This window comes from Vogesella sp. LIG4 (genome assembly GCF_900090205.1).
Taxonomy (GTDB): domain Bacteria; phylum Pseudomonadota; class Gammaproteobacteria; order Burkholderiales; family Chromobacteriaceae; genus Vogesella.
Genome location: NZ_LT607802.1, coordinates 769138 through 823532 on the forward strand (window position 1 = coordinate 769138; position 54395 = coordinate 823532).

Below are 54395 nucleotides of genomic sequence, written 5' to 3' on the forward strand. Positions count from 1 at the left end.
CACCACGGGAGGTCGAAACGATAGCCACACCCAGGCCGTTCATTACTTTCGGGATCTCGGTAGAACCCTTGTAAACGCGCAGGCCAGGACGGGATACACGCTCGATACGCTCGATAACCGGGCGACCCACGTAGTACTTCAGTTCGACTTCCAGAACCGGCTTCTTGTCTTCGCCAGTTACCGAGAAGCTCTCGATGTAGCCTTCATCCTTCAGAACCTGAGCGATAGCCACTTTCAGCTTCGACGACGGCATAGCCACGGAAGCTTTGTTGGCGCGCTGGCCGTTACGGATGCGAGTCAGCATATCGGAGATAGGATCTTGCATGCTCATTCTGTATCTCCTATTACCAGCTGGCTTTAACTACACCCGGGATCTCGCCTTTCATGGCGATTTCACGGAGTTTGTTACGGGCCAGACCGAATTTGCGGAACACGCCACGCGGACGACCGGTCAGGGCGCAACGACGACGCTGACGTACCGGGCTGGCATTGCGCGGCAGTTGCTGCAGCTTCAGGCGAGCAGCAAAGCGTTCTTCGTCGGACAAATTCGAATTGTTGATGATGGCGAGAAGTTCTTCGCGCTTGGCAGCGTACTTAGCCACGAGCTTCGCGCGCTTCTCTTCGCGATTGATCAGTGCAAGAGTAGCCATGTGCTTAGCCCTTAAACGGGAATTTGAACGCAGCCAGCAGAGCGCGGGCTTCTTCGTCAGTCTTCGCGGAAGTGGTGATGGTAATGTTCATACCACGCAGAGCATCGATCTTGTCGTACTCGATTTCCGGGAAAATGATCTGTTCTTTAACGCCCATGTTGTAGTTGCCACGGCCGTCGAAAGACTTGCCAGACACACCACGGAAGTCACGCACACGCGGCAGAGCGATGGTCACCAGGCGATCCAGGAACTCATACATACGCTCGCGACGCAGGGTAACTTTGCAGCCAACCGGGTAGTTATCACGAATCTTGAAGCCAGCGATGGACTTGCGGGCAGCGGTCACAACCGGTTTCTGACCTGCAATCTTCTCCAGGTCGCCAACGGCGTGTTCCATTACCTTCTTGTCGGCAACAGCTTCACCAACACCCATGTTCAGAGTGATCTTCTCGATGCGCGGCACTTCCATTACGGACTTGTAGCCGAACTGCTTGATCAGATCAGGAACAACGGTGCTTTTGTAGAAATCATACAAACGTGCCATTTTTGCTCCTTACGCGCCCACGATTTCGCCGGTGGACTTGAAGATGCGCACTTTCTTGCCATCTTCCAGCACCTTGAAGCCAACGCGGTCAGCTTTCTGAGTGGCGGCATTGAAGATTGCAATATTGGACACGTCCAGCGGCATGGTCTTTTCAACGATGCCACCAGCGATACCACGCACCGGGTTCGGCTTCTGATGCTTCTTGGCGATGTTCACGCCTTCAACTACCAGCTTGCCTTCGAGAACACGCAGAACGGTGCCACGCTTGCCTTTATCTTTGCCAGCGATTACGACTACTTCGTCGCCTTTACGAATCTTACGCACTGTTCTTCTCCTTACAGAACTTCAGGAGCCAGCGACACGATCTTCATGAAGCGCTCGGTACGCAGTTCACGCGTAACAGGCCCGAAGATACGAGTGCCGATCGGCTCAAGCTTGTTGTTGAGCAGAACTGCGGCGTTGTTGTCAAACTTGATCAGGGAGCCGTCAGCACGACGAACACCCTTGGCGGTGCGCACAACTACGGCGTTGTACACATCACCTTTTTTGACACGACCACGCGGTGCTGCATCCTTGATGCTCACCTTGATGATGTCACCCACGCCGGCGTAGCGACGCTTGGAGCCGCCCAACACCTTGATGCACATTACGTAACGCGCACCAGTGTTGTCTGCAACATCCAAAATGGACTGCATTTGAATCATGTGATTACCTTTCTATCCAACTTAATTCCGCCTCTTTCCTTCCCAAAGATGAAGGAAACGCCGCAAAAAAATTTGCGGCGTGTCTAGCGGCCAGTCTTGGACCCCGTCAGGGATGATTTCGAGGGAACCCTCGAAAACAACCATTATACAGAGGGGGAGCCCCCTCTGCAAGCCTTACGCTTGACGAGCCTTCTCGACAAGCGCAGTTACTGCCCAAGCCTTGGTTTTGGAAACCGGACGAGTTTCGCTGATGACAACTACGTCACCAACGTTGTACTCGTTGTTTTCGTCATGGGCATGGAACTTCTTGGAACGACGGATAATTTTACCGTAGATCGGGTGCTTAACCTTGCGCTCGACCAGGACGGTTACGGTCTTATCCATCTTGTCGCTGACAACCTTGCCGGTCAGCGTACGAGCCATTTTAGTTTCGCTCATCTTAAGCAGCCTTCTCTTTCAGAACGGTGCGAACACGCGCGATTTCACGACGCACACGCTTCAGCTCGCTGGTTTTAGCCAGCTGCTGGGTTGCGTGCTGCATGCGCAGCGCAAATTGAGCCTTCAGCAGACCGAGCAGCTCGGCCTTCAGCTCATCTACGCTCTTGGCTTTCAGTTCAGTCGCTTTCATTACTGACCCACCTGTTTAGTCACGAACACCGTCGGAATCGGCAGCTTGGCAGCAGCCAGACGGAAGGCTTCACGAGCAAGCTCTTCAGCCACGCCATCCATCTCGTACAACATTTTGCCCGGCTGGATTTCGGCCACGTAGAATTCCGGAGAACCCTTACCCCCACCCATACGAACTTCTGCAGGCTTGGAAGTGATCGGCTTGTCCGGGAATACACGGATCCAAATGCGACCGCCACGCTTGATGTGACGAGTCATTGCACGACGGGCGGCTTCGATCTGACGAGCAGTCAGACGACCACGGCCAACGGCCTTGAGGCCGAAATCGCCGAAGCTTACCTTGTTGCCACGAGTAGCCAGACCGGTGTTACGGCCTTTGTGCTGTTTGCGGTACTTGAGTCTAGTTGGCTGCAGCATTTCGAGCTCCTGCCTTACGCGGTTTCTTCTCAGGTGCTACCGGCGCAGCCTGAACCTGACCAGGCTTAACGTCACCCTTGTACACCCATACCTTGATACCGATCACACCGTAGGTGGTGTGAGCTTCGGAAGTTGCGTAGTCAACATCTGCACGCAGAGTGTGCAGCGGTACGCGGCCTTCGCGGTACCACTCGCTACGCGCGATATCGATACCATTCAGACGACCGGAGCTCATGATCTTGATACCTTGGGCGCCCATGCGCATGGCGTTCTGCATGGAACGCTTCATGGCGCGACGGAACATCACACGCTTCTCCAGCTGGGAAGCGATGCCGTCAGCGATAATCTGGGCGTCAACTTCCGGCTTGCGGATTTCTTCGATGTTCACGTGAACCGGCACGCCCATGCGAGCTTGCAGTTCTTTCTTCAGAACTTCGATATCCTCACCCTTCTTGCCAATCACCACACCCGGACGGGCGCTGTGAATGGTAATGCGGGCAGATTTAGCCGGACGCTCGATCACCACGCGACCAACGGATGCGTGAGACAGTTTCTTCTTCAGAAACTCGCGAACTTCGATATCTTGCTTCAGCTGGCCGGCAAAATCCTGGGAGTTTGCAAACCACTTGGAAGCCCAATTTTTGGTTACTGCCAGACGGAAACCCGTCGGATGAATCTTCTGACCCATAGCTTACCCCTTAGTTGCCCACGCTCAGCGTGATGTGGCAGGTCTGCTTCTCGATACGGTTACCGCGGCCTTTAGCGCGAGCGGTAAAGCGCTTGAGGCTCGGGCCCTTGTCCACGTAGATGCTGGTCACTTTCAGCGTATCGATATCCGCGCCTTCGTTGTGCTCAGCGTTGGCGATAGCGGACTCCAATACCTTCTTGACGATGGCAGCACCCTTCTTCGGGCTGAAGGTCAGAATGTTCAGTGCCTGACCAACGGACTGACCGCGGATCAGATCTGCAACCAGGCGGCACTTCTGTGCCGAAAGGCGTGCATTGTTCAGTTGTGCAGAAACTTTCATCGCATCACCTTATTTCTTCTTGGCCTTCTTATCAGCCGCATGGCCTTTGAAGGTACGAGTCAGCGAAAACTCACCGAGCTTGTGACCAACCATGTTCTCGGACACGTACACCGGTACATGGGTACGGCCATTGTGAACAGCGATAGTCAGACCAATGAAGTCCGGCAGAATGGTGGAGCGGCGAGACCAGGTCTTGATCGGGCGCTTGTCGTTTGTTGCACGCACCGCATCCACTTTCTTCAGCAGGTGGAGATCAACAAACGGGCCTTTTTTAAGCGAACGTGCCATTACTCATTACCCTTTATTTGTGAAAGCGACGGCGTACGATCATGTTGTCGGTACGCTTGTTGCGACGGGTACGGAAGCCCTTAGTCGGGGTACCCCATGGGCTGACAGGCACGCGACCTTCGCCAGTACGGCCTTCACCACCACCGTGCGGGTGATCCACCGGGTTCATGGCAGTACCACGAACGGTCGGACGGATACCGCGCCAGCGATTGGCACCGGCTTTACCGATCTTGCGCAGGCTGTGTTCTTCGTTACCTACTTCGCCAACGGTGGCGCGGCAGTCAACGTGTACCTTGCGGATTTCACCAGAGCGCAGACGCAGCTGGGCGTAAACGCCTTCGCGAGCCAGCAGCATGGCGGAAGAACCAGCGGAACGCGCCAGCTGAGCACCTTTACCCGGCTGCAGTTCGATGCAGTGGATAGTGGTACCAACCGGGATGTTGCGGATCGGCAGGGCGTTACCAGCCTTGATCGGGGCTTCCGCACCGGACAGCAGCTCGGCGCCAGCCTTCACACCGCGCGGAGCGATGATGTAGCGACGCTCGCCGTCGGCGTAGCACAGCAGAGCAATGTGAGCGGTACGGTTCGGATCGTATTCGATGCGCTCCACGGTCGCCGGGATAGCATCCTTGTTGCGACGGAAGTCAACGATACGATAGTGTTTCTTGTGACCACCACCCATGTGACGGGTAGTGATGTGACCGTTGTTGTTACGGCCAGCGGTAGAGGTTTTCTTCTCTACCAGAGCTGCGAACGGCGCGCCTTTATGCAGATCCGGGTTTACAACCTTCACTACAGCGCGGCGACCAGCAGATGTCGGCTTAACTTTTACGAGAGCCATGCTCTATCTCCTTACTCCGCAACGGCCGGGGTGGCAGTCAGGTCAAGTTCTTGACCCGGAACCAGGCTTACATAAGCCTTTTTCCAGTCCTTGCGGCGGCCAACGAAACGGCCGAAACGCTTGGTCTTGCCCTTAACATTGACAGTGGAAACACCTTCAACTTTTACGTTGAACAGCATTTCAACGGCAGCCTTGATTTCCGGCTTGGTCGCATCGGTAGCAACACGGAAAGCAACCTGCTGATGCTTTTCAGCGATCATGGTGCTTTTCTCGGATACGATCGGCGCCAGAATTACTTGCAGCAAACGTTCCTGGTTCATGCCCATTGCTCCTCGAGTTGCTTCACGGCATCACGGGTGATGATCACCTTATTGAAGCGAACCAGGCTGAACGGATCAGCTTGCTGTGCCTCAATAACCAGCACGTTCGGCAGGTTACGGGAAGAGAGATAGAGGTTTTCGTCGAGCTCTTTGGTAATGATCAGAGCGCGATCCAGACCCAGCGACTTAACCTTGGCCGCAAACTCTTTGGTCTTCGGCGAGGCAACGGTCAGTTCGTCAACCACTACCAGACGCTCGTCGCGAACCAGCTGCGACAGGATGGTAGCCATACCGGCGCGGTATTGCTTACGGTTAACTTTCTGGGTGAAGTTTTCGTCCGGCTTGTTCGGGAAGGTGCGACCACCACCACGCCACAGCGGGGAAGAAGTCATACCAGCACGAGCGCGGCCAGTACCTTTCTGACGGAAAGGCTTTTTGGTCGAATGCTTAACTTCGGCACGAGTCAGCTGTGCACGGTTGGCGCTACGAGCATTGGCCAGGAAGGCGGTAACCACCTGGTGAACCAGTGCTTCGTTGTAGTCGCGTGCAAACAGTGCTTCGGAAGCCTGCAGGGCTTCAACCTGCTGCCCTTGAGCATTGATTACTTTCAATTCCATTATGCACCTGCCTTCACGCTAGGACGCACTACCACGTCACCGTTCTTGGCACCCGGCACTGCGCCTTTGACCAGAATCAGTTGACGTTCCGCATCGATACGAACCACTTCCAGGCACTGAACAGTGCTCTTCACGTTGCCGTATTGACCAGCCATGCGCTTACCCGGGAATACACGACCCGGATCTTGCGCCATACCGATGGAACCCGGCGAATTGTGGGAAACGGAGTTACCGTGCGATGCGCGGTTAGACGAGAAGTTGTGGCGCTTGATGGCACCCGAGAAACCTTTACCCTTGGAGGTACCGGTTACGTCTACCAGCTGACCAACCTGGAAAACTTCAACGGACAGCTTGTCACCCACGTTCAGGGATGCCAGTTGATCGGCGGACAGGACGAACTCGCGCATAGTGCGAGCAGCCTCGATACCAGCCTTGGCAAAATGACCAGCTTCAGCCTTGTTTACACGATTGGCTTTACGGGAACCAGCTGCAACCTGTACGGCGGTGTAGCCGTCGGTTTCAGCATTTTTAATTTGCGATACGCGGTTAGCGGACATGTCCAGCACAGTTACCGGAACGGAAGCACCGTCTTCGGTAAAAATGCGGGTCATGCCGACTTTGCGACCGACCAGACCTAAAGTCATGTTTATTTCCTTTACAGGCGCCGATTACGATTGACCGGCTTGCTCAAAAGAAAAGCGGACTCATCAAAATGATGAGTCCGCGACTGTATCACAGAAAATTCAATGCATGCAAGCACTTAGCCTGCACACATCGATTATCCGCAATTACTGCAGCTTGATTTCCACATCCACGCCAGCCGGCAGGTCCAGCTTCATCAGCGCGTCAACGGTCTTGTCGGTAGGATCGACAATGTCCATCAGGCGCAGGTGAGTACGGATTTCCAGCTGATCACGGGAAGTTTTGTTCACGTGCGGGGAACGCAGCACGTTGAAACGCTCGATCTTGGTCGGCAGCGGAACCGGGCCTTTAACTACGGCGCCGGTACGCTTGGCGGTTTCAACGATTTCCTGAGCGGAACGGTCGATCAGGTTGTAATCGAACGCTTTCAGGCGGATACGGATTTTCTGGCTAGACATAAATTTTCCGATCCTTAAGCGATGATCTTGGCAACCACACCGGCGCCAACAGTACGGCCACCTTCGCGGATCGCGAAACGCAGACCATCTTCCATAGCGATCGGAGCGATCAGTTCTACGGTGATTTCCACGTTGTCACCCGGCATTACCATTTCCACGCCTTCGGCCAGCGTAATTGCGCCGGTCACGTCGGTAGTACGGAAGTAGAACTGCGGGCGGTAGTTCGCGAAGAACGGGGTGTGACGACCGCCTTCATCCTTGCTCAGTACGTATACCGAAGCCTGGAACTTGGTGTGCGGGGTGATGGAACCCGGCTTGGCCAGAACCTGACCACGCTCTACATCTTCACGCTTGGTACCACGCAGCAGCACGCCTACGTTGTCGCCAGCCTGACCCTGGTCCAGCAGCTTGCGGAACATTTCCACGCCGGTGCAGGTGGTCTTAACGGTGGCCTTCAGACCAACGATTTCCAGTTCTTCACCAACTTTAACGATACCGCGCTCTACACGACCGGTAACCACGGTGCCGCGGCCGGAGATGGAGAATACGTCTTCGATCGGCAGCAGGAACGGCTTGTCGATGGCACGCTCCGGAGTCGGGATGTAGGAATCCAGTGCGTCAGCCAGACGGAAGATGGCCGGCTCGCCGTATTCGGACTGATCGCCTTCCAGCGCCAGACGAGCGGAACCGATCACGATCGGGGTATCGTCGCCCGGGAAGTCGTAGGAAGACAGCAGATCGCGCACTTCCATTTCCACCAGTTCCAGCAGCTCAGCGTCGTCCACCAGGTCGGCCTTGTTCAGGAACACGATGATGTACGGAACGCCAACCTGACGGGACAGCAGGATGTGTTCGCGGGTTTGCGGCATCGGACCGTCAGCGGCCGAGCACACCAGGATAGCGCCGTCCATCTGGGCAGCACCGGTAATCATGTTCTTAACGTAGTCGGCGTGACCCGGGCAGTCTACGTGAGCGTAGTGGCGAGCCTCGGTTTCGTATTCTACGTGCGCGGTGTTAATGGTAATACCGCGGGCTTTTTCTTCCGGCGCGCTGTCGATCTGGGAGTAGTCTTTAGCTTCGCCACCGAACTTCTTGGACAGAATGGTGGTGATAGCAGCGGTCAGAGTGGTTTTACCATGGTCAACGTGACCGATGGTGCCGACGTTTACGTGCGGTTTATTCCGCTCAAACTTTTCTTTTGCCATTTTGCAAAAATCCTTAATTAAAGAACAAACAGTGTGAAGGTTGGCCGCATGCGGCCAACCTCGTCGCGCAGATTACTTACGCGCCGCCATTACAGCGTCAGCGATATGTCGCGGTGCTTCAGAGTAGTGCTTGAACTCCATGGAGTAGGTAGCACGACCCTGGGTTGCGGAACGCAGGTCGGTGGAGTAACCGAACATTTCGGACAGCGGCACCTCAGCGCGGATCTTCTTGCCACCCACGCCATCGTCGTCCATGCCCTGAACGATGCCACGACGACGGTTCAGGTCGCCCATTACATCGCCCATGTACTCTTCCGGGGTTTCCACTTCAACGGCCATCATCGGCTCGAGGATGCACGGACCAGCACGGCGCATGGCTTCTTTGAAAGCCAGGGAACCAGCCAGTTCGAACGCGATCTGCGAGGAGTCAACGTCGTGGTAGGAACCGAAGGTCAGACGAACAGTAACGTCCACCACCGGGTAGCCAGCCAGAATGCCGTTATTCAGCGAGTTACGGATACCCTTATCAACGGAAGGAATGAATTCACGAGGAATTACACCACCTTTGATCTCGTCGATGAACTTGTAGCCATTACCTTCGCCGGACGGTTCCAGAGTGATCGTACAATCACCGTACTGGCCCTTACCACCGGACTGCTTGGCATGCTTACCCTGCACGTCAGCAACCGTTTTGGTGATGGTTTCGCGGTAGGCAACCTGCGGTGCACCCACGTTGGCCTCAACACCGAATTCACGACGCATACGGTCAACCAGAATCTCCAGGTGCAGTTCGCCCATACCGGAAATAATGGTCTGTGCCGATTCTTCATCGGTACGCACGCGGAAGGACGGATCTTCCTTGGCCAGGCGGTTCAGGGCAACACCCATCTTCTCCTGGTCAGCCTTGGTTTTCGGCTCAACGGCAACGTGAATCACCGGCTCCGGGAATACCATGCGTTCCAGAATAATCGGAGCGTCAACCGCGCACAGGGTTTCACCGGTGGTCACTTCTTTCAGACCAATACCCGCAGCGATGTCGCCGGCGCGTACTTCGGTGATTTCCTGACGGTCGTTAGCGTGCATCTGCACGATACGGCCCATGCGCTCTTTCTTGCCCTTCACCGAGTTCAGCAGGGTGTCGCCAGAATTCACCACACCGGAGTAAACGCGGAAGAAGGTCAGCTGACCTACATACGGGTCGTTCATCAGCTTGAATGCCAGCGCGGAGAACGGAGCTTCGTCGGAAGCTTCGCGAACGGCAGCAGAACCGTCTTCGTTCTCGCCCGGTACCGGCGGCACGTCCAGCGGGCTCGGCAGCAGCTCAACAACCGCGTCCAGCATGCGCTGTACGCCTTTGTTCTTGAACGCGGAACCACACAGCATCGGCTGGATTTCGCAACGGAGGGTACGCTGACGCAGACCGCTGACGATTTCTTCTTCCGTCAGGGTTTCGCCTTCCAGGTACTTGTTCATGGTCTCTTCGTCGACTTCCGCCGCCGCTTCAACCATTTTCTCGCGCCACTCTTCCGCTACTGCAACCAGGTCAGCCGGGATATCGCCGTACTCGAATTTCATGCCTTGGGAAGCTTCGTCCCAAATGATGGCCTTCATCTTCAGCAGGTCAACAACACCCTCGAAACCATCTTCAGCACCGATAGGCACAACGATAGGTACCGGGTTGCCACGCAGACGGGTTTTAACCTGTTCTACGGCACGGAAGAAGTTGGCACCCTGACGGTCCATCTTGTTCACGAAGGCGATACGCGGAACCTTGTACTTGTTAGCCTGACGCCATACGGTTTCAGACTGCGGCTGTACACCACCTACCGCGCAGTACACCATTACCGCACCGTCCAGTACGCGCATGGAACGCTCCACCTCAATGGTGAAGTCCACGTGACCCGGGGTGTCGATGATGTTGAAGCGGTGCTCCGGGAACTGCATGCCCATACCTTTCCAGAAGGTAGTGGTAGCAGCGGAGGTAATGGTGATACCACGCTCCTGTTCCTGTTCCATCCAGTCCATGGTGGCGGCGCCATCGTGAACTTCACCGATCTTATGGTTTACACCGGTGTAGAACAGAATACGTTCGGTAGTAGTGGTCTTACCAGCATCAATGTGCGCAGAAATACCGATATTACGGTAGCGCTCAATGGGGGTCTTTCTAGCCATGGCCAGAATCCTTTCGCAGGACTGAGATTAGAAGCGGAAGTGGGAGAAGGCCTTGTTGGCTTCTGCCATACGGTGCACTTCGTCACGCTTCTTCATGGCGCCGCCACGGCCTTCGGCCGCGTCGATCAGTTCGCCGGCCAGGCGCAGGTCCATGGATTTCTCACCGCGCTTGCGAGCTGCGTCACGCAGCCAGCGCATTGCCAGAGCCAGTCGGCGGGACGGGCGTACTTCAACAGGAACTTGATAGTTTGCACCACCTACACGGCGGCTTTTCACTTCAACGATCGGCTTGGCATTGGAGATAGCGGTGTTGAACACTTCGATAGCGTTCTTGCCGGTTTTCTTCTCGATTTGTGCGAGAGCGCCGTAGATGATGCGTTCGGCAACAGACTTCTTGCCGTCGATCATTACAACGTTCATGAACTTGGTCAGATCCTGGCTACCAAATTTCGGATCCGGCAGGATGTCGCGCTTGGGCACTTCTCTGCGTCGTGGCATGTCAATTCCTTCAAATATTCAGTTGAGCTATTTGCTCGCGACCACCTAGCAAGGCAGTCACTTACTCAACGGCATAATGCCGCTGCCGCACTAAGCAGATATTACTTAGGACGCTTAGCGCCGTACTTCGAACGAGCCTGCTTACGATCTTTCACGCCAGCAGTGTCCAGGGAACCGCGAACGGTGTGGTAACGCACACCCGGCAAGTCTTTCACACGACCGCCACGGATCAGTACTACGGAGTGTTCCTGCAGGTTGTGGCCTTCACCACCGATGTAGGAAATCACTTCGAAACCGTTGGTCAGGCGAACCTTGCACACTTTACGCAGTGCGGAGTTCGGCTTCTTCGGGGTAGTGGTGTATACACGGGTGCACACGCCGCGCTTCTGCGGGCAGGCTTCCAGTGCAGGCACCTTGCTCTTCGAGGTAACCGTGGTGCGGCCCTTGCGAACGAGTTGGTTAATGGTTGGCATTACTATCAGTTCCTAGTTGATACTCTTTGACGGCACCATACCGCCAAGAGAGTCCGCGATTATATTTTGGTCAACTGGCAGCGTCAATAAAAAAACGCCATCCTTCCAATGTTAGCCATTGAAAGGACAGCGTTTTTTACTACAGCGTCAGCTTACAGCTCTGCGTTGTCTGCTTCTACCGGAGCTTCCAGGCTGCCGAACTCCAGGCCGGTCTCGCTGCCGCCGAGGCGACGACGGTTGCGGTGGTAGGCGAGGCCAGTACCGGCCGGGATCAGACGACCCACGATCACGTTTTCCTTCAGACCACGCAGATCGTCCTTCTTGCCCATGATCGCGGCTTCGGTCAGCACGCGAGTGGTTTCCTGGAAGGAAGCCGCCGAGATGAAGGAGTCGGTGGACAGCGAAGCCTTGGTGATACCCAGCAGTACGTTTTCGTACTGTGCGGCCAACTTGCTCTCTTCCGCCATGCGGTCGTTGGTTTCCAGCACCTCGGCACGCTCTACCTGCTCGCCCGGGATGAAGTCGGTATCGCCGGCATCGGTGATCACCACGCGACGCAGCATCTGGCGAACGATCACCTCGATGTGCTTGTCGTTGATCTTCACGCCCTGCAGACGGTAAACCTCCTGCACTTCCTGACAGATGTAGCGGGCCAGCGCTTCGATACCCTGCAGACGCAGGATGTCGTGCGGATCCACGGCACCGTCGACGATCAGTTCGCCGCGGTTCACCACCTGGCCATCGTGCACCAGCACGTGCTTGTCTTTCGGGATCAGGCTTTCATAGCCGTTGCCGTCCAGATCGGTGATGATCAGGCGCTGCTTGCCCTTGGTGTCCTTACCGAAGGAAACGGTACCGGTCACCTCGGCCAGCATGCCGGCATCCTTCGGCGAGCGGGCTTCGAACAGTTCGGCCACACGCGGCAGACCACCGGTAATGTCGCGGGTCTTGGACGATTCCTGCGGAATACGTGCCAGCACTTCACCCTTGCCTACTTCCTGGCCGTCGCGAACGGTAATGATCGCGCCTACCTGGAAGGTAATGGATACCGACGCATCCGAACCGGCCAGCTTCACTTCGTTGCCGTTGTCGTCCAGCAGCTTCACCAGCGGGCGCAGCATCTTGGACTGAGCCGATGCGCGACGCTTGTTGTCGATAACCACCAGGGTGGACAGGCCGGTTACTTCGTCGGTCTGCTTGGCAACGGTAGCGCCTTCTTCCACGTTCTCGAACTTCACGCGGCCAGCGTACTCGGTGATGATCGGACGGGTGTGCGGGTCCCAGGTCGCCAGTACTGCACCAGCCTTGATGGACAGACCGTCGGTCACCATCAGGGTAGCGCCGTACGGCACCTTGTGACGCTCGCGCTCGCGGCCGGCATCGTCGTGGATCACCACTTCACCGGAACGGCTGATCACGATCAGCTCGCCCTTGGTGTTGGCCACGTAACGCATCTGGCTGGAGAAGCGTACGGTACCGTTGGACTTACCTTCTACCTGGCTGGCAGCCGCATTTCGCGATGCTGCACCACCAATGTGGAAGGTACGCATGGTCAGCTGGGTACCCGGCTCACCAATCGACTGGGCTGCGATCACACCAACGGCTTCGCCGGCGTTCACGCGCTTGCCGCGGGCCAGGTCGCGACCGTAACACTGGGCGCACAGACCGTAGCGGGTGTCGCAAGTGATCGCGGTACGTACCTTGACTTCGTCGATACCCAGGTTGTCGATCTGATCCACCAGGCTCTCGTCCAGCAGGGTGCCGGCTTCGATCACGGTTTCGCTGGTGGACGGATCCACCACGTCGGTCGCGGTTACGCGGCCGAGGATACGATCGCGCAGCGGCTCGATCACGTCACCACCCTGCACTACCGCCTTCATGGCGAAGCCGTTGCTGGTGCCGCAGTCGTCCTGAATCACCACCAGATCCTGGGTCACGTCCACCAGACGGCGGGTCAGGTAACCGGAGTTGGCGGTCTTCAGTGCCGTATCCGCCAGACCCTTACGTGCACCGTGGGTGGAGATAAAGTACTGCAGAACGGTCAGACCTTCGCGGAAGTTGGCGGTAATCGGGGTTTCGATAATGGAGCCGTCCGGCTTCGCCATCAGGCCACGCATACCGGCCAGCTGCTTGATCTGTGCCGCGGAACCCCGGGCACCGGAGTCGGCCATCATGTAAATCGAGTTGAACGATTCCTGATCGACTTCCTTGCCTTCGCGGTCCAGCACCTTCTGCTTGGACAGCTCGTCCATCATGGCCTTGGCGATCTTGTCGCCGGTGCGGCCCCAGATATCCACTACCTTGTTGTAGCGTTCACCCTGGGTAACCAGACCCTGACGGTACTGTTCCTCGATCTCTTTCACTTCCTTCTGGGCTTCGCCCAGCAGGTCGAACTTCTTCACCGGGATCTGCATGTCGTCCACGCAGATGGAGATACCACCGCGGGTCGAGTAGGCAAAACCGGTGTACATCAGCTGGTCGGCGAAGATCACGGTGTCGCGGATGCCGCAACGACGGAACGACGCGTTGATCAGCTTGGAGATCTCTTTCTTCTTCAGTGCCTTGTTGATGTGCTCGAACGGCAGACCACGTGGCATGATTTCGGACAGGATCGCGCGGCCAACGGTAGTTTCGTGGCGCTTCATCACCGGCACCAGTTCGCCCTGCTCGTCACGCACCCACTCGCGCAGACGCACGGTGATGCGGGTAGCCAGTTCGACCTGACGGGTTTCGTAGGCGCGATGCACTTCGCCGGTATCGGCGAACAGCATGCCTTCGCCCTTGCCGTTGATCTTGTCACGGGTCATGTAGTACAGACCCAGCACGATATCCTGCGACGGCACGATGATCGGTTCGCCGTTGGCCGGGGACAGCACGTTGTTGGTTGCCAGCATCAGGGTGCGGGCTTCCATCTGCGCTTCCAGGCTCAGCGGCACGTGTACGGCCATCTGGTCACCGTCGAAGTCGGCGTTGAATGCCGCGCAGACCAGCGGGTGCAGTTGGATGGCCTTGCCTTCGATCAGCAGCGGTTCGAACGCCTGGATACCCAGACGGTGCAGGGTCGGCGCACGGTTCAGCAGTACCGGGTGTTCTTTGATGACATCTTCCAGGATGTCCCACACTTCCGGCACTTCCTGCTCTACCAGCTTCTTGGCAGCCTTGATGGTGGAGGCCAGACCCAGTACTTCCAGCTTGTGGAAGATGAAGGGCTTGAACAGCTCCAGCGCCATTTTCTTCGGCAGACCGCACTGATGCAGACGCAGGGTCGGGCCCACGGTAATCACGGAACGACCGGAGTAGTCCACGCGCTTACCCAGCAGGTTCTGACGGAAACGACCGCCCTTACCCTTGATCATGTCGGCCAGCGACTTCAGCGGACGCTTGTTGGCGCCGGTCATCGCCTTGCCGCGACGACCGTTGTCCAGCAGCGAGTCAACCGATTCCTGCAGCATGCGCTTTTCGTTGCGCACGATGATGTCAGGCGCGCGCAGTTCCAGCAGGCGCTTCAGACGGTTGTTACGGTTGATGACGCGGCGGTACAGGTCGTTCAGGTCGGAGGTAGCGAAACGGCCACCATCCAGCGGTACCAGCGGACGCAGTTCCGGCGGCAGTACCGGCAGCACTTCCATGATCATCCATTCCGGCTTCATGCCGGAACGCTGGAACGCCTCCAGCACCTTCAGGCGCTTGGCGATCTTCTTGATCTTGGTGTCGGAGCTGGTAGCTTCCAGCTCGCGGCGCAGGGTTTCGATCTCGCCAGCCAGATCCAGCTTCTTCAGCAGTTCGCGCACGGCTTCGGCGCCCATCAGGGCTTCGAACTCTTCACCGTACTGGTCCAGCTTGTCGAGGTAGTCTTCCTCGCTCAGCAGCTGGCCGCGCTGCAGACTGGTCAGACCCGGCTCGGTCACCACGAAGGCTTCGAAGTACAGTACGCGCTCGATGTCGCGCAGAGTCATGTCCAGCACCATACCCAGACGGGACGGCAGCGACTTCAGGAACCAGATGTGCGCGGTCGGGCTGGCCAGCTCGATGTGGCCCATGCGCTCGCGGCGCACCTTGGACAGCGTCACTTCCACGCCACACTTCTCGCAGATCACACCGCGATGCTTCAGGCGCTTGTACTTGCCACACAGGCACTCGTAATCCTTCACCGGGCCGAAGATGCGGGCGCAGAACAGGCCGTCGCGTTCCGGCTTGAAGGTACGGTAGTTGATGGTTTCCGGTTTTTTTACTTCGCCGAACGACCAGGAACGGATCTTGTCCGGGGAGGCGATGCCGATCTTAATCGCATCAAACTCTTCTTCTTGCGTAACTTGCTTAAAGAGATCGAGCAGAGCTTTCATTGCGTCTCCATTCAGGAGGAACCTGCGGCCAACGTTGGCCGCAGGCACCTTGCCTAATTAATAACGTTCCAGGTCGATGTCCAGACCCAGCGAGCGGATTTCCTTCACCAGCACGTTGAAGGATTCCGGCATGCCGGCATCGATCTTGTGTTCGCCCTTGACGATGTTTTCGTAGATCTTGGTACGGCCGGTCACATCGTCCGACTTCACCGTCAGCATTTCCTGCAGGGTGTAGGCGGCGCCGTAGGCTTCCAGCGCCCACACTTCCATCTCACCGAAACGCTGACCACCGAACTGCGCCTTACCACCCAGCGGCTGCTGGGTAACCAGCGAGTACGGGCCGGTGGAACGGGCGTGCATCTTGTCGTCTACCAGGTGATGCAGCTTCAGGTAGTGCATCACACCCACGGTAACCTTGCGGTCGAAGGCTTCGCCGGAGCGGCCGTCGAACAGGGTCATCTGGGTCTTGCTGCTGTTGAATTCCAGCTGCTCGGTATGCGGGTCGGCATCCGGGTAGGCCAGGTCCAGCATCTGGCGAATCTCGGTTTCCTTGGCACCGTCGAATACCGGGGTAGCGAAGGTCATGCCTTTGCGCAGGTTGTCTGCCAGCAGCATGATTTCCTTCTCGCTCATCTCGGCGATCGGCTCTTGCTTACCGGTTTCGTTGTAGATGCTCTGCAGATAGCTGCGCAGCTCTTCCACGCCCTGCTGTTGCTTGAGCATGCGGTCGATGCGCTCGCCGATACCCTTGGCAGCCCAGCCCAGGTGTACTTCCAGAATCTGACCGATGTTCATACGCGACGGTACGCCCAGCGGGTTCAGCACGATGTCCACCGGACGGCCGTCTGCCATGTACGGCATGTCTTCCACCGGCAGGATGCGGGAAACCACACCCTTGTTACCGTGGCGACCAGCCATCTTGTCACCAGCCTGCAGGCGACGTTTCACGGCGATGTACACCTTCACCATCTTCTGTACACCGGCCTGCAGCTCGTCGCCCTGGGTCAGCTTGCGCTTCTTGTCTTCGAACTTGAGGTCGAATTCTTCACGCTTCTGCGCCAGGCTTTCCTTGATCAGTTCCAGCTGCTTGGCGATGTCTTCATCAGCCATGCGGATGTCGAACCACTCATGCTTGGACGACAGGCTTTCCAGGTACTCGGCATTGATGTCGGTACCCTTCGCCAGACGCTTCGGACCGCCGTTGGCCGGCTTGCCCACGATCAGACGCTCGATACGGCTGAAGGCGTCGTTGTCGAAAATACGCAGCTGGTCGTTCAGGTCCAGGCGGTAGCGCTTCAGTTCGGCATCGATGATGGACTGGGCGCGCTTGTCGCGCTCGATACCCTCGCGGGTGAACACCTGTACGTCGATCACGGTGCCGACCATGCCGGTCGGTACGCGCAGCGAGGTGTCCTTCACATCGGAGGCCTTCTCGCCGAAGATCGCGCGCAGCAGTTTTTCTTCCGGAGTCAGCTGGGTTTCGCCTTTCGGAGTCACCTTGCCCACCAGCACGTCGCCGGCGTTCACTTCTGCGCCGATGTAGACGATGCCGGAATCATCCAGACGGCCGGCCATGCGCTCGGACAGGTTCGGGATGTCGCGGGTGATTTCTTCCGGGCCCAGCTTGGTGTCGCGTGCCACTACCGACAGTTCCTCGATGTGGATCGAGGTGTAACGGTCGTCGGCCACTACTTTTTCGGAGATCAGGATCGAGTCTTCGAAGTTGTAGCCGTTCCACGGCATGAAGGCGATGGTCATGTTCTGACCCAGCGCCAGTTCGCCGATGTCGGTGGAAGCACCGTCAGCCACCACGTCGCCGCGGGCGATCAGGTCGCCTACTTTCACGATCGGACGCTGGTTGATGTTGGTGTTCTGGTTGGAACGGGTGAACTTGGTGAAGTTGTAGATATCCACGCCCACTTCGCCGGCCATGGCTTCTTCATCGTTCACGCGTACCACCACGCGGTTCGCATCCACGTAGTCCACCACGCCGCCACGACGGGCGATCACGGTGGTACCGGAGTCGACGGCCACGGCACGTTCAATGCCGGTACCTACCATCGATTTTTCCGGACGCAGGCACGGTACGGCCTGACGCTGCATGTTGGCGCCCATCAGTGCACGGTTCGCGTCATCGTGTTCCAGGAACGGAATCAGCGAGGCAGCAACCGATACTACCTGGCCGGTAGCCACGTCCATGTACTGTACGCGGTCCGGGGTAGCCAGAATGGTTTCGCCCTTTTCACGGCAGGTAACCAGTTCGTCGATCAGGGTGCCTTCGGCATCCAGTTCGGCGTTGGCCTGCGCGATCACGTAGCGACCTTCTTCGATGGCGGACAGGTATTCGATCTCGTTGGTTACCTTGCCGTCGATCACCTTGCGGTACGGGGTTTCCAGGAAACCGTACTCGTTGGTGCGGGCAAATACCGCCAGCGAGTTGATCAGACCGATGTTCGGACCTTCCGGGGTTTCGATCGGGCACACGCGGCCATAGTGGGTCGGGTGTACGTCACGTACCTCGAAGCCGGCTCGTTCGCGGGTCAGACCGCCCGGGCCCAGGGCCGATACGCGGCGCTTGTGGGTCACTTCGGACAGCGGGTTGGTCTGGTCCATGAACTGGGACAGCTGGCTGGAACCGAAGAATTCCTTGATCGCAGCCGATACCGGCTTGGCGTTGATCAGATCGTGCGGCATCAGGTTTTCGGATTCGGCCTGGTTCAGGCGTTCCTTCACTGCACGCTCGACACGCACCAGACCGGCGCGGAACTGGTTCTCGGCCAGTTCGCCCACGGAACGCACGCGACGGTTGCCCAGGTGATCGATATCGTCCACTTCGCCACGGCCGTTGCGCAGTTCGCACAGGATGGCGATCACGGACACGATGTCCTCGGTAGCCAGTACGCCGTCGATGGAGTCGCGGCGGGAGGCGAACTTCTCGCCGATCAGGCTGCGGAACCAGTCCGGGGACTTGTCATCGAACTTGTACTGGAAAGTACGGGTGTTGAACTTCATGCGGCCAACACGGGACAGGTCGTAGCTGTCCTCGTTGAAGAACAGGCGCTGGAACAGCTGTTCCACTGCATCTTCGGTCGGCGGCTCGCCCGGGCGCATCATGCGATAGATGGCTACGCGCGCGGCCAGCTGGTCGGCAGTGTCGTCACCACGCAGGGTCTGGGCGATGTAGGCACCGTGGTCCAGGTCGTTGGTGTACAGCACCTCGACTTCGGCCACGTCCTGGATGTCCATCTTGGCCAGCAGCTCATCGGTGATCTCGTCATTGGCGCGAGCAATCACCTCGCCGGTTTCCGGCGCCACCACGTTCTTGGCCAGCACTTTGCCTACCAGCACGTCGAACGGTACTTCGATGCGGTCAAGGTTGGCCGCACCGATATCACGGATGTGCTTGGCAGTGATGCGCTTGTCCTTGGCCACGATCAGCTTGCCATCCTTGTCCAGGATGTCGGCCTTGGCCACTTCGCCCTTCAGGCGTTCTGCCACCACCTTCATGAACACGCCGTCGCCGGAGAGGTAGAAGGTATCGGTGTTGTAGAACTCGGACAGGATGCGTTCGTTGGTGTAGCCCAGCGCCTTCAGCAGGATGGACACCGGCATCTTGCGACGACGGTCGATACGGAAGAACAGCTGATCCTTGGCATCGAACTCGAAGTCCAGCCAGGAGCCGCGGTAAGGAATCACGCGAGCGGAGAACAGCAGTTTACCGGAAGAGTGCGTCTTGCCGCGGTCGTGCTCGAAGAACACGCCCGGGGAACGGTGCAGCTGGGAAACGATAACACGCTCGGTACCGTTGATGATGAACGAACCGTTCGAGGTCATCAGCGGGATTTCGCCCATGTAGACTTCATTCTCGCGCACTTCCTTCACCACCGGCTTGGACGATTCCTTGTCCAGGATGGTCAGGCGGATGCGGGCACGCAGCGGGGCAGCAAAGGTGATGCCGCGCAGCTGGCACTCCTGCACGTCGAACGGCGGTTCGCCCAGGATGTAATGCACGAAATCCAGACGAGCAAAGCCGTTGTGGCTGACGATCGGGAAGATCGACTTGAATGCAGTCTGCAGGCCTACATCCTTGCGCTGATCAAACGGCACACCCAGCTGGAGGAACTCGGTGTACGAATCGATCTGGGTCGCCAGCAGGAATGGGACGTCGAGAACGGTGTTACGCTTCGCAAAGCTTTTACGAATACGCTTCTTCTCAGTAAACGAATAACTCATAGAGTCTCCATCGGAGGGGTGGCGCAAGAAATCAAACGTCAGCAGCCACATTCATCTTGATTGCTGACCTTTGCCCACTTGCAAAGCATTACAAGCGCAACAAGGCTGGCGGATTTCTCCGCCAGCCTCAACAATCTTCCCTAAGGAAGATTATTTTACTTCAGCCTTGGCACCAGCTTCGGTCAGTTGCTTAGCAACGTCATCGGCTTCAGCCTTGGAAACGCCTTCTTTAACAGCCTTCGGAGCGCCGTCAACCAGGTCTTTGGCTTCTTTCAGGCCCAGACCGGTGATAGCACGAACAACCTTGATCACGTTAACCTTGTTGTCGCCAGCGGCGGTCAGGATAACGTCAAATTCGGTCTTCTCTTCAGCAGCAGCAGCGCCACCAGCAGCCGGGCCAGCAACGGCAACGGCAGCAGCGGAAACGCCGAACTTCTCTTCGAACGCCTTAACCAGGTCGTTCAGTTCCATAACGGTCAGACCAGCAACTGCTTCGAGGATATCTTCTTTGGTGATAGCCATTTGTATAACTCCTGAATATGGGATATGTCGAATTGATTAAGCGGCTTCGGATTGCTTCTTCTCGGCCAGAGCGGCCAGAGCACGGGCAAAACCGGATACCGGAGCCTGCATAACGAACAGCAGCTTGGACAGCAGCTCTTCGCGGCTCGGAATGGAAGCCAGTTCGGTTACTTCGGCAGCGTTCAGCAGCTTGCCGTTGTAGGAACCTGCCTTGATGACAATCTTGTTGTCTTCTTTGGCAAATTGATGCAGCACTTTGGCAGCAGCAACTGCGTCAACGGAAACACCGTATACCAGCGGGCCAATCATTTGATCGGCCAGAGCTTCGAACTGGGTACCGGCTACCGCACGACGCACCAGCGTGTTCTTCAGAACGCGCAGGTAAACACCATTCTCACGTGCCTTGGCACGCAGTTTGGTCATGCTGCTAACCTCGATGCCCCGATACTCAGCGATAACTACCGTCTGAGCATCTGCCAGTTGAGCAGATACTTCAGCGACGACCGCCTTTTTATCTTCGATATTGAGACTCAAGGTCCACCTCCTAGACTGAAATGAAGCAGGATATCCTGCCCCTGTTTGCAGCGGCGACCTAATCAGGAGATATACAAACTGATGGTGCTCATGGGCGGAATTGAACCGCCGACCTCTCCCTTACCAAGGGAGTGCTCTACCCCTGAGCTACATGAGCGTATCGTTGATACAGCCTTCTAAGGGTACACCGTCTGCGTAGGCTACTCACAAGGAGCATTAAGTCGTTGACACCTACGGTCTTTGACAATCTGGCGGACCGAAGTCCGCCAGCCCAAAGCCTTTGGTGCCCATGGGCAGAATTGAACTGCCGACCTCTCCCTTACCAAGGGAGTGCTCTACCCCTGAGCTACATGGGCCCGGGCAATGTCAGGCATTAAGCCTGAGCAGTTGCCACATCGATGCGTACACCAACACCCATGGTGCTGGATACGGCGATTTTCTTCAGGTACTGACCCTTGGCAGCAGCCGGTTTGGCTTTAACCAGGGCATCCACCAGAGCAGCGAAGTTTTCGCGCAGGGCTTCAACTTCGAAAGAAGCGCGGCCGATGGTGGCGTGAATGATACCGGTCTTGTCGGTACGGTACTGAACCTGACCAGCCTTGGCGTTCTTCACGGCCTCGGCTACGTTCGGGGTAACGGTACCAACCTTCGGGTTCGGCATCAGGCCACGCGGACCCAGGATCTGACCCAGCTGACCAACAACGCGCATTGCATCCGGGGAGGCAATCACTACGTCGAAGTCCAGGTTGCCGGCCTTAACCTGCTCGGCCAGGTCGTCGAAACCGACAACTTCAGCACCGGCAGCCTTGGCGGCTTCGGCGTTGGCGCCTTGAGCAAATACGGCAACGCGTACGGATTTACCGGTACCGCGCGGCAGAACCACGGAGCCACGTACAACCTGGTCGGATTTACGCGGATCAACACCCAAGTTAACGGCCACGTCGATGGACTCGTCAAACTTGGCGGTAGCAGCACCTTTTACCAGAGTGATGGCATCTTCAACTGCGTACAGTTTGTTGCGATCAACCTGGGCGTTCAGCGCTTGCAGACGCTTGGAAACCTTAGCCATATTACAGACCCTCCACTTCAAGACCCATGGAACGTGCGGAACCAGCGATGGTGCGAACAGCAGCATCCAGGTCAGCAGCGGTCAGGTCCGGGGACTTGGTCTTGGCGATTTCTTCCAGTTGAGCGCGGGTTACTTTACCCACTTTGTCAACGTGTGCCTTAGCGGAGCCGGACTTGATGCCAGCGGCTTTCTTCAGCAGGAAGGTTGCCGGCGGAGTCTTCATGGTGAAAGTGAAGGACTTGTCGGCGTAGGCGGTGATCACCACCGGAATCGGCATACCAGGCTCCATGCCCTGGGTTTGGGCGTTGAACGCCTTGCAGAATTCCATGATGTTCAGACCGCGCTGACCCAGCGCCGGACCGATCGGCGGCGACGGGTTTGCTTTACCAGCGGGCACTTGCAGCTTGATATAGCCTACAATTTTCTTAGCCACGATTAGCTCCTAATGAACGGGTATAACGCGCCAAAAGACGCTCCCCAAGTGAGCCCAAGAGTATATCCCGGGCTTTTCAAAAACACAAGCTTACAGCTTCTCGACTTGCGAAAAATCGAGCTCGACCGGCGTGTCGCGACCAAAGATCTGCACCGACACACGCAGTTTGTTGCGTTCGTAGTTAACTTCGTCAACCGAGCCATTGAAGTCGGTGAACGGGCCATCATTGACGCGCACCTTCTCACCCACCTCGAACAGCACCTTCGGCTTCGGCTTCTCCACGCCCTCCTGCATCTGCTGCATGATGGCGTCCACTTCCTTGGCGGAAATCGGCGCCGGGCGGTTGGCGGTACCACCAACAAAACCGGTTACCTTGGGCGTGCTCTTTACCAGGTGCCAGGTATCGTCGGTCATTTCCATCTCGACCAGCACGTAGCCCGGGAAGAACTTGCGCTCGGAAATAGAGCGGCGGCCATTCTTGATATCCACCACCTCTTCGACCGGCACCAGCACCTGGCCGAACAGATCCTGCATACCCTCGCGGTCGATGCGCTCTTTCAGCGCCTTCTGCACACTCTTCTCAAAACCGGAATAGGCGTGCACAACATACCAACGCTTAGCCATAATCAACCCCGACGAAGCAACACGTCATAAAACAGCCAGGACAGCGAAGAGTCAACCAGCCACATAAACAGCGCCAACACAAACACAAAGGCAAATACCAGCATGGTCAGCTGGGTCGCTTCCTTGCGTTGCGGCCAAACAACCTTGCGCGCCTCGGCAATCGATTCTTGCGCATAGGCCACGAAATTCTTGCCCATCACCGACTGCCACACTACCGCGGCGGCAGCCAACAACGAGATCACGAACACCACCACGCGCAGCACAGCCTGATCAGCGGCCAGCAGATAAAAACCGACCACCCCCGCCACAACCAACAAGATGGCAAGGCCAAGCTTGATTTTATCTTGCGATTCCATTGGAAATTCTCGTGTTGCAGATACGTGAAAAGACTAACCGGCGAAAACGCCGGTTAGTCTTATTTGGCAGGCCAGGAGGGTCTCGAACCCCCAACCCTCGGTTTTGGAGACCGATACTCTACCAATTGAGCTACTGGCCTAAAACCTTACTTAAGCGATGATCTTGGCAACCACGCCGGCGCCAACAGTACGGCCACCTTCGCGGATCGCGAAACGCAGACCATCTTCCATAGCGATCGGAGCGATCAGTTCTACGGTGATTTCCACGTTGTCACCCGGCATTACCATTTCCACGCCTTCGGCCAGCGTAATTGCGCCGGTCACGTCGGTAGTACGGAAGTAGAACTGCGGGCGGTAGTTCGCGAAGAACGGGGTGTGACGACCGCCTTCATCCTTGCTCAGTACGTATACCGAAGCCTGGAACTTGGTGTGCGGGGTGATGGAACCCGGCTTGGCCAGAACCTGACCACGCTCTACATCTTCACGCTTGGTACCACGCAGCAGCACGCCTACGTTGTCGCCAGCCTGACCCTGGTCCAGCAGCTTGCGGAACATTTCCACGCCGGTGCAGGTGGTCTTAACGGTGGCCTTCAGACCAACGATTTCCAGTTCTTCACCAACTTTAACGATACCGCGCTCTACACGACCGGTAACCACGGTGCCGCGGCCGGAGATGGAGAATACGTCTTCGATCGGCAGCAGGAACGGCTTGTCGATGGCACGCTCCGGAGTCGGGATGTAGGAATCCAGTGCGTCAGCCAGACGGAAGATGGCCGGCTCGCCGTATTCGGACTGATCGCCTTCCAGCGCCAGACGAGCGGAACCGATCACGATCGGGGTATCGTCGCCCGGGAAGTCGTAGGAAGACAGCAGATCGCGCACTTCCATTTCCACCAGTTCCAGCAGCTCAGCGTCGTCCACCAGGTCGGCCTTGTTCAGGAACACGATGATGTACGGAACGCCAACCTGACGGGACAGCAGGATGTGTTCGCGGGTTTGCGGCATCGGACCGTCAGCGGCCGAGCACACCAGGATAGCGCCGTCCATCTGGGCAGCACCGGTAATCATGTTCTTAACGTAGTCGGCGTGACCCGGGCAGTCTACGTGAGCGTAGTGGCGAGCCTCGGTTTCGTATTCTACGTGCGCGGTGTTAATGGTAATACCGCGGGCTTTTTCTTCCGGCGCGCTGTCGATCTGGGAGTAGTCTTTAGCTTCGCCACCGAACTTCTTGGACAGAATGGTGGTGATAGCAGCGGTCAGAGTGGTTTTACCATGGTCAACGTGACCGATGGTGCCGACGTTTACGTGCGGTTTATTCCGCTCGAACTTTTCCTTTGCCATGGCAAAATTCCCTGAATGCAAGTTAAAGTCTAAAGATAACTGGTGCCCATGGGCAGAATTGAACTGCCGACCTCTCCCTTACCAAGGGAGTGCTCTACCCCTGAGCTACATGGGCCTTCTTAAATCCTGGAGCGGGTGAAGGGAATCGAACCCTCGTCGTAAGCTTGGAAGGCTTCTGCTCTACCATTGAGCTACACCCGCCTACGATCCGGACGAACCATCAAACGCCGCCAAGACTCATAGCAACTGGTGGGGGGAGAAGGATTCGAACCTTCGAAGGCTGAGCCGTCAGAGTTACAGTCTGATCCCTTTGACCGCTCGGGAATCCCCCCGTCGAAGAAGCCCGAATAGTATAGACACGCCTAAATGCCGTCAACACCAAAATCAGCTTTTTTTCGCATTCTTTAAACAAACAGCCCTGTCGATGACAGGGCTGTGTTGCAAATCAGTCACTTAAAGCTATCAAGCCTTGCCGCTGATCTTCAGGTATTTTTCATGCAGTTGGTCATGCGTCTCTTCATGAGCCGGATCCAGCGGAATGCAATCCACCGGACAGACCTGCTGGCACTGCGGTTCGTCGTAGTGGCCAACGCACTGGGTACACAGGTTCGGGTCGATCACGTAGATCTCTTCGCCCTGCGAAATCGCATTATTCGGGCATTCCGGTTCACAGACGTCGCAGTTGATGCACTCGTCGGTAATCATCAAAGCCATAGTAATTTCCTCAAGTATTCCACACAGTGAATTCTGTCACCCGACTCGCAGGCAGGCAAGTTCGGGCCGTTATATCCTTATATGCCTGCTTCCCGAGCCAGCAGGTAGCCATGCACCTGGCCGGCGCGGATCGAGCGCAGCACTTCCCAGCCGGCGAATTCGCGCGGCTTTGCCGTTTCCACGTACAGCTTGCCCTGTGCCGACAGCGCAGCGGCAAGCTGCGGCAGCACGTCATCCAGCAGCGTGCTGCTGTATGGCGGGTCAACGAAGATCACATCAAAGGCGCCGTGCCCTGCCCGCAGGTAGGCCAGCGCATCCTGGTTCTGTACCTGCAACTGAGCGGCGCCCAGCAATTGGGCGTTGCGTCGCAGCGTATCGGCTACCAGCCGCGCCTTTTCCACTAGCACCACTTCACGCGCGCCACGCGAGGCAGCCTCGAAACCCAGCGCGCCGCTGCCGGCAAACAAATCCAGGCAGCGCAAGCCGTAAAGATCCTGACCCAGCCAGTTGAACAGGGTTTCCCGCACCCGGTCGGGGGTTGGCCGCAAGCCTTCCACTGCCGGCACATCCAGCAGCCTTCTGCGGTACTCTCCGCCAATGATGCGCACCTTGTTGCGTTGCTGCGTCATGTATCCTCCTGAATTTCAAGGGCGCGATTCTACCCGACTCGGCCTGCCGCGTCTGTTATTACGTGCTGCAAACGCACGCGCTGCGCACACCTATATAAGGAATGCTATGCGGCCAACTGTCAGCCGCGGCATTTGACGTTACAATCGCGGTTTGTCCAGCTGCCTTATTCCTAAAGCATGTTTAGCTTCTTCAAGAAAAAACCCGACACCACCGCCTCGTCCGCCCCGGCCGACGACGCCCAGGTTTCCACTCCGGCCGCCGCAGTGCCCGCAGCCGCTCCCGCCGAAGCCCCCGTCACCAGCAAGCCCAGCTGGACCGAACGCCTGAAAGCCGGCCTGTCCAAGACCCGCGACAAGCTGGGCAAGCAGCTGGCCGGCCTGTTCGGCGGCGGCAAGATCGACGAGGATCTGTACGAGGAGCTCGAAACGGTCCTGCTCACCGCCGATATGGGCGTGGATGCCACCGTGCACCTGCTGAAAGATGTACGCGAGCGGGTAACGCTGAAGGGGCTGAGCGATGCCAGCGAACTCAAGGGTGCGCTGAAAGACTCGCTGGAGCAGCTGATCGCACCGCTGCAGCAGCCGCTGGACGTTTCCACCAAGAAGCCGTTCGTGATCATGATGGTCGGCGTCAACGGCGCCGGTAAAACCACCTCCATCGGCAAACTGGCCAAATACTTCCAGAGCCAGGGCAAGAGCGTGCTGCTGGCCGCCGGCGACACCTTCCGTGCTGCCGCCCGCGAGCAACTAATGGCCTGGGGGGAGCGCAACAACGTAACGGTGATCGCCCAGCAAAGCGGTGACGCCGCCGCGGTGTGCTACGACGCCATCCAGGCCGCCACCGCGCGCGGCATCGACATCGTGCTTGCCGACACCGCCGGCCGCCTGCCCACCCAGCTGCACCTGATGGAAGAAATCAAGAAGGTGAAACGGGTGATCCAGAAGGCGATTCCGGACGGCCCGCACGAAGTGATGCTGGTTCTGGACGCCAATATCGGTCAGAACGCCATCAACCAGGTAAAAGCCTTCGACGACGCGCTGGGCCTCACCGGCCTGGTACTCACCAAGCTGGACGGCACCGCCAAGGGTGGCGTAATCGCCGCCATCGCCAAGCAACGCCCGGTGCCGCTGCGCTTTATCGGCGTCGGCGAAAGCATTGACGACCTGCGCCCGTTCAACAGCCGCGACTACATTGACGCGCTGTTCGAGTGAGTCTGCGGCCAACCTTCCCCTTGAGGATGCGACATGATCCAGTTTGACCAGGTGACCAAGCGCTACCCTGGCGGCCACGAGGCACTGCGCAACCTGTCGTTCACCATCGAAAGCGGTGAGATGGTGTTTCTTGCCGGCCATTCCGGCGCCGGCAAAAGCACACTGCTGAAGCTGATCTCCGGCATCGAGCGCGCCAGCAGCGGCAACGTGCTGGTGAACAACCAGAACCTGAGCCGGCTGCGAGCCAGCCAGCTGCCTTATGTGCGCCAGCATATCGGCATCGTGTTCCAGGACCACAAGATCCTGTTCGACCGCAATGTGTTCGACAACGTGATGCTGCCGCTGGACATCATCGGCTTCGACCGCCGCGACGCAGCCCGCCGCGTGCGCGCCGCGCTGGACAAGGTAGGCCTCGCCGGCAAGGAAAAAATGATGCCGGTGCGCCTGTCCGGCGGCGAGCAGCAGCGCCTGTGCATCGCCCGTGCCGTGGTGCACCGCCCCAGCATCCTGCTGGCCGACGAACCCTCGGCCAACCTGGATCGCGCCTACGCGCTGGACATCATGGAACTGTTCAAATCCTTCCACCAGGTAGGCGTCTCCGTGCTGATTTCGGCGCACGACGAAACCCTGATGGAAGACTATGGCCGCCGCATCATCCGCCTGCGGGAAGGACAATTCGCCTCATGAAGCACTTCTTCTACCTGCACTGGCAGGATGCCAGCCAGGCGCTACGCAAGATGTTGCGCCAGCCGCTGGGCAGCCTGCTCAATCTGTTGATGCTGGCGGTGGCGATGTCGCTGCCGGTCAGCCTGTACCTTACCGCCGGCAGCGTGCAGCACTGGGTGGGCAAACTCACCGCGGCGCCGCAGATCACGCTGTTCATGGAGCTTTCCGCCGAACAGGCCGACATCGCCGCCGTGCAGTCCAGCCTGACATCCCACCCCAAGGTGGCCAGCTTCCGCTTCATTGGCCGCGACCAGGCGCTGCGCGACCTGGAACAGCGCAGCGGCCTCTCCGGTGTGAGCCAGGGGCTGGAAGGCAACCCGCTGCCGGACGCTTTTGTCGTTACCCCCAAGCCGGCGGTAACGCCGGACGAACTGGACATGCTGCAAAAGGAGCTGTCCGGCCTGCCGATGGTGGAACAATCGCAGTTTGATGCCGCCTGGGCGCGCCGCCTGCACGGCCTGCTGGACATCGCCGTCAAGCTTGCCTGGTTCCTGGCCGCCAGCTTTGGCGTGGCGCTGGTGCTGATCACCCACAACACCATCCGCATGCAGATCCTGGCACGACAGGAGGAAATCGAAGTGGCCAAGCTGATCGGCGCTACCGACAGCTTCATCCGCCGCCCCTTTCTGTACCACGCCTTCTGGGTAGGCGCGCTCAGCACGCTGTGCTGCTGGGGCCTGTCCACCCTGTTCGTGCACCAGGCTGCGCCGGCAATCAATGAATTCGCCGGCCTGTACGGTGAAAACATCCACCTGGCAGGGCTGGCCCTGCCGGAGCTTGGCGTACTGTTCGGCTGCAGCGTGCTGCTGTGCCTGCTGGGCGCACGCCTGGCAGCGGATCACCACCTGCGCAAGGTGCGCCCGCACTAAGTGCGGTGCAACACGCAGCCCGCCTGGCAACTACTTGATCCTGGTCCAGGACTATGGACCGGATAAAAAAATATCATCGATTGGGAACTGGCCCCTTGCTGGCACTCTCATAAGACGAGTGCTAACATCAGTTCAGCATTTCTTGAGGACAAGCCATTTATGACTGCAATCGCCTTGCCTGTACTCTCTTCCAACGGCAGCCTGGAGCAATACATCCACACCGTTAACAGCATTCCGATGCTGACCCAGGAAGAAGAGTTGGAGCTTGCCACGCGTCATCAACAGCACGACGATCTGGAAGCAGCCAAGCGTTTGGTGCTGTCGCACCTGCGCGTGGTGGTGTCCATCGCCCGCGGTTACTCCGGCTATGGCCTGCAACAGGCCGACCTGATCCAGGAAGGCAATATCGGCCTGATGAAGGCGGTGAAACGCTTCGAACCCACTCGCGGCGTGCGTCTGTTCTCCTTCGCCGTGCACTGGATCAAGGCCGAGATTCACGAATTCATCCTGCGCAACTGGCGCCTGGTGCGCATTGCCACCACCAAGCCGCAGCGCAAACTGTTCTTCAACCTGCGCAGCATGCGCCAGAGCCTGTCCGCACTCAGCGAGCAGGAAGCGCACGATATCGCGCAGGAGCTGGGCGTGAAGCCGGAAGAAGTGCGTGAAATGGAAACCCGCATGAGCGGCCAGGACATCGCACTGATGGCCGATGATGGCGACGACGAGGGCTTTGCCCCCATCGACTGGCTGGCCGACTCGCACGACGAGCCAACCCGCGCGCTGGAACGCCGCTCCATCGACATGCTGCAGAGCGAAGGCCTGGAGCAGGCGCTGTCCACGCTGGACGCCCGCAGCCGCCGCATCATCGAGGCGCGCTGGCTGGCCGACGATGGCGGCTCCACCCTGCACGAGTTGGCCGCAGAATTCGGTGTTTCCGCCGAGCGCATCCGCCAGATCGAAGCCAAGGCACTGGGCAAGATGAAAACCGCACTGGCCGCCGGCGTGGTGATCGACGCCTGAGCTGCATGATGTAGGCGTGAAAAAGCCACCTTGCGGTGGCTTTTTGTTTTTATATCATGCGGCCAACTTACTCGCTGGCAGCCTTGCCGTGCTGCTTGTCATCCACCTGCTGGGCGATGTCGATCAGACCGCTCCAGGCCGGCTCGTCGTCATCCAGCTCATCCAGGAACTGCGACGCATAGGTCGGGAACGACGCCAGCGCGTAGCGCATGGTCTGCGCCGCCTTGGCCTGCTCGCCCGCCAATGCCTCCATCTGCGCCTTGCGCAGCAGCACGTCCGGATACGGCCGATACAGCGCCATCAGGTCCACCCACTTGCGGTAGTCCTTCAGCGTGGCGCGCGACGGCGTCATCACGTCATCCAGCAGGCCCAGCGCATGGGCGGCGAACATCGGCTCGGTTCGGATGATCTCCTCCAGTCGCTGCTGCTTCTTGAGCGCCGTGGGGTAGTACAGCCCCTGCATTTCCTCGTAACGCCAGCTGCCATAGCTGGCCAGCACCAGCAGCAGCAGTGCGCCGGCACGCGCCAGCAGAAGCCATGGCAGTGGCGCGGCACGGCCGGGGGCCGGCACCAGGGTCGCCATGATGACCACCACCGCCGGGAAGTACAGATACCACAGCGGATACTCCAGCATGCTGTGGATCAGCGTAACCGACATCACCGCCACCGGTACCAGCTGCGCAGCATCCACGCGGCGGCTGAAATACGGCCACACCGCCCAGGCAAAGCCCAGTAGCACCGCCAGCGTCCCCAGCAGCCCCATCTCGGCCAGCAACTGGAACACCAGGTTGTGGGCGTTGGTGAACAGGCCGCTGTTTACGCCGGAGTTGGAAAACTGCGGCAGCATCTGCAGGCGCACGCTTTCCGCCGCGTACTGGTTCCAGCCCACCCCAAAGCCGGGATGCGCCTTGAACACCAGCCAGGCCTTGCCCCATTCCGCCACGCGGCGCGCGCCCATGCTGTCGGCGTTGCTGCTCAAGCGTTCCACACCACTGGCAATGGTCTGGCCATGCATCAGCGGTGCCAGCAGCCGTTCGGCCAAGGGCAGTGCAAACTGCATGGCAATGATGGCAACCACCGCCAGCCACAGCAGCCACCACATGCGGCGCGACTCCCCGCTACGCACGCGCCAGTGCCACCACGGCGCCAGCACCGCCAGCGCCACGGTGTACAGCAGCACGGTACGCGAGCCGGCAAAGGCGATGGACAGCGACAACCACAATACTGCCGCCGCCAGCCAGCGACGCGACCATTGGCCACTGGCGGCCAGCCAGCAGGCTGCTACCACGCCCCAGGTCAGATAATGTGCGTACTGGTTGCGCTGGCCGATATGGCCAAAAATATTGGTGGTCGGGTGCGAACTGTCATAGAACAGCACGCCGCCCAGCAGCTGCGCCAGGCCGGTGAGCTGCGCCAGGCCAATCAGCGATTGCGCCAACGCCCCCAGCAGCAGCGATTTGCACAGCAACGCGATCACCGCGTCGCTGCCTTCCGCTGCGCGCCATTGCGCCGTGGCCCAGGCCAGCACCGCCAGCGCAACGAAGGCCAGCGCGGTAGCATGGTTGAGCCCAGGGAACAGCAGCGGCTGCAGCAAGGGCTGCAGCGCCCACACCGCTGCCAGCAGCAGCATCCACAACGCGCTGCGCGGCAGCTCGGCCGCGGCCTGCCGCGGCATGCACCAGCAGGCCAGCGCCGCCAGGAAGACTACCGTGATCTCGCCCCACCACTGCGGCAGCGGCAGGTAGTGAAAGCGCGACAGGAAAGGCAGCGAGGCAATGGCCGCCAGCATCAGGGCCGCCAGCGACTGGCGACGCAGGGTGAAAGTCATGGATGGACCGTGCGAGTACGGGAAAGCGGCAAGTCTAGCCCAGCCGCCGAAGGCTGTAAAAACGGCTTGGTAACGTTTCGTCACCTTATCGAAAGCAGCGGCAGCCATGCCGCGGCAAAAACAAAAAGCCCGGTCATGGACCGGGCTTTCTGATGAATACTTGGTGGGTCGTGCGGGGCTCGAACCTGCGACAAACGGATTAAAAGTCCGCTGCTCTACCAACTGAGCTAACGACCCAACCTGGGGTGCGTATGGTGGGTCGTGCGGGATTCGAACCTGCGACCAACGGATTAAAAGTCCGCTGCTCTACCAGCTGAGCTAACGACCCTACGCTTCTCTCTGGGTGGTGGGTCGTGCGGGATTCGAACCTGCGACCAACGGATTAAAAGTCCGCTGCTCTACCAGCTGAGCTAACGACCCCCGAGAGAGTTCGCAACTATACGGACACCTTTTTTAACCGTCAAGTATTTTTGGAAAAAAATGCAGAAAAACGCCTATACGGCACATTTGCCGTAGCGGCGCGCTCAGCCCTGCCCGCCCCCTGTTTCCTCCGCCACCCACTGCTGGTATGCGGCCAACCCTGCCACGATGGGCAAAGCGATGATTTCCGCCACCTCGTAGGGGTGCAGCTCTTGGATTCTGCGCTCCAAGGCTGCATATACTGTATCGGTGGTCTTGATGAGCAGGGGTATCTCGCTGGCGCTTTCCAGCTTTCCCTGCCAGCGATAGACGGACTCGCAGCCGGGCAGGATATTGACGCAGGCTGCCAAGCGCTCGCCCACCAGGGTTTCCGCCATCTGGCGCGCCAGTATGGCATCCGGCACATTGCATACAACCAGTAACACTTTCATGCGGATATCCGTTTCATGCGTGGTTTCTTGATTTTATTGCTGCTTTACCCGTTTCTCGAAATGTACTCGCTGTTCTGGCTTGCCGATCACATTGGCGGGGGCTGGACCCTGGTCTGGCTGCTCGTCAGCTTCGTGCTGGGCTCCATGCTGATGCGCGGCAGCAAGCTGGGGGCACTGCTCACCATTGCCGGCACACTGCGCCAGGGCAACGTCAACCTGTTCACCCTGCTGTGGCCGCTGCGCATCATGATCGCCGGCCTGCTGCTGGCCATTCCCGGCCTGATCAGCGACGTGTTCGCGCTGCTGCTGTTGCTGCCCTGGCCCGGCCCCAAGCTCACCGAGCTGAACATGGGTGACAACTTCCGCCAGCCGCCGCAGAACCCGCCGTCAGGCGAAGCCGACATCATCGAGGGTGAATACGAGCGCGTGGACCCGCGCACGCCCAGCGACCGCCACCTGCATTAAGCCTGCGACGAGGCCGGCAGCAGCCGTGCCAGCGCCTCTACGGCGCCGATTCCCGTCACCGCCACGATCTTGTGGCGATTACGCTCGCCCGACAGCAGGCTCACCGCCTTGCGCGGCACCTGCAGGCAGCCGGCCAGCCACAGCAGCAACGCGGCATTGGCCTTGCCCTCCACCGGCGGTGCGGCCAACCTGATCTTGAGCGCTTCGCCATGTTCCCCCGCCACTTCGCTCTTGCGTGCGCCGGGCTGAACGTGCAAGGTTAGACGTATGCCATCCGGCTGTTCAGTCAACCACGCTTTCATCACGCATCCTTTGTGCTGCAAAGGTGCAATTGTAGAACGTATCGCAACCGACACCGACAGGAGCTTCACCATGGATATCGGCATTTCCGAACAGGACCGCGCCAAGATCGCCGAGGGCTTGTCCCGCTTGCTGGCCGACAGCTACACCCTGTACCTGAAGACGCACTTCTTTCACTGGAACGTCACCGGCCCGATGTTCCAGACCCTGCACCTGATGTTCGAAACCCAGTACAACGAGCTGGCGTTGGCGGTAGACCTGGTCGCCGAGCGCATTCGCGCGCTGGGCCACGTGGCACCGGGCAGCTACGGCGACTACGCACGCCTGACCTCGATCAGCGAAAGCAAGGGCGTACCCAAGGCGCAGGACATGATCCGCGAACTGGTACAGGGGCACGAAACCGTGTGCCGCACCGCGCGCTCGCTGTTCCCGCTGGTGGATGCCGCCAGCGACGAGCCCACCGCCGACCTGCTGACCCAGCGTCTGCAAGTGCACGAGAAGACGGCGTGGATGCTGCGCAGCCTGCTGGAAAACTAAGCACCGCATCACGATCTGCCGCGTACCGGCAAAACGCTGTCAGGCACCGAGAACACGCCAGATCGTGAGTGCAAACTAAGCTTTTCTGCGGGCGTGCTACACTGTTGGCATGCCCGCTCCGCGCCGCTTCAGTCCACCGCCCAGCGCGGTGGACCCTGCCCTGTTCAAGGTCGCGATCATGATATCGCTGGCCTTGCATCTGCTTTTACTGGTGCTGTTGAGCGGCTGGCTACCCGGCGGCATACCGGTGGTGAACCTGCCCATCTCCGCGCTGCGGGTTACCCTGTTGAACACCCCGCCCGGCAAAGCCCCGGCACAGGCACGCCTGCTGGCGCAGCACGATAGCCAGGGCCAATTGCAGCAAACCCGGCTGGATGCACCGCAAAACAGCGCCGAAGCCGCGCTGGCGCCGCCGCCGGTACCGGCACGGCAGAACGCCAAACTGACCTCCCCGAACAAAAGCACCACCCGCCCGCAGGCGCAGCTCACCAGTGCCGCCATCGGCGTCAGCTGGGCCGGCTACGTGGAAGACTGGCGCAAGCGCGTCGAGCGCATCGGCAACCAGAACTACCCACCGGAAGCCAAGGCCCGCAACCTGTATGGCAGCCTGGAGCTGCTGGTGACCATACGCGCCGACGGCGCGCTGCTGGATGTCAGCGTGCTGCGCAGCTCCGGCATTCCGGTGCTGGATGCCGCGGCACAGCAGATCGTACGGTTGGCCGCACCCTACCCGCCGTTCCCGGCCAAGCTGGCCGCCGAATACGGCTCGCTGCAAGTCGTGCGAAAATGGACCTTTACCGCCGCCAATCAGCTGGCGGGCAGCTGAACAAGGAATCTCCATGTACGAAGTCAATCGCAGTGTCGCCATTCTCAAACCGCGCCAGCCCTTCCTGGACTGGCTGCAGCAGCTGCCGGGCAGCCTGGAAGGGCAGCTGCAGCTGGACGAACTGCGCCGCGACTGCAATGCGCTGCTGATTCCCGCTGCCGACGACTACGCCAGCGCCGAAGACTTCGTACGCCAGCACTATCGCACCCTGTTCGGCGCCGAACTGGCCGACTGGTGCGACGACGACGCTTTCTGGCCGGACATGACCCCGCAGCTGTTCCTGCAATGGTTTGACGTGGAGATCCACTCGGTGCTCACCGACCTGGTGGACTTCCCGCTGGAGCGCGAGGCCTTCGTGCCCTTCGATCTGGATCAGGAATAACGCTCCCGTTTTTGCCACCGGCTGCCCGAGCAGCCGGGGCCCGCCGGCAACGTACCGGCCCACTCCACGAGGAAAACCATGCCACACCAAACCAGGATCAAGGTCCGCGGCTATCACCTGGACCTGTACAGCCACGTCAACAACGCCCGCTATCTGGAGTTTCTGGAAGAGGCACGCTGGACCTTCTTCGAGGACTGCGCCGACCTGCCGGCCTTCCTCGCCTCCGGCATCGCGCTGATCGTGGTGAACATCAATATTGACTACCGTCATCCTGCAACGATGAACGATGAACTGCTGATCGAAACTTCGGTAAAATCAGTAGGTAATCGCAGCAGCGTGCTGCACCAGAGTGTACGGCTGGCCGGCAGCGACAAGATCGCCGCCGAGGCCGACGTGACCGTGGTGGCCTTTGACGGCCGCCAGCAGAAGGCCATCGCCATCGAAGGCCAGCTGCGGGAACTTCTGGAGACGCTGCAGCACCAAGCCTGACCATGCCGTACGCCGTTGCGGCCAACCCGGATTTGCACCATGAAGCTCAACAAAGCCCTGACCGTTGCCCTGCTTGCCGCCAGCACCCTGCTGAGCGGCTGTTTCACCGATGGCGCCCCGGCGGTGCAGTACACCAGCCTCAGCGGCCAGCAGGCCAGCACCGACAGCCTGAAGGGCAAGGTGGTACTGGTGAACTTCTGGGCCACCAGCTGCAGCGGCTGCATGGCCGAGATGCCCAAACTGGTCGCCACCCAGCAGAAATACGCCGCGCAGGGCTTCCAGACCGTGGCGGTGGCAATGAGCTATGATCCGCCCAACTACGTGCAGGCCTACGTCAACGACAAGAAACTGCCGTTCTTCGTGGCGCTGGACAGCCAGGGCAGCATCGCCAAGTCGTTCGGCGACATCCAGCTCACCCCGACCTCCATCCTGATCGACAAGCAGGGCAATATCGTGAAGCGCTTCGTTGGCGAACCCAACTTCGATGAACTGCACCAGCTGATCGAGCAGAAGCTCAAGGCCTGAGCCTGACGCACAAAAAAGCCGCTTTCGATGAAAGCGGCTTTTTTCATGGCAAAGACAAAACTCACGGCCGTTTTGCGCACACCGGGCAATCCGGGTCACGCGGTACCTTGAGCTGGCGGAAGCTGCCATCCAGCGCATCGTACAGCGTCAGCTGCCCCAGGGTTGGCCGCAAGCCGGCCAGCAGCTTGATGGCCTCCACCGCCTGCAGGCTGCCGATTACCCCCACCAGCGGCGCCAGCACGCCGAAGGTGGCACACGGCCCGTCGCTGGCCTCGCCCTCCTCCGGGAACAGGCAGTGATAGCACGGCGAGGCGGCGTCGCGCGTGTCGTATACCGCCAGCTGCCCGGAAAAGCGTACCGCAGCGCCCGATACCAGCGGCACGCCGGCAGCCACGCAAGCGCGGTTGATGGCGTGGCGGGTGGCAAAGTTATCGGAGCAATCCAGCACCAGGTCGTGCGCAGCCACTTCTGCGGCCAACTTGTCGCCCTGCAGCCGCTCGGCCAGCAGCCGCAGCTGCACGTCCGGGTTGATCGCCGCCAGCCGCGTGGCTGCCGACGCTACCTTGTGCTGCCCCAGCGTGTTCATGTCGTGAATGATCTGGCGCTGCAGATTGGTCAGCTCCACGGTATCGTCATCCACCAGCGTGAGCTGGCCGATGCCGGCACTGGCCAGGTACAGCAGCGCCGGTGCGCCCAGGCCACCGGCACCCACCACCAGCACGCGCGCCGCCAGCAGCCGCTCCTGACCGGCCACGTCGATTTCCGGCAGCAGAATGTGCCGGCTGTAGCGCAGCAAGGCTGCGTCGTCGAGTTCTTTGCTCATGATGCCAAACGGCCGCCATGGGCGGCCGGAGAATGTTGACAAAGCCCTTTCGCACGACGAAAGGGCTTTGTTTTATAAACAGGAAGGCTGCCGATGCAAGCGCTTGGCTGGATCCTCTAGCGTGCAAACGAAGAACTTGTCTGCAGCCTGGCGGCCGCCAAGGCGGCCATCCCGTAAGTTGTTGCGCCGCTTATTCCTCGGCGGTCTTGCGACTGAACTTCACGCCCAGCTGCTTGAGCTTGCGGTACAGGTGAGTGCGTTCCAGGCCCACTTTCTGCGCCACGCGGCTCATATTGCCGTTTTCCAGCACGATGTGGTACTCGAAATAGCGGCGCTCCAGCTGCTCGCGCAGTTCGCGCAGCGGCAGGTTGAAGTCGAAGCCGGTTTCTTCCACCGGTTTTTCGTGGCGGAACTGCGCCAGCACCTTGTTGACCTCCACCACGTCGATTTCTTCCGACTCGGTGGTCAGCCCCAGGCTCTTGATGATGCTGCGCAGCTGCTCCAGGTTGCCCGGCCAGTCGTACTGGCGCATGGCGTTCAGTGCGGCGGTGGTGAGCTTGCGCGGCGGAATCTGCTTGGACTCCACCAGCTCATGCAGGATCTGCTCGGCGATGAAGATGATGTCCTCGGCGTGCTCGCGCAGCGGCGGAATCGGCACGATGACGCTGGACAGCGCAGTCAGCATGCGGTTGTCGCACTCCGGGTCCACTAGCAGCTCCTGCAGCGGGCGGCTGCAGGAACACACCAGGCGCACGTTGAAGCGGTCGAGCTTGGACAGCAGGAACAGCAGGCCCTGCTGGGTGCGGCGGTTGTACTGGCCGATCTCCGGCAGGAACAGTACGCCGTTATTGGCTTTCTGCAGCAGCTCCAGCGGTGCGTCCGCCAGCTGTTCCAGTTTGGCCGGCATCACCCACGGCATATTGCCGTGGTGGAAGAAGCGCGCCACCAGTTCGAAGCCCACGCCGGGCTCGCCGGTAAGCAGCACCGGGGACTTCACCTTGGAGACGCGGTCCAGCTGGCGCTTGAGTTCCTGGATAGGCGCGCTCTTGCCGAGCTTATCCAGGTTCAGCGAGGTATTGGCCTGCATGTCGCCGTATTTGAGCGCGCGATGCACGGTGCTCAGCAGCTTTTGCAGCGCGATGGGCTTTTCCAGGAAATCGAAAGCGCCGATGCGGGTGGCTTCCACCGCGGTATCGATGCTGGCATGGCCGGACATCATCACCACCGGCATGTTCAGCTGCCCGGACTTGGCCCACTCCTTGAGCAGGGTGACGCCATCGCAATCCGGCATCCAGATATCCAGCAATACCAGCGCCGGCCGGGTCTGACCACGCAACTGGCGGGCCACTTCGGCATTCTCGGCCAGGGCTACGGTGAAACCTTCGTCCTGCAGGATCTCCGAGAGCAATTCCCGGATACCGATTTCGTCATCAACAATCAGAATGTCGCTGCTACGCATTAAGCCTCCAGCAATGGCAGGGTGAGAAGAATCCGCGCGCCGCCATTTTCACCATTGGCCAGTTGAATCTGGCCGTGGTGCTCCTCCATGATCTTCTTGACTACGGCCAGGCCCAGCCCGGTGCCCTTCGCCTTGGTTGTTACATAAGGCTCGAAAGCACGATGCAGTATGTCTGCACTGAACCCGGCGCCGTTGTCCTGAACACAGACGAGCGCGTTCCTTCCTTCTAGTCGGCTGCTAATGTGAATCATCGGGATGTCAGCGTCAAGGACTGCATCTTGTGCGTTCAGCAGAAGATTGTGCAGTACCTGGCGCAGCAGCGCGGCATCCCCCATGAACGGCAGTGTCTGGGCACATAGTTCCGCCTTCACCGCCGGATTGCTTTCGTACAGCGTCAATACCTCTCGAATCAAGGTGTTAAGCTCCAGCGGCACCAGCTTGGTACGCGGTGCGCGCGCATAATCGCGGAACGCATCCACCATGCCTTTGAGCGCGCCAACCTGCTTGATGATGGTATCGGTGGCGCGGCGCAGCATGTCGGCATCCGGCCCTTCCAGCTTATCGCCCAGCTTCATCGCCAGCCGCTCGGCGGACAGCTGGATCGGCGTCAGCGGGTTGCGGATCTCGTGTGCCAGGCGCTTGGCCACCTCGCCCCAGGCGGCATCGCGCTGCGCGCGGCCCAGCTCGGTGATGTCGTCAAACACCACCACGTAGCCGGTACCGGAACGCTCCGGCAGCACCGCGCCGCGCACCACCAGCTGGCGCTGGCCGTTCACGCCGACGTAGTCGATCTGCTGCTGCCAGTCGTGCGGGCTGACATTGCCGGCCTCGCGCAGAATGGTATCCACCAGCGGCGCCAGTTCCGGACGCAAGGCAGGCCATACCTGCAGCTCATGCGTCGCCAGCGCTTCGAAGTCCACCCCCAGGATGCGGCCGGCACTGGTGTTGGCCGCACGCAGGTTCCAGTTGCTGTCGAAGGCCACCACGCCGGCCGACAGGTTGGCGAGGATGCTCTCCAGGTACAGCTTGCCCGCTTCCAGCAGGCGGCGGTTCTCGTCGGCGGCCAGCCGCGCCTCGTCCAGCTGCTGCGTCATGCGGTTGAACATGGTGGTGAGAATGCCCAGTTCGTCCTTGCGGTACACCGGGTGGCGCTTGGAATAGTCGCCCTGCGCTACTGCACGGGTGCCTGCGGCCAACTCCGACAGCGGCGCCGACAGCCGTTCGGAGATGAACAACGCAAACGCCAGCGCGGCGGTGAGCGCCAGCAGGAACACCAGCGCCAGCGTCAGCATGTAGAAGGTTTTCAGCCCGTCACGCGCCAGTACCAGCTGACGGTAGTCGGCGCGCGCGTCCTCGATCAGCTCGGCATCGCGCGCAATCTGCCGCGGTGCCGGCTGGATCAGCTGCACCACCAGCGCCTCGTCGCTCAGGTAGTTGCGGTACGGCAGCAGCACCTTGAGCAGCAGGCCGCTGCCCGGGTCGTTGTCGATGCTTTCATGTTGCTTGCGCCCCTGCAGCGAGCGCAGCAGTTCGTAGTCCGGCGCCCGCGGCAGGTAGCGCAGCTCGTCCGGCCCGGCAAAGCTCACCAGCTTGCCCTGGCGGGTGTAGACGGCGATTTCCTCCACCCCCAGCTGTTCGCGCAAGTGCGCCAGCCGGCTGGTGAGGCCGCGATCGGTCTGGTCGGAGATATCGTTGACCACCACCCGCGCCTTGCGCGACAGGTCGTTCAGCACGTAGCCCAGCGCATTGCGCCCCAGTTCCAGGCCGCGGTCCAGTGCGGTTTCCACCTGCACGTTGAACCAGCTCTCGATACTGCGGGTCAGGAACTGTGCCGACACGGTGAACACCAGCATGCCAGGCAACAGCGCCACCACGGTGAACATCACCACCATCTTCTGGGTGAGCTTGGCGCCGAATTCGCGGCTCTTCACCCGGCGGCGCAGGCGCAGCACCTGGCGCACCACGATGCCGATCAGCCCGGCGAGGCCCAGTACGTTGAGGCCGAATACCCACCAGTAGTATTCGGCCAGCTTGGAAGTGTTGCCGGTGGAAATCGCCAGCAGGTACATCATCACCACGCCCAGCGCGGCGGCTATTGCCGGGTAGCGCATCAGCTGCCCCCCTCTACCGCCACGTGGCTCCACGACGACTCCATGCCCCAGTCGCCGGAACCCAGCACATTGAGCTGGAACGGCCGCGGCAGCTGGCCGATATCCAGCTCCAGCTTGATGCGGCCCTGCAGCAGCTTGCGGTCGGCCTCATCCCAGTCGCTCACATCCAGCACCCGCCAGCCGGCGATGCTGCCCACCGCGGCCATGGCTTCCTGCAGGCTGCCGTAGCTGTTGGCCAGCCCGCCGATGGCCACGCGGTAGCGGTTGGTGAGCCGGTAGTACATCACCTTGAAACTGAGCGTGGCGGTGGGTTCGAAGAAGTGCTTGAGCCGCAGCCAGTAGGCACTGCTGCGCGGGTGGGTGAGTTCGAAAGTGAGGCGGAAGGTCAGCGGGATGCCCTGCTGCACCGCGTCCTGCAGGCTGGCGGGCAGCGCAATCTGGTAGCGCGAGGACACCGCCAGCGCGTTGTCCTCCACCTCGGCGCGGGCACGCAGCGCGGTAATGCCTTCGGCCGCCTGTGCCGCAATAGGCAGCAGGCAGGCAGCCAGCATCAGCAGCAGGCTAAGGACGTTTCGCCAGGAGCGCGTAGTAGAAGCCGTCATGTTCCGGGGTTGGCAGCAATTGTTCGTCTTGTAGTAGCTGGGCGTCTGGGTGACGCTGCAGGAACGCATCCACCTGCTGGCGGTTCTCCTCCGGCATGATGGAACAGGTGGCGTACAGCATTTTGCCACCGGCGGCGAGCAGCGGCCACAGTGCATCGCTCAAGGCGCCCTGCTGCTGCCCCAGCGCGGCGAAATCCGCCGGGCGCCGCAGCCACTTGATGTCCGGGTGGCGGCGCACCACGCCGCTGGCCGAGCACGGCACGTCGGCCAGGATGCGGTCGAACGGCTTGCCGTCCCACCACGCCGCCGGCTGGCCGGCATCGGCGGCGACAACGTTGGCCGCAAGCCCCAGCCGCGCCAGGTTGTCTTCCACCCGCGTCAGGCGCGCGGCATCCACGTCCAGCGCGGTCAGTTCGATATTGGCCAGCTCCAGCAGATGGCCGCTCTTGCCACCCGGCGCGGCGCAGGCATCCAGTACCCGCATGCCGTGCTGCACGTCCAGCCAGCGCGCGGCCTGCTGCGCGCCCCAGTCCTGCACCGAGACACGGCCTTCGGCAAAACCCGGCAGCTCGCGCACATTGCACGGCTGCGCCAGCAGCACGGCGTGGCTGTCCAGCGCCCGTGCCGCCATGTCCTTGCCGGCCAGTTCCGCCACGTAGCCGGCGGCATCGCCGTGACGGGCGTTCACCCGCAGCGTCATCGGCGGGTGGCGGTTGCTCTCGTCCAGGATGTCGGCCCACTGCGCCGGGTAGGCGGCGCGCAGGCGCTGCAGCCACCAGCGCGGGTGGTTGTAGCGTGCCTCGTTGTCGCGCTGTGCCGCGGCCAGCAGCTCATCGCGCTGGCGCAGCGCATTGCGCAGCACGCCGTTCACCAGGCCCTTGAACTTGCCGCGCGCCACCGCCGCGGCAGCGTTCACGGCCTGATCCACCACCGCGTAGTCGGCGGCGCGCGTGTGCAGCAGCTGGTACAGCGCCACCAGCAGCAGGCGTTCGATCTCTGCCGCCGGCAACGGCCGCGGCACCAGCTGGCGCAGGATAAAGCGCAGCTGGCCCAACTGGCGCAGGCTGCCATAGGCAATGTCCTGCAGCGCGCCGCGCTCGGCGGCGGAAAGTTCCTGATTGCGCTGGGCATGGGCCAGCGCCTCGGTCAGGGTGCGGCCCTGCTCGACGCGTTCGAGCACGCCGGCCGCCAGTTCCTGGATACGATGCATGTAGGTGTTCCAACAAGAAAACCGGCCACCGTCCCGCAAATGGGACGGTGGCCGTGATTCGACTCTGCGGATGATACCGGTTCAGCGCATGCCGCGCGCGATCTCGTTGAGGCGGGCGATGCGTTCCTCGGTGTGCGGGTGGGTGCGGAACAGGCCGCTGATGCCCTCGCCGGACAGCGGGTTGATGATCATCATCTGCGCGGTTTCCGGGTGCGCCTCGGCAGCCTGCATCGGCCGGCCCTGCGCGTAGTACTCGATCTTCTGCAGCGCATCGGCCAGCGCCAGCGGGTCACCGCTGATCTCGGCGCCGCCACGGTCGGCCTCGAACTCGCGGGCACGCGAGATCGCCATCTGGATCAGGCTGGCGGCCAGCGGCGCCAGGATGGCAACGGCAATCGAGGCCAGCGGGTTGGCCGGGCGGCCCTGCTCGTCGCGGCCGCCAAAGAACATGGCGAAGTTGGCCAGCGCGGAGATGGCGCCGGCCATGGTGGCGCTGATGGTGGAGATCAGCGTGTCGCGGTGCTGTACGTGTGCCAGCTCGTGCGCCATCACCCCGCGCAGCTCGCGGTGGCTGAGCATGCGCATGATGCCGGTGGTGGCGGCCACGGCGGCGTTTTCCGGGTTGCGACCGGTGGCAAAGGCATTGGGCTGGTCTTCGTGAATTACGTACACGCGCGGCATCGGCAGGCCGGCACGCTGCGCCAATTCGGCCACCAGGCCGTAAAACTCCGGCGCGGACTGGGCGTCCACCTCCTGGGCGTTGTACATACGCAACACCATTTTGTCGGAGTTCCAGTAGGCGAACACATTCATCGCGCCGCCGAACAGCAGCGCCAGCAGCATGCCGCTCTTGCCGCCTATCATGCCGCCGATCATGGCGAACAGCGCCACGATGGCCGCCATCAATACCGTGGTCTTCAGCCAGTTAAAACCCATCGTCTGTTTTCCTCTCGTTCCGCTCCAGGGAGATGCGGGCAGGTTTTGGAGCCTCAAGCCCCCAGCACGGTTCCCGCCAGTGCGCCGCGCCCGGCGGCGAATTCGCGTGCGGCCAACCTTTTGCCACCCGCTGCCTGCAGTTCGGTGATGCGCACAAGGCCGTGGCCACTGCCCACCACCACGCCGTCGGCATCGGCGCGCAGCACCTCGCCCGGCGCGCCCTGGCCGTCCAGCGCCTCGGCAAACCACAGCTTGAGCGGCTCGCCGGCCAGCAGGGTGTGCGCCCCCGGCGCCGGGTTGTAGGCGCGGATGGCGCGGGCGATGTCGGCCGCCGGCAGCGACCAGTCCACGCGCGCCTCTTCCTTGCTGAGTTTGGCAGCGTAGGTCACGCCGGCTTCCGGCTGCACCACCGGCTGGCAGTCATCCAGCGCTGCCAGGGTGCCGACAATGGCCTCTGCGCCCAGCAGTGCCAGCTTGTCGTGCAGGCTGGCGGCGGTGTCGCCGGCGGTAATGGCCAGCGGATGCACGCTGAGCATGTCGCCGGTATCCAGGCCCACGTCCATCTGCATGATGGTGATGCCGGTTTCGGCGTCACCGGCCAGGATGGCGCGCTGAATCGGCGCCGCGCCACGCCAGCGTGGCAGCAGCGAGGCGTGGATGTTGAGGCAGCCGCGCGCCGGCATGTCCAGCACCGCCTTGGGCAGCAGCAGGCCGTAGGCGGCCACCACCATTACCTCGGCGCCCACTTCGGCCACCAGCGCCTGCGCTTCCGGCGTCTTCAGCGTCAGCGGCGGCTCCACGCGCAGGCCATACTGCAGCGCCAGCTCCTTCACCGGGCTGGGTTTGAGCTTCATGCCGCGTCCGGCCGGGCGGTCCGGCTGGGTCAGTACCAGCGGAATGTCGTGACCGGCGGCGATCAGCGCCTGCAATGCCTGGGCGGCGAATACCGGGGTACCGGCAAAAATCAGCTTCATCGGAATTCCTCAAATGCGGCGGGGCACGACTGGCGTGCCCCGCATCCAGCTGCAGCCAAGGTTGGCCGCAAGCTTACAACCTGTTCACGATCTGCTGCGCATCGCGCGATACGGCGTTAACAACGTCTTCGAAATGCTCATTGACTCCATGTCAATTCTGCTTCCTCAGCCGTTTTCGCCTTGTCTCGCGCACGCTCGCGAGATCGTGGCCTTCCATTACATGGTGTGCTTTTCGCGCTTCTTCATCTTGGTCTTGATGCGGTTCTGCTTCATCTCGGACAGGTATTCCACGAACACCTTGCCATCGAGGTGATCCACCTCGTGCTGCAGGCAGATCGCCAGCAGGCCGTCGGTTTCCAGCTCGAACGCCTTGCCGTTGCGATCCTGCGCGCGCACCTTCACGCGCTCGGCACGGGTGACCTTGTCGTAGATGCCGGGCACCGACAGGCAGCCTTCCTCGTACACGGTCTCACCGTCCTTCATCAGGAATTCCGGGTTGATGAATACGTAAGGCGCCGATTTGTCTTCGCTGATATCGATCACGATCAGGCGCTGGTGGAAATCCACCTGGGTGGCCGCCAGGCCGATGCCGCGCGCTTCGTACATGGTTTCGAACATGTCATCGACCTGCTTTTGCAGCGCAGCATCAAAAACTTCCACCGGCTTGGCTACCTTGTGCAGGCGCGGATCGGGATAATGGAGGATATTAAGTAATGCCATAATCAAAACCGTTTCAGTTGAGAGATGCCGACAGGGCTGTCAATAATGTTGTCAGCATCCGGTGGTATGCGTTTTCCGTCCAGTGCCGGCTACAGATGGGGTCACTTTCAGATGTTCAAACCTATTATATCTCTTGTCCTGGCTGTTGGCCTGTCCGCCCCGGCGCTGGCCGATACCCTGCAACTGCGCGCCGACGCGCCGCAACGCTACGTGGTGAAGAAGGGCGACACCCTGTGGGACATCTCCGGCAAGTACCTGAAGTCGCCGTGGAAGTGGCCGCAGCTGTGGCGCATGAACCGCGAAGAAATCAAGAACCCGCACTGGATCTACCCCGGTGACGTGCTGTACCTGGAATACGTGAATGGCCGTCCGGTACTGCGCATCGGCAGCAACCGCACGGTGAAACTGTCGCCGCAGGTGCGCAGCACGCAGCTGGACGAGGCCATCACCATGATTCCGGCCAAGGTGATCGAACCCTTCCTCAAGCGCCCGCTGCTGGTGGATGACGAAGCCGCCTACGAAAAATCGCCGCGCATCGTCGCCACCCAGGAAAACCGCGTGATCCTGTCCACCATGGACCCGGCCTACGCTACCGGCATCACCAGCGGCGGCACCTGGCAGGCCTACCGCCTGGGCCGCCCGGTGATCGACCCGGACACCAAGGAAGTGCTGGGCCGCGAAGCGGTGTACGGCGGCGACCTGCAGGTACGCAAGCTGGCCGAGGTATCCACCCTGGAGGTGGCCAATGTCGAGGAAGAGATCCTGATCGGCGACCACCTGGCGCACAAGAACGAGAAGGAAGTGCAGCAGTACATTCCGCACGAGCCGCCGGCCGAGCTGAAGGGCAAGATCGTGCAGAGCGTCAGCGGCGTCAACGAAATCGGCCAGCTGTACAGCGTGGTGATCAACCGCGGCCAGCGCGAGGGGGTGGAAGTCGGCCACGTGTTCGGCATCTACCGCGCGCCCAAGATCGTCAGCGTCGAAAACGAAGGCAAGAAGCAGGATCTGGCGATGCCGACAGAAAAAATCGGCAATATGATCGTCTACCGCGTGTTTCAGAAGGCCTCCTACGCGCTGGTGATGAACACCAGCCAGCCGGTATTCGTCGGTGACAAGGTAGCCGCACCGGAATGAGCGACAGCCTGCTGCAGTGGGCCACGCTGGCGCTGTCGCCCGGCGTAGGCCCGCAACGTTTCCTGCAGCTGATTCAACGCTTCGGCAGCGCCGCCGCCGCACTGGCGGCCAGGCCGGCACAGCTGGAAGGCATTCTGGAACGCGATATCGCCGAACAGCTGGGCGGCGAACTGGCGCAGCAGGCCGCCACGGCGGCGCTGGCCTGGGCCGAGGCCGACAACTGCCAGCTCGTCACCCTGCTCGATAACGACTACCCCACCCAGCTGGCCGAAGCCGGCGCCCCGCCGGCACTGCTGTTCGCCCGCGGCCGGCGCGAGCTGCTGGCCGCCCCGATGATTGCCATCGTCGGCAGCCGCAACTCCACACCGCAGGGCGACGACAACGCCCGCAGCTTCGCCCGCAACCTTGCGGCCAACGGCTACAGCATCGTCAGCGGCCTGGCCGAAGGCATAGACGCCGCCGCGCACCAGGGCGCCCTGGAGCAGCCGGCCGGCACCGTGGCGGTGATCGGCACCGGCATCGACCGCATCTACCCGGCGCGCAACCGCGAGCTGGCGCACCAGATCGCCAGCCAGGGGCTGATCCTGTCCGAGTTTCCGCTGGGCACACCACCCGCCGCGCAGAATTTTCCGCGCCGCAACCGCATCATCGCCGGCCTGGCCCGCGGCTGCCTGGTGGTGGAGGCCACGCCGCAGAGCGGCTCGCTGATCACCGCGCGGCTGGCGCTGGAGGCCGGGCGCGAGGTGATGGCCATCCCCGGCTCCATCCACAACCCGCAGGCACGCGGCTGCCACAAGCTGATCAAGGACGGCGCCAGGCTGGTGGAAACCGTGGACGACGTGCTGGACGAGGTTGGCCGCATCGCCGCCGGCCGCCACCCATCCGCCAAAACCAGGCGAGCCGGCGCCAGCGCAGAATCCCGCCAGGAACAAGGCGCCGCACAGCCGCCGCTGCTGGCTGCCATGGGCTTCGATCCGGTGGATGCCGACACCCTTGCCGGCCGCCTCGGGTTGACGCCGGGGGAGGTTTACGCGATGCTGCTGGAGCTTGAAATACAGGGCCTTGTTGACAGCATGCCCGGCGGACGCTACCAACGGCGCGCCGGTGTTGGCGATGCGGCCCGCTAACCGGTTGATTCACCTGAATGTTTGATGTCCTTGCCTACCTGCTGGAAGAGTTCAGCGACCCAGACAGCTGCCCCGCACATGATGACCTGGGCCGCCAGCTGGCCGCTGCCGGTTTCGAAAACGACGAAATCAGCAATGCGCTGGAATGGCTGGAAGGTCTGCACAGCATCAACGAGGGAGCGTACCAGGGCGCCAACGACGGCAGCGGCATGCGCGTGTTCCACGATGAGGAAGTCGAACGCCTGCCCACCGAGGTACGCGGCCTGATCCTGTTCCTGGAAGACAACGGCGCCCTGTCGCCGGCACAGCGCGAGATGCTGATCGACCGCCTGCTGGCGCTGCCGGACGACGAAATCGCGCTGCCCACCGCCAAACTGGCGGCACTGATGGTGCTCTGGGCGCAACGCGCCGAGCTGCCGGTGCTGATTGGCGAGGACCTGCTCACCGCGCTGCACGGTGAACCCACCATGCAATGAGCCGCTGCGCCGGCCCCGGCCGGCAGCAGTGCATGTCAGCAGACAAGAGCGCCCGACTTGCGCTCTTGTTTTGTTTGATGAATACACAATATTGTCGTCCTGACCTACGGGACCTCTGCAGAAACGATCCACATGCCCACTAGCCTGCTGATTGTCGAATCGCCCTCCAAGGCGAAGACCCTGAAAAAATACCTGGGAGGGGATTTCGAAGTCCTCGCCTCCTACGGCCACGTGCGCGACCTGATTCCGAAAAACGGCGCGGTGGACCCGGAAAAAGACTTCGCCATGAAGTACCAGCTGATTGCGCGCAACAGCAAGCACGTCGACGCCATCGTCGATGCGGTGGGCAAGGTGGACCACGTCTACCTGGCAACTGACCCGGACCGCGAAGGCGAAGCGATTTCCTGGCACCTGGTGGAAATCCTCAACAAGAAAAAGCTGCTGAAGGACAAGACCGCGCAGCGCGTGGTGTTCCACGAGATCACCAAGAACGCGGTGCTGGACGCCATCGCCCACCCGCGCGACATCTCGCAGGAGCTGGTGGATGCGCAGCAGGCGCGCCGCGCGCTGGACTACCTGGTGGGCTTCAACCTGTCGCCGCTGCTGTGGAAGAAGATCCGCCGCGGCCTGTCCGCCGGCCGCGTGCAGAGCCCGGCGCTGCGCCTGATCTGCGAGCGCGAGCACGAGATCAAGGCCTTCGTGTCGCAGGAATACTGGACGGTGCACCTGGACAGCCACAAGAGCCGTACCAAGTTCAGCGCCAAACTCAACGAGTTCGGCGGCAAGAAACTGGAGCAGTTCGATATTCCCGAGGATGCCGAGCAGGCCCGCATGCTGGCCGCACTGCAGGGCCACAGCGCCCAGGTTGGCCGCATCGAGAAGAAAAAGAAAACCCGCAACCCGGCGGCGCCGTTCACCACCTCCACCCTGCAGCAGGAGGCGGTGCGCAAGCTGGGCATGACCACCGATCGCACCATGCGTACCGCGCAGCAGCTGTACGAGGGTATCGACATCGGCCAGGGCACCGTCGGCCTGATCACCTATATGCGTACCGACTCGGTGGCGCTGGCCAATGAGGCGGTGGAAGAAATCCGCGGCTACATCACCGAGCGCTTCGACGGCGAGCACCTGCCGAAGAACCCGGTAACCTACAAGAACAAGTCCAAGAACGCGCAGGAAGCGCACGAGGCGATCCGCCCGACCTCCATCCTGCGCACGCCGGAATCGGTAAAGGCCTTCCTGACCGCCGACCAGTTCAAGCTGTACGAAATGGTCTGGAAGCGCACCCTGGCCTGCCAGATGGCACCGGCCAAGTTCGACACCACCAGCATCGACATCCATGTCGGCGAAGGCGTGTTCCGCGCCAGCGGCCAGGTACTGGTGTTCGGCGGCTTCCTGTCGGTGTACGAGGAAGACGTGGACGACGCCGAGGACGAGGAAAACGCCAAGCTGCCGCTGCTGGAAGAAGGCGAAACGCTGCCGGTGGACAAGCTGTACAGCGAGCAGCACTTCACCCAGCCGCCGCCGCGCTTCTCCGAAGCCAGCCTGGTGAAGGCGCTTGAAGAGTACGGCATCGGCCGCCCTTCCACCTACGCCAGCATCATCTCCACGCTGAAGGATCGCGAGTACGTGATCCTGGACAAGAAGCGCTTCTTCCCCACCGACACCGGCGACATCGTCAACAAGTTCCTTACCGAACACTTCGCCCAGTACGTGGACTACAACTTCACCGCCAAACTGGAAAACCAGCTGGACGAGATCGCCAGCGGCCAGCGCCAGTGGGTGCCGGTGATGGACAGCTTCTGGAAGGGCTTCCACAAGCAGATCACCGAGAAGGAAGGCATCAGCCGCGCCGAGGTCACCACCGAAAGCCTGGACGAAGCCTGCCCGAAATGCGGCAAACCGCTGTCGATCAAGTTCGGCAAGCGCGGCCGCTTCATCGCCTGTACCGGCTACCCGGACTGCGACTACACCCGCAACGTGGGTGAAACCGCCGAGCAGGCCGCAGCCGAGGCCGAAGCGCCGACGGTGATCGAAGACCGCACCTGCCCGGAATGCGGCGGCGAGCTGCACATCAAGAAAGGCCGCTACGGCAAGTTCATCGGCTGTGCCAACTACCCGAAGTGCAAGCACATCGAGCCGCTGGAAAAGCCCAAGGACACCGGCGTGACCTGCCCGCAGTGCAAGGTGGGCAGCCTGATCGAGCGCAAGAGCCGCTACGGCAAGCTGTTCTACAGCTGCAATACCTACCCCAAGTGCACCTACGCCACCTGGAACCCGCCGATCGCCGAAACCTGCCCGAAATGCCAATGGCCGGTGCTGACCATCAAGACAACCAAGCGCCGTGGCACCGAGAAGGTGTGCCCGCAGAAGGAATGCGGCTACGCCGAGCAGATCGCGCCGCCGGAAGGCAAGGAAGCCGAGGCCTGATGCGGCCAACGTTGGCCGCAAGCTGCCAGCCCGCCTGATCGAACCGCCCCATGGGGCGGTTTTTTCCTGCCCGCTTTTGCGCTGGCATCCGCCGGGGCACGGGCTATGATTCAGCCAAGGGGATCAGTCGGAGACTCAATGCGTGAAGTGCATGCGGAGCGATGATCGCGCTCCATTCCCGACGGGTTCCCTGCCGTACGCCGCCGTTTGGCGGCGTTTCGCATTGGCGCGCGCCGCCCATTGCCGGCGAGCCAGTGGAGTAGCCGCATCATGCCAAACAGCCAATTCTTCTTCGTGGGCGCCAGCGTGCTCAGCGTGATGTTCAGCCTGGACCAGGCCTGGCCCATGCTGTCGTTTTCGCTGCTGGTGATGTTCACCGGCCTCTGGCGTGCCGACCTGGAACAGATCGCCGACATGGCACCCAGCACGCTGGCGCTGTTCCTCGCCAGAACGGAACTGCCGCTGCTGCCGCTGGAGCGCTTCAAGGGCCACGATCTGCTGTACTACCAGGCGGGCTATCCGGTGTACCGCGTGCTGCGCGCCGGCGGCCATGAATGGGAGCTGGTAAAAGAGCCGCCCCGCCTGGAGCTTGGCGGTGACTACATCCGCGTCTACCCCGGGCTGCTGTATCGCCGCCGCGATCGCTAAGCTGAAGCCGTATAATTGGTCGTCATTCTCGCAAAGACGGCCATGCTTCTCGCTCTCAAGCTGATCCTGGTACCGGGCCTGCTGTATGCGCTGGCCCAAAGCGGCAAATGGTGGGGGCAATATATCGCCGGCAGGCTGGCGGCCCTGCCCTGGGTGGCCGGCCCGATACTCGCCATTCTGGCACTGGAGCAGGGCCAGCACTTTGCCGCCCAGGCCGCCACCATGTCCGTGGCCTCCGTTGCCGCATCGGAAGCCTTCAACCTCGGCTATGCCCGCAGCAGCCAGCACGGCTGGCCGCTCGCCACCCTTTCCGGCGTGTTGCTGTGGTCGGCAACCGCCAGCCTGCTTCCCGGCATAGGGCCGCAGCTGGGCCTTGCGATAGCCGTTGCGCTGCTGGCCAGCTACCTGAACAGCCGGCTGCTACCGGCCATCGATACCCTGCCTGCCCCGGCTGCCAGCCGGCAAGGCGCCGTGGGCTTGCGCTTGCTGGCGGGTGCCGGCCTGACCCTGCTGACCAGCACGATAGCTGCACATGCCGGGCCGCAGTGGGGCGGTATTTTTGCCGTATTCCCGCTACTGGGCTGCCTGCTGGCCATCGAGATACATCGTTACCAGAACCGCCATGCCGTCACCGCGCTGCTGCGCGGCATGTGCCTGGGTCGGCCGGCCTTCATTGCCTTCTGCAGCGTGCTGGCCTTGTGCCTGGGGCGCACGGGCATCTGGCCCAGCTTCCTGCTTGCCACGCTGGCTTGCCTGGCCTGCAGCGAACTACAGCGTCGCCTGCTGCGCTGACGCGCTCAGAAAAACACCACCAGCCCCCACATGGCCGCCAGGTTGAGCAGCCCCAGCAGCTGGGCGGCGCTACCCATGTCCTTCGCCCGCTTGGCCAGCGGATGGCGTTCCAGCGAGGTGTGGTCCACCGCTGCCTCGATGGCGGAATTCAGCAGCTCGATGACCAGCGTGGCCAGCGAGGCAGCCACCAGCAGCGCCTTGCCCATGCCGCTGGTAGGCGCAGCAAAGATCGCCAGCGGGATCAGCAGCAGCGCCAGCAGGGTGAGCTGGCGGAAGGCATCCTCGTGGCGCAGCGCAGCGCGCAGGCCGTCCAGCGAGTAGCCCAGGGCGTTGATCAGCCGGGTCAGACCGGTCTTGCCCTTGAACGGGCTTTCCTTGTGAAGCGTCATGGTGTTCCTGTCACGTGAATGGCCGCCGGCCCTGGCCGGCTCTGCACGGTGAGCGATTGTACGCGACAGACGGCATTGTCATCACGCGGGTCGGCGCAGGCTGCAGCCTTCCCGTTTACAAAACAAAGACCTTTCGCTTTGCGAAAGGTCTTTGTTTACTCGGGGCGGCACAGGCCGCCCCTTGTCCATGCCACTACGTCACTCCGCCGCCGGGCGCTCCACCGCACGCTCCAGCGCATCGATGAACAAGGCGGCAACATTGATGCCGCTCTGGTCCATGATCTCGCGGAAGCAGGTGGGGCTGGTAACGTTGACCTCGGTGAGGTAGTTGCCGATCACGTCCAGCCCGGCCAGCAGGATGCCGCGGCGCTTGAGCTCCGGTGCCAGCGCCAGTGCGATCTCGCGGTCGCGCTCGGACAGCGGGCGTGCTTCGCCACGGCCGCCGGCAGCCAGGTTGCCACGGGTTTCACCGGCCTGCGGAATACGTGCCAGGCAGTAGTCCACCGGTTCGCCGTCGATCACCAGCACGCGCTTGTCGCCGTGGCGGATCTCCGGGATGTAGCGCTGCGCCATCACCGTGCGCGTGCCGTAGTGGCTGACGGTTTCGATGATCACGTTCAGGTTGGGGTCGTCCGGGGTGACGCGGAAGATGCCGCTGCCGCCCATGCCGTCCAGCGGCTTGAGGATGGCATCCTGGTGCTGGCGGATGAAACGCTTGAGGCGGTCCGGACGCGAGGTCACCATGGTCGGTGCGATCTGCTCCTCGAAGTTGAGGATGGCCAGCTTCTCGTTGAAGTCGCGCAGCGCCTGGCCACGGTTGAACACACGGGCGCCCTGTGCCTCGGCCTGGGTAAGCAGCTGGGTGGCGTACAGGTATTCCAGGTCGAACGGCGGGTCCTTGCGCATCACGATGGCAGAAAAGTTCTGCAGTGCCTGCGCCTGCAGCGTGCCCTTGCGGAACCAGTCCTTGTCCTTGCTGCCGGTGAGGTGCACCGGCACCGCCTCCGCCAGGATGCGCCCGCCTTCCACGTACAGGTCACCGGCCTCGCAGAACCAGATGCCGTGGCTGCGCTTGGCTGCCTCCTCCATCATGGCGTAGGTGGTGTCCTTGTACAGCTTGAAGTGTTCCAGCGGGTCGGCGATGAACAGGATGTGCATTGCGTTTTTTCCTTAGGGTTGGCCGCAGCCTCAGGCGTCCGGGTCGGTGGCTTCCAGTTCCAGCGAGGCGGCCAGCAGCGCCAGCCGCGCGATCACGCCGTAAGCATAGAAGCGGTTCGGCGGTGCATCCGGGCCTGCCTGACGATCCGGCAGACAGGGCTTCTCGAACGACAGCGGCACGAAGTGCATGCCCGGCGCGTTGAGGTTCTCGTCCACGCCGCGGCCGGTGTGCACGCGGTAGAAGCCGCCGGTCACGTAGCGGTCCATCATGTAGATCACCGGCTCGGCCACCGCCTCGTTGATCGATTCGAAGGTGTACACGCCTTCCTGCACGATCACCTCGGATACTTCCAGCCCTTCCTTCACCACCGACATCTTGTTGCGCGCCTTGCGGTTGAGGCCGATCACCTCTTCCGGCTTCTTCACGCTCATCACGCCCATGCCGTAGGTGCCGGCATCGGCTTTCACGATCACGTAGGGCTCATGGTCGATGCCGTACTCGCGGTACTTGGCGCGAGTGCGCGCCAGCACGCTTTCCACCTTGGCGGCCAGTTCGTCCTCGCCCTGGCGGGAGTGGAAATCCATCCCGGTGGCGGTGCTGTAGTAGGGGTTGATCAGCCACGGGTCGATGGAGATCAGCGAGGCGAAATCATCCGCCACCTTGTCGTAGGCAGCGAAATGGTTGCTCTTGCGCCGCACCGCCCAGCCGCCATGCAGCGGCGGCAGCAGGTTCTGCTCCAGGTTTTTCAGGATGTCCGGAATGCCGCCGGACAGATCATTGTTCAGCAGCACGATGCAGGGGCTGAAACCGTCGGCCAGCACCAGGCGGTTGCCGCGGCGCTCCAGCGGCTCCAGGGTGATCACCGCGCCATTGGCGGCGGTGAGCTGGGTCGGCGCGGTAACTTCCGGGTTCAGCGAACCCAGGCGCACCTTGAGGCCGGCCTGCTCGAAGATGTGCACCAGCGCCGCCACGTTCTGCAGGTAGAAGCTGTTGCGGGTGTGGTTCTCCGGAATCACCAGGATGTTGCGCGCTTCCGGGCAGACGCGATCCACCGCGCTCTGCGCCGCCTGCACTGCCAGCGGCAGGAATTCCG

The 54395-nt window shown here is 60.9% G+C and carries 61 protein-coding genes and 9 tRNA genes (2 of these 70 only partly in view); 16 read left to right on the forward strand and 54 right to left on the reverse strand.

What is annotated here, in order from left to right:
• The 37 genes from rpsH to rsmD form a co-directional block, all read right to left on the reverse strand.
• On the reverse strand, positions 1 to 331 hold the 5' portion of the coding sequence (gene rpsH, locus PSELUDRAFT_RS03615) for a 30S ribosomal protein S8 (RefSeq protein ID WP_088965552.1). 65 nt of this gene lie to the left of the window's left edge; the window shows 331 of its 396 coding nt (coding positions 1-331); its start codon is at positions 329 to 331; its stop codon lies beyond the left edge, outside the window.
• Positions 332 to 344: 13 nt separating this feature from the next.
• Positions 345 to 650 (reverse strand): 30S ribosomal protein S14, encoded by a 306-nt coding sequence (gene rpsN, locus PSELUDRAFT_RS03620; RefSeq protein ID WP_088965553.1) that lies wholly within the window; start codon positions 648 to 650, stop codon positions 345 to 347.
• Between the two features lie 4 nt (positions 651 to 654).
• Positions 655 to 1194 carry a 50S ribosomal protein L5 gene (gene rplE / locus PSELUDRAFT_RS03625; protein WP_088965554.1) on the reverse strand — a complete coding sequence of 180 codons (540 nt, stop codon included), beginning with the start codon at positions 1192 to 1194 and terminating at the stop codon, positions 655 to 657.
• Positions 1195 to 1203: 9 nt separating this feature from the next.
• Complete coding sequence (rplX, locus tag PSELUDRAFT_RS03630) at positions 1204 to 1518, reverse strand: 50S ribosomal protein L24 (protein ID WP_088965555.1); 315 nt, start codon at positions 1516 to 1518, stop codon at positions 1204 to 1206.
• A gap of 11 nt (positions 1519 to 1529) precedes the next feature.
• Positions 1530 to 1898 carry a 50S ribosomal protein L14 gene (gene rplN, locus PSELUDRAFT_RS03635; RefSeq protein ID WP_088965556.1) on the reverse strand — a complete coding sequence of 123 codons (369 nt, stop codon included), beginning with the start codon at positions 1896 to 1898 and terminating at the stop codon, positions 1530 to 1532.
• A gap of 174 nt (positions 1899 to 2072) precedes the next feature.
• Entirely contained in the window at positions 2073 to 2336 is a 264-nt protein-coding gene (gene rpsQ, locus PSELUDRAFT_RS03640; RefSeq protein ID WP_088965557.1) for a 30S ribosomal protein S17, read from the reverse strand.
• A 1-nt stretch (position 2337) separates the two neighbouring features.
• Entirely contained in the window at positions 2338 to 2526 is a 189-nt protein-coding gene (rpmC, locus tag PSELUDRAFT_RS03645) for a 50S ribosomal protein L29 (RefSeq protein WP_088965558.1), read from the reverse strand.
• Positions 2526 to 2942, reverse strand: a complete 417-nt coding sequence (rplP, locus tag PSELUDRAFT_RS03650) for a 50S ribosomal protein L16 (protein ID WP_088965559.1) — start codon at positions 2940 to 2942, stop codon at positions 2526 to 2528. Before rplP ends, rpmC begins: the two co-directional genes overlap by 1 nt.
• Complete coding sequence (gene rpsC / locus PSELUDRAFT_RS03655) at positions 2926 to 3630, reverse strand: 30S ribosomal protein S3 (protein WP_088965560.1); 705 nt, start codon at positions 3628 to 3630, stop codon at positions 2926 to 2928. The genes rplP and rpsC overlap by 17 nt, the downstream gene beginning before the upstream one ends.
• Positions 3631 to 3640: 10 nt before the next feature.
• Positions 3641 to 3970 (reverse strand): 50S ribosomal protein L22, encoded by a 330-nt coding sequence (gene rplV / locus PSELUDRAFT_RS03660; RefSeq protein ID WP_088965561.1) that lies wholly within the window; start codon positions 3968 to 3970, stop codon positions 3641 to 3643.
• Between the two features lie 9 nt (positions 3971 to 3979).
• Positions 3980 to 4258 (reverse strand): 30S ribosomal protein S19, encoded by a 279-nt coding sequence (gene rpsS, locus PSELUDRAFT_RS03665; RefSeq protein ID WP_017507372.1) that lies wholly within the window; start codon positions 4256 to 4258, stop codon positions 3980 to 3982.
• Positions 4259 to 4271: 13 nt separating this feature from the next.
• On the reverse strand, positions 4272 to 5099 hold the full coding sequence (gene rplB, locus PSELUDRAFT_RS03670; RefSeq protein ID WP_088965562.1) for a 50S ribosomal protein L2: 828 nt from the start codon (positions 5097 to 5099) through the stop codon (positions 4272 to 4274).
• Positions 5100 to 5110: 11 nt separating this feature from the next.
• Positions 5111 to 5419: a 50S ribosomal protein L23 gene (gene rplW, locus PSELUDRAFT_RS03675; RefSeq protein WP_088968373.1), complete on the reverse strand. Its 309-nt coding sequence runs from the start codon at positions 5417 to 5419 to the stop codon at positions 5111 to 5113.
• On the reverse strand, positions 5416 to 6036 hold the full coding sequence (gene rplD, locus PSELUDRAFT_RS03680; RefSeq protein WP_088965563.1) for a 50S ribosomal protein L4: 621 nt from the start codon (positions 6034 to 6036) through the stop codon (positions 5416 to 5418). The genes rplW and rplD overlap by 4 nt, the downstream gene beginning before the upstream one ends.
• On the reverse strand, positions 6036 to 6680 hold the full coding sequence (gene rplC, locus PSELUDRAFT_RS03685) for a 50S ribosomal protein L3 (protein WP_088965564.1): 645 nt from the start codon (positions 6678 to 6680) through the stop codon (positions 6036 to 6038). The genes rplD and rplC overlap by 1 nt, the downstream gene beginning before the upstream one ends.
• 144 nt (positions 6681 to 6824) lie before the next feature.
• The gene (rpsJ, locus tag PSELUDRAFT_RS03690) at positions 6825 to 7136 is read right to left on the reverse strand and encodes a 30S ribosomal protein S10 (RefSeq protein WP_011137734.1); all 312 of its coding nucleotides are present in this window, start codon (positions 7134 to 7136) and stop codon (positions 6825 to 6827) included.
• A gap of 14 nt (positions 7137 to 7150) precedes the next feature.
• Positions 7151 to 8341, reverse strand: a complete 1191-nt coding sequence (gene tuf, locus PSELUDRAFT_RS03695) for an elongation factor Tu (RefSeq protein ID WP_088965565.1) — start codon at positions 8339 to 8341, stop codon at positions 7151 to 7153.
• Between the two features lie 72 nt (positions 8342 to 8413).
• Entirely contained in the window at positions 8414 to 10513 is a 2100-nt protein-coding gene (gene fusA / locus PSELUDRAFT_RS03700; RefSeq protein ID WP_088965566.1) for an elongation factor G, read from the reverse strand.
• A 27-nt stretch (positions 10514 to 10540) separates the two neighbouring features.
• Positions 10541 to 11011, reverse strand: a complete 471-nt coding sequence (gene rpsG, locus PSELUDRAFT_RS03705; RefSeq protein WP_088965567.1) for a 30S ribosomal protein S7 — start codon at positions 11009 to 11011, stop codon at positions 10541 to 10543.
• Positions 11012 to 11112: 101 nt separating this feature from the next.
• Entirely contained in the window at positions 11113 to 11484 is a 372-nt protein-coding gene (gene rpsL / locus PSELUDRAFT_RS03710) for a 30S ribosomal protein S12 (protein ID WP_088965568.1), read from the reverse strand.
• Between the two features lie 152 nt (positions 11485 to 11636).
• The gene (rpoC, locus tag PSELUDRAFT_RS03715) at positions 11637 to 15827 is read right to left on the reverse strand and encodes a DNA-directed RNA polymerase subunit beta' (protein ID WP_088965569.1); all 4191 of its coding nucleotides are present in this window, start codon (positions 15825 to 15827) and stop codon (positions 11637 to 11639) included.
• Between the two features lie 57 nt (positions 15828 to 15884).
• A complete protein-coding gene (gene rpoB, locus PSELUDRAFT_RS03720; RefSeq protein ID WP_088965570.1) occupies positions 15885 to 20060 on the reverse strand; it encodes a DNA-directed RNA polymerase subunit beta in 4176 nt (1391 codons plus the stop codon).
• Between the two features lie 150 nt (positions 20061 to 20210).
• Positions 20211 to 20582, reverse strand: a complete 372-nt coding sequence (gene rplL / locus PSELUDRAFT_RS03725) for a 50S ribosomal protein L7/L12 (protein ID WP_088965571.1) — start codon at positions 20580 to 20582, stop codon at positions 20211 to 20213.
• Positions 20583 to 20618: 36 nt separating this feature from the next.
• Positions 20619 to 21116, reverse strand: a complete 498-nt coding sequence (rplJ, locus tag PSELUDRAFT_RS03730; protein ID WP_088965572.1) for a 50S ribosomal protein L10 — start codon at positions 21114 to 21116, stop codon at positions 20619 to 20621.
• Between the two features lie 82 nt (positions 21117 to 21198).
• Positions 21199 to 21273 (reverse strand) — tRNA-Thr (locus PSELUDRAFT_RS03735).
• A 124-nt stretch (positions 21274 to 21397) separates the two neighbouring features.
• Positions 21398 to 21472, reverse strand: a tRNA-Thr gene (locus tag PSELUDRAFT_RS03740).
• Between the two features lie 17 nt (positions 21473 to 21489).
• Positions 21490 to 22185 carry a 50S ribosomal protein L1 gene (gene rplA / locus PSELUDRAFT_RS03745; RefSeq protein ID WP_088965573.1) on the reverse strand — a complete coding sequence of 232 codons (696 nt, stop codon included), beginning with the start codon at positions 22183 to 22185 and terminating at the stop codon, positions 21490 to 21492.
• A gap of 1 nt (position 22186) precedes the next feature.
• Positions 22187 to 22618: a 50S ribosomal protein L11 gene (gene rplK, locus PSELUDRAFT_RS03750; RefSeq protein WP_088965574.1), complete on the reverse strand. Its 432-nt coding sequence runs from the start codon at positions 22616 to 22618 to the stop codon at positions 22187 to 22189.
• 90 nt (positions 22619 to 22708) lie between these two features.
• On the reverse strand, positions 22709 to 23242 hold the full coding sequence (nusG, locus tag PSELUDRAFT_RS03755) for a transcription termination/antitermination protein NusG (RefSeq protein WP_088965575.1): 534 nt from the start codon (positions 23240 to 23242) through the stop codon (positions 22709 to 22711).
• 2 nt (positions 23243 to 23244) lie between these two features.
• Positions 23245 to 23598, reverse strand: coding sequence for a preprotein translocase subunit SecE (gene secE / locus PSELUDRAFT_RS03760; RefSeq protein ID WP_088965576.1), 354 nt, complete (start codon positions 23596 to 23598; stop codon positions 23245 to 23247).
• A gap of 64 nt (positions 23599 to 23662) precedes the next feature.
• Positions 23663 to 23738 (reverse strand) — tRNA-Trp (locus PSELUDRAFT_RS03765).
• Positions 23739 to 23748: 10 nt separating this feature from the next.
• Positions 23749 to 24939, reverse strand: a complete 1191-nt coding sequence (gene tuf, locus PSELUDRAFT_RS03770; protein ID WP_088965565.1) for an elongation factor Tu — start codon at positions 24937 to 24939, stop codon at positions 23749 to 23751.
• Positions 24940 to 24979: 40 nt separating this feature from the next.
• Positions 24980 to 25054 (reverse strand) — tRNA-Thr (locus PSELUDRAFT_RS03775).
• Positions 25055 to 25066: 12 nt separating this feature from the next.
• Positions 25067 to 25140 (reverse strand) — tRNA-Gly (locus PSELUDRAFT_RS03780).
• A gap of 46 nt (positions 25141 to 25186) precedes the next feature.
• Positions 25187 to 25271, reverse strand: a tRNA-Tyr gene (locus PSELUDRAFT_RS03785).
• 130 nt (positions 25272 to 25401) lie between these two features.
• A complete protein-coding gene (locus PSELUDRAFT_RS03790) occupies positions 25402 to 25653 on the reverse strand; it encodes a YfhL family 4Fe-4S dicluster ferredoxin (RefSeq protein WP_088965577.1) in 252 nt (83 codons plus the stop codon).
• Between the two features lie 77 nt (positions 25654 to 25730).
• Positions 25731 to 26282: a 16S rRNA (guanine(966)-N(2))-methyltransferase RsmD gene (gene rsmD, locus PSELUDRAFT_RS03795; RefSeq protein ID WP_088965578.1), complete on the reverse strand. Its 552-nt coding sequence runs from the start codon at positions 26280 to 26282 to the stop codon at positions 25731 to 25733.
• Positions 26283 to 26459: 177 nt separating this feature from the next.
• On the opposite strand from rsmD, the gene ftsY reads away from it, so the two are divergent.
• From ftsY to rpoH, 4 genes are all read left to right on the forward strand, one after another.
• On the forward strand, positions 26460 to 27494 hold the full coding sequence (gene ftsY / locus PSELUDRAFT_RS03800; RefSeq protein ID WP_088965579.1) for a signal recognition particle-docking protein FtsY: 1035 nt from the start codon (positions 26460 to 26462) through the stop codon (positions 27492 to 27494).
• Positions 27495 to 27527: 33 nt separating this feature from the next.
• Complete coding sequence (gene ftsE / locus PSELUDRAFT_RS03805) at positions 27528 to 28181, forward strand: cell division ATP-binding protein FtsE (RefSeq protein WP_088965580.1); 654 nt, start codon at positions 27528 to 27530, stop codon at positions 28179 to 28181.
• Positions 28178 to 29089, forward strand: a complete 912-nt coding sequence (gene ftsX / locus PSELUDRAFT_RS03810; RefSeq protein ID WP_088965581.1) for a permease-like cell division protein FtsX — start codon at positions 28178 to 28180, stop codon at positions 29087 to 29089. Before ftsE ends, ftsX begins: the two co-directional genes overlap by 4 nt.
• A gap of 159 nt (positions 29090 to 29248) precedes the next feature.
• Positions 29249 to 30109, forward strand: coding sequence for an RNA polymerase sigma factor RpoH (rpoH, locus tag PSELUDRAFT_RS03815; protein WP_088965582.1), 861 nt, complete (start codon positions 29249 to 29251; stop codon positions 30107 to 30109).
• Positions 30110 to 30176: 67 nt separating this feature from the next.
• Here rpoH and PSELUDRAFT_RS03820 read toward each other — a convergent pair whose 3' ends face one another.
• The 5 genes from PSELUDRAFT_RS03820 to cutA form a co-directional block, all read right to left on the reverse strand.
• Complete coding sequence (locus tag PSELUDRAFT_RS03820; protein WP_088965583.1) at positions 30177 to 31937, reverse strand: PglL family O-oligosaccharyltransferase; 1761 nt, start codon at positions 31935 to 31937, stop codon at positions 30177 to 30179.
• A gap of 161 nt (positions 31938 to 32098) precedes the next feature.
• Positions 32099 to 32174 (reverse strand) — tRNA-Lys (locus tag PSELUDRAFT_RS03825).
• A gap of 15 nt (positions 32175 to 32189) precedes the next feature.
• Positions 32190 to 32265 (reverse strand) — tRNA-Lys (locus tag PSELUDRAFT_RS03830).
• Positions 32266 to 32281: 16 nt separating this feature from the next.
• Positions 32282 to 32357: transfer RNA gene (locus tag PSELUDRAFT_RS03835), tRNA-Lys, on the reverse strand.
• A gap of 104 nt (positions 32358 to 32461) precedes the next feature.
• Positions 32462 to 32788 (reverse strand): divalent-cation tolerance protein CutA, encoded by a 327-nt coding sequence (gene cutA, locus PSELUDRAFT_RS03840; protein ID WP_088965584.1) that lies wholly within the window; start codon positions 32786 to 32788, stop codon positions 32462 to 32464.
• 15 nt (positions 32789 to 32803) lie between these two features.
• Here cutA and PSELUDRAFT_RS03845 point away from each other — a divergent pair, with 15 nt between their 5' ends.
• Positions 32804 to 33253 (forward strand): FxsA family protein, encoded by a 450-nt coding sequence (locus PSELUDRAFT_RS03845; protein ID WP_088965585.1) that lies wholly within the window; start codon positions 32804 to 32806, stop codon positions 33251 to 33253.
• Here PSELUDRAFT_RS03845 and PSELUDRAFT_RS03850 read toward each other — a convergent pair.
• Positions 33250 to 33555: a DUF167 family protein gene (locus tag PSELUDRAFT_RS03850; RefSeq protein WP_088965586.1), complete on the reverse strand. Its 306-nt coding sequence runs from the start codon at positions 33553 to 33555 to the stop codon at positions 33250 to 33252. The genes PSELUDRAFT_RS03845 and PSELUDRAFT_RS03850 overlap by 4 nt on opposite strands.
• A 70-nt stretch (positions 33556 to 33625) precedes the next feature.
• On the opposite strand from PSELUDRAFT_RS03850, the gene PSELUDRAFT_RS03855 reads away from it, so the two are divergent.
• The 5 genes from PSELUDRAFT_RS03855 to PSELUDRAFT_RS03875 all read left to right on the forward strand — a co-directional run bounded on the left by PSELUDRAFT_RS03855 (position 33626) and on the right by PSELUDRAFT_RS03875 (position 36312).
• Positions 33626 to 34090 (forward strand): Dps family protein, encoded by a 465-nt coding sequence (locus tag PSELUDRAFT_RS03855; protein WP_088965587.1) that lies wholly within the window; start codon positions 33626 to 33628, stop codon positions 34088 to 34090.
• A gap of 178 nt (positions 34091 to 34268) precedes the next feature.
• Complete coding sequence (locus PSELUDRAFT_RS03860; RefSeq protein ID WP_157725010.1) at positions 34269 to 34916, forward strand: energy transducer TonB; 648 nt, start codon at positions 34269 to 34271, stop codon at positions 34914 to 34916.
• 13 nt (positions 34917 to 34929) lie between these two features.
• Positions 34930 to 35298 (forward strand): VacJ, encoded by a 369-nt coding sequence (locus PSELUDRAFT_RS03865; protein ID WP_088965589.1) that lies wholly within the window; start codon positions 34930 to 34932, stop codon positions 35296 to 35298.
• Between the two features lie 78 nt (positions 35299 to 35376).
• The gene (locus PSELUDRAFT_RS03870) at positions 35377 to 35787 is read left to right on the forward strand and encodes a thioesterase family protein (RefSeq protein ID WP_088965590.1); all 411 of its coding nucleotides are present in this window, start codon (positions 35377 to 35379) and stop codon (positions 35785 to 35787) included.
• Positions 35788 to 35826: 39 nt separating this feature from the next.
• On the forward strand, positions 35827 to 36312 hold the full coding sequence (locus PSELUDRAFT_RS03875) for a TlpA disulfide reductase family protein (protein WP_088965591.1): 486 nt from the start codon (positions 35827 to 35829) through the stop codon (positions 36310 to 36312).
• A 61-nt stretch (positions 36313 to 36373) separates the two neighbouring features.
• On the opposite strand, the gene PSELUDRAFT_RS03880 is transcribed toward PSELUDRAFT_RS03875, so the two are convergent.
• From PSELUDRAFT_RS03880 to def, 8 genes are all read right to left on the reverse strand, one after another.
• The gene (locus PSELUDRAFT_RS03880; protein WP_088965592.1) at positions 36374 to 37135 is read right to left on the reverse strand and encodes a molybdopterin-synthase adenylyltransferase MoeB; all 762 of its coding nucleotides are present in this window, start codon (positions 37133 to 37135) and stop codon (positions 36374 to 36376) included.
• A gap of 190 nt (positions 37136 to 37325) precedes the next feature.
• A complete protein-coding gene (locus tag PSELUDRAFT_RS03885) occupies positions 37326 to 38594 on the reverse strand; it encodes a sigma-54 dependent transcriptional regulator (protein ID WP_088965593.1) in 1269 nt (422 codons plus the stop codon).
• Positions 38594 to 40705, reverse strand: a complete 2112-nt coding sequence (locus PSELUDRAFT_RS03890; RefSeq protein ID WP_088965594.1) for an ATP-binding protein — start codon at positions 40703 to 40705, stop codon at positions 38594 to 38596. The genes PSELUDRAFT_RS03885 and PSELUDRAFT_RS03890 overlap by 1 nt, the downstream gene beginning before the upstream one ends.
• Positions 40705 to 41307 (reverse strand): DUF4390 domain-containing protein, encoded by a 603-nt coding sequence (locus PSELUDRAFT_RS03895; RefSeq protein ID WP_231895298.1) that lies wholly within the window; start codon positions 41305 to 41307, stop codon positions 40705 to 40707. Before PSELUDRAFT_RS03895 ends, PSELUDRAFT_RS03890 begins: the two co-directional genes overlap by 1 nt.
• Positions 41267 to 42517, reverse strand: a complete 1251-nt coding sequence (gene rsmB / locus PSELUDRAFT_RS03900; RefSeq protein WP_088965596.1) for a 16S rRNA (cytosine(967)-C(5))-methyltransferase RsmB — start codon at positions 42515 to 42517, stop codon at positions 41267 to 41269. Before rsmB ends, PSELUDRAFT_RS03895 begins: the two co-directional genes overlap by 41 nt.
• 81 nt (positions 42518 to 42598) lie before the next feature.
• Complete coding sequence (gene htpX, locus PSELUDRAFT_RS03905; protein WP_088965597.1) at positions 42599 to 43453, reverse strand: zinc metalloprotease HtpX; 855 nt, start codon at positions 43451 to 43453, stop codon at positions 42599 to 42601.
• A 53-nt stretch (positions 43454 to 43506) separates the two neighbouring features.
• Positions 43507 to 44427 (reverse strand): methionyl-tRNA formyltransferase, encoded by a 921-nt coding sequence (gene fmt / locus PSELUDRAFT_RS03910; protein ID WP_088965598.1) that lies wholly within the window; start codon positions 44425 to 44427, stop codon positions 43507 to 43509.
• A 216-nt stretch (positions 44428 to 44643) separates the two neighbouring features.
• On the reverse strand, positions 44644 to 45147 hold the full coding sequence (def, locus tag PSELUDRAFT_RS03915; protein ID WP_088965599.1) for a peptide deformylase: 504 nt from the start codon (positions 45145 to 45147) through the stop codon (positions 44644 to 44646).
• 111 nt (positions 45148 to 45258) lie between these two features.
• Here def and PSELUDRAFT_RS03920 point away from each other — a divergent pair, with 111 nt between their 5' ends.
• From PSELUDRAFT_RS03920 to PSELUDRAFT_RS03945, 6 genes are all read left to right on the forward strand, one after another.
• On the forward strand, positions 45259 to 46281 hold the full coding sequence (locus PSELUDRAFT_RS03920; protein WP_088965600.1) for a LysM peptidoglycan-binding domain-containing protein: 1023 nt from the start codon (positions 45259 to 45261) through the stop codon (positions 46279 to 46281).
• Positions 46278 to 47408, forward strand: a complete 1131-nt coding sequence (gene dprA / locus PSELUDRAFT_RS03925) for a DNA-processing protein DprA (RefSeq protein ID WP_088965601.1) — start codon at positions 46278 to 46280, stop codon at positions 47406 to 47408. Before PSELUDRAFT_RS03920 ends, dprA begins: the two co-directional genes overlap by 4 nt.
• Positions 47409 to 47425: 17 nt before the next feature.
• Entirely contained in the window at positions 47426 to 47884 is a 459-nt protein-coding gene (locus tag PSELUDRAFT_RS03930; protein WP_088965602.1) for a DUF494 family protein, read from the forward strand.
• A 132-nt stretch (positions 47885 to 48016) separates the two neighbouring features.
• Complete coding sequence (topA, locus tag PSELUDRAFT_RS03935; RefSeq protein WP_088965603.1) at positions 48017 to 50314, forward strand: type I DNA topoisomerase; 2298 nt, start codon at positions 48017 to 48019, stop codon at positions 50312 to 50314.
• A 270-nt stretch (positions 50315 to 50584) separates the two neighbouring features.
• Positions 50585 to 50962, forward strand: coding sequence for a hypothetical protein (locus tag PSELUDRAFT_RS03940; RefSeq protein WP_088965604.1), 378 nt, complete (start codon positions 50585 to 50587; stop codon positions 50960 to 50962).
• 42 nt (positions 50963 to 51004) lie between these two features.
• Positions 51005 to 51754, forward strand: coding sequence for a hypothetical protein (locus PSELUDRAFT_RS03945; RefSeq protein ID WP_088965605.1), 750 nt, complete (start codon positions 51005 to 51007; stop codon positions 51752 to 51754).
• 5 nt (positions 51755 to 51759) lie between these two features.
• On the opposite strand, the gene PSELUDRAFT_RS03950 is transcribed toward PSELUDRAFT_RS03945, so the two are convergent.
• The 3 genes from PSELUDRAFT_RS03950 to gshA form a co-directional block, all read right to left on the reverse strand.
• The gene (locus tag PSELUDRAFT_RS03950; RefSeq protein ID WP_088965606.1) at positions 51760 to 52143 is read right to left on the reverse strand and encodes a diacylglycerol kinase; all 384 of its coding nucleotides are present in this window, start codon (positions 52141 to 52143) and stop codon (positions 51760 to 51762) included.
• Positions 52144 to 52341: 198 nt separating this feature from the next.
• A complete protein-coding gene (gene gshB, locus PSELUDRAFT_RS03955; protein WP_088965607.1) occupies positions 52342 to 53301 on the reverse strand; it encodes a glutathione synthase in 960 nt (319 codons plus the stop codon).
• A 30-nt stretch (positions 53302 to 53331) separates the two neighbouring features.
• Positions 53332 to 54395, reverse strand: the 3' portion of a protein-coding gene (gene gshA / locus PSELUDRAFT_RS03960) for a glutamate--cysteine ligase (RefSeq protein WP_088965608.1). The gene runs 217 nt beyond the window's last position; only the last 1064 of its 1281 coding nucleotides appear in the window; its start codon lies off the right edge, out of view; its stop codon occupies positions 53332 to 53334.

Bases quoted from the DNA above. Each gene is read 5' to 3' on its own strand.
- rpsN (WP_088965553.1), bottom strand. From the start codon at position 650: ATGGCTACTCTTGCACTGATCAATCGCGAAGAGAAGCGCGCGAAGCTC.
- rplE (WP_088965554.1), bottom strand. From the start codon at position 1,194: ATGGCACGTTTGTATGATTTCTACAAAAGCACCGTTGTTCCTGATCTG.
- rplN (WP_088965556.1), bottom strand. From the start codon at position 1,898: ATGATTCAAATGCAGTCCATTTTGGATGTTGCAGACAACACTGGTGCG.
- rpsQ (WP_088965557.1), bottom strand. From the start codon at position 2,336: ATGAGCGAAACTAAAATGGCTCGTACGCTGACCGGCAAGGTTGTCAGC.
- rpmC (WP_088965558.1), bottom strand. From the start codon at position 2,526: ATGAAAGCGACTGAACTGAAAGCCAAGAGCGTAGATGAGCTGAAGGCC.
- rplP (WP_088965559.1), bottom strand. From the start codon at position 2,942: ATGCTGCAGCCAACTAGACTCAAGTACCGCAAACAGCACAAAGGCCGT.
- rpsC (WP_088965560.1), bottom strand. From the start codon at position 3,630: ATGGGTCAGAAGATTCATCCGACGGGTTTCCGTCTGGCAGTAACCAAA.
- rplV (WP_088965561.1), bottom strand. From the start codon at position 3,970: ATGAAAGTTTCTGCACAACTGAACAATGCACGCCTTTCGGCACAGAAG.
- rpsS (WP_017507372.1), bottom strand. From the start codon at position 4,258: ATGGCACGTTCGCTTAAAAAAGGCCCGTTTGTTGATCTCCACCTGCTG.
- rplB (WP_088965562.1), bottom strand. From the start codon at position 5,099: ATGGCTCTCGTAAAAGTTAAGCCGACATCTGCTGGTCGCCGCGCTGTA.
- rplW (WP_088968373.1), bottom strand. From the start codon at position 5,419: ATGAACCAGGAACGTTTGCTGCAAGTAATTCTGGCGCCGATCGTATCC.
- rplD (WP_088965563.1), bottom strand. From the start codon at position 6,036: ATGGAATTGAAAGTAATCAATGCTCAAGGGCAGCAGGTTGAAGCCCTG.
- rplC (WP_088965564.1), bottom strand. From the start codon at position 6,680: ATGACTTTAGGTCTGGTCGGTCGCAAAGTCGGCATGACCCGCATTTTT.
- rpsJ (WP_011137734.1), bottom strand. From the start codon at position 7,136: ATGTCTAGCCAGAAAATCCGTATCCGCCTGAAAGCGTTCGATTACAAC.
- tuf (WP_088965565.1), bottom strand. From the start codon at position 8,341: ATGGCAAAAGAAAAGTTTGAGCGGAATAAACCGCACGTAAACGTCGGC.
- fusA (WP_088965566.1), bottom strand. From the start codon at position 10,513: ATGGCTAGAAAGACCCCCATTGAGCGCTACCGTAATATCGGTATTTCT.
- rpsG (WP_088965567.1), bottom strand. From the start codon at position 11,011: ATGCCACGACGCAGAGAAGTGCCCAAGCGCGACATCCTGCCGGATCCG.
- rpsL (WP_088965568.1), bottom strand. From the start codon at position 11,484: ATGCCAACCATTAACCAACTCGTTCGCAAGGGCCGCACCACGGTTACC.
- rpoC (WP_088965569.1), bottom strand. From the start codon at position 15,827: ATGAAAGCTCTGCTCGATCTCTTTAAGCAAGTTACGCAAGAAGAAGAG.
- rpoB (WP_088965570.1), bottom strand. From the start codon at position 20,060: ATGAGTTATTCGTTTACTGAGAAGAAGCGTATTCGTAAAAGCTTTGCG.
- rplL (WP_088965571.1), bottom strand. From the start codon at position 20,582: ATGGCTATCACCAAAGAAGATATCCTCGAAGCAGTTGCTGGTCTGACC.
- rplA (WP_088965573.1), bottom strand. From the start codon at position 22,185: ATGGCTAAGGTTTCCAAGCGTCTGCAAGCGCTGAACGCCCAGGTTGAT.
- nusG (WP_088965575.1), bottom strand. From the start codon at position 23,242: ATGGCTAAGCGTTGGTATGTTGTGCACGCCTATTCCGGTTTTGAGAAG.
- secE (WP_088965576.1), bottom strand. From the start codon at position 23,598: ATGGAATCGCAAGATAAAATCAAGCTTGGCCTTGCCATCTTGTTGGTT.
- tuf (WP_088965565.1), bottom strand. From the start codon at position 24,939: ATGGCAAAGGAAAAGTTCGAGCGGAATAAACCGCACGTAAACGTCGGC.
- PSELUDRAFT_RS03790 (WP_088965577.1), bottom strand. From the start codon at position 25,653: ATGGCTTTGATGATTACCGACGAGTGCATCAACTGCGACGTCTGTGAA.
- rsmD (WP_088965578.1), bottom strand. From the start codon at position 26,282: ATGACGCAGCAACGCAACAAGGTGCGCATCATTGGCGGAGAGTACCGC.
- ftsY (WP_088965579.1), top strand. From the start codon at position 26,460: ATGTTTAGCTTCTTCAAGAAAAAACCCGACACCACCGCCTCGTCCGCC.
- ftsE (WP_088965580.1), top strand. From the start codon at position 27,528: ATGATCCAGTTTGACCAGGTGACCAAGCGCTACCCTGGCGGCCACGAG.
- ftsX (WP_088965581.1), top strand. From the start codon at position 28,178: ATGAAGCACTTCTTCTACCTGCACTGGCAGGATGCCAGCCAGGCGCTA.
- rpoH (WP_088965582.1), top strand. From the start codon at position 29,249: ATGACTGCAATCGCCTTGCCTGTACTCTCTTCCAACGGCAGCCTGGAG.
- PSELUDRAFT_RS03820 (WP_088965583.1), bottom strand. From the start codon at position 31,937: ATGACTTTCACCCTGCGTCGCCAGTCGCTGGCGGCCCTGATGCTGGCG.
- cutA (WP_088965584.1), bottom strand. From the start codon at position 32,788: ATGAAAGTGTTACTGGTTGTATGCAATGTGCCGGATGCCATACTGGCG.
- PSELUDRAFT_RS03845 (WP_088965585.1), top strand. From the start codon at position 32,804: ATGCGTGGTTTCTTGATTTTATTGCTGCTTTACCCGTTTCTCGAAATG.
- PSELUDRAFT_RS03850 (WP_088965586.1), bottom strand. From the start codon at position 33,555: ATGAAAGCGTGGTTGACTGAACAGCCGGATGGCATACGTCTAACCTTG.
- PSELUDRAFT_RS03855 (WP_088965587.1), top strand. From the start codon at position 33,626: ATGGATATCGGCATTTCCGAACAGGACCGCGCCAAGATCGCCGAGGGC.
- PSELUDRAFT_RS03860 (WP_157725010.1), top strand. From the start codon at position 34,269: ATGATATCGCTGGCCTTGCATCTGCTTTTACTGGTGCTGTTGAGCGGC.
- PSELUDRAFT_RS03865 (WP_088965589.1), top strand. From the start codon at position 34,930: ATGTACGAAGTCAATCGCAGTGTCGCCATTCTCAAACCGCGCCAGCCC.
- PSELUDRAFT_RS03870 (WP_088965590.1), top strand. From the start codon at position 35,377: ATGCCACACCAAACCAGGATCAAGGTCCGCGGCTATCACCTGGACCTG.
- PSELUDRAFT_RS03875 (WP_088965591.1), top strand. From the start codon at position 35,827: ATGAAGCTCAACAAAGCCCTGACCGTTGCCCTGCTTGCCGCCAGCACC.
- PSELUDRAFT_RS03880 (WP_088965592.1), bottom strand. From the start codon at position 37,135: ATGAGCAAAGAACTCGACGACGCAGCCTTGCTGCGCTACAGCCGGCAC.
- PSELUDRAFT_RS03885 (WP_088965593.1), bottom strand. From the start codon at position 38,594: ATGCGTAGCAGCGACATTCTGATTGTTGATGACGAAATCGGTATCCGG.
- PSELUDRAFT_RS03890 (WP_088965594.1), bottom strand. From the start codon at position 40,705: ATGCGCTACCCGGCAATAGCCGCCGCGCTGGGCGTGGTGATGATGTAC.
- PSELUDRAFT_RS03895 (WP_231895298.1), bottom strand. From the start codon at position 41,307: ATGACGGCTTCTACTACGCGCTCCTGGCGAAACGTCCTTAGCCTGCTG.
- rsmB (WP_088965596.1), bottom strand. From the start codon at position 42,517: ATGCATCGTATCCAGGAACTGGCGGCCGGCGTGCTCGAACGCGTCGAG.
- htpX (WP_088965597.1), bottom strand. From the start codon at position 43,453: ATGGGTTTTAACTGGCTGAAGACCACGGTATTGATGGCGGCCATCGTG.
- fmt (WP_088965598.1), bottom strand. From the start codon at position 44,427: ATGAAGCTGATTTTTGCCGGTACCCCGGTATTCGCCGCCCAGGCATTG.
- def (WP_088965599.1), bottom strand. From the start codon at position 45,147: ATGGCATTACTTAATATCCTCCATTATCCCGATCCGCGCCTGCACAAG.
- PSELUDRAFT_RS03920 (WP_088965600.1), top strand. From the start codon at position 45,259: ATGTTCAAACCTATTATATCTCTTGTCCTGGCTGTTGGCCTGTCCGCC.
- dprA (WP_088965601.1), top strand. From the start codon at position 46,278: ATGAGCGACAGCCTGCTGCAGTGGGCCACGCTGGCGCTGTCGCCCGGC.
- PSELUDRAFT_RS03930 (WP_088965602.1), top strand. From the start codon at position 47,426: ATGTTTGATGTCCTTGCCTACCTGCTGGAAGAGTTCAGCGACCCAGAC.
- topA (WP_088965603.1), top strand. From the start codon at position 48,017: ATGCCCACTAGCCTGCTGATTGTCGAATCGCCCTCCAAGGCGAAGACC.
- PSELUDRAFT_RS03940 (WP_088965604.1), top strand. From the start codon at position 50,585: ATGCCAAACAGCCAATTCTTCTTCGTGGGCGCCAGCGTGCTCAGCGTG.
- PSELUDRAFT_RS03945 (WP_088965605.1), top strand. From the start codon at position 51,005: ATGCTTCTCGCTCTCAAGCTGATCCTGGTACCGGGCCTGCTGTATGCG.
- PSELUDRAFT_RS03950 (WP_088965606.1), bottom strand. From the start codon at position 52,143: ATGACGCTTCACAAGGAAAGCCCGTTCAAGGGCAAGACCGGTCTGACC.
- gshB (WP_088965607.1), bottom strand. From the start codon at position 53,301: ATGCACATCCTGTTCATCGCCGACCCGCTGGAACACTTCAAGCTGTAC.